The organism is Streptomyces sp. NPDC005485 (genome assembly GCF_040606085.1).
Classification (GTDB): Bacteria; Actinomycetota; Actinomycetes; order Streptomycetales; family Streptomycetaceae; genus Streptomyces.
Window position 1 is genome coordinate 1 of sequence record NZ_JBEXDZ010000063.1, and the last position, 48787, is coordinate 48787.

General features: G+C 71.3%; 46 protein-coding genes. 22 read left to right on the forward strand and 24 right to left on the reverse strand.

What is annotated here, in order from left to right; translation table 11 throughout:
- Nucleotides 1-208: 208 nt before the first annotated feature.
- Entirely contained in the window at nt 209-1342 is a 1134-nt protein-coding gene (gene alc / locus ABZS97_RS21820; RefSeq protein ID WP_356139952.1) for an allantoicase, read from the reverse strand.
- A gap of 5 nt (nt 1343-1347) precedes the next feature.
- Entirely contained in the window at nt 1348-2682 is a 1335-nt protein-coding gene (gene allB, locus ABZS97_RS21825; RefSeq protein WP_356139996.1) for an allantoinase AllB, read from the reverse strand.
- Nucleotides 2683-2974: 292 nt separating this feature from the next.
- On the opposite strand from allB, the gene ABZS97_RS21830 reads away from it, so the two are divergent.
- The gene (locus ABZS97_RS21830; RefSeq protein ID WP_356139953.1) at nt 2975-3778 is read left to right on the forward strand and encodes an IclR family transcriptional regulator; all 804 of its coding nucleotides are present in this window, start codon (nt 2975-2977) and stop codon (nt 3776-3778) included.
- 208 nt (nt 3779-3986) lie between these two features.
- Here the strand turns inward: ABZS97_RS21830 and ABZS97_RS21835 are convergent, their stop codons facing one another.
- Nucleotides 3987-4868, reverse strand: a complete 882-nt coding sequence (locus ABZS97_RS21835; RefSeq protein ID WP_356139954.1) for an NAD(P)-binding domain-containing protein — start codon at nt 4866-4868, stop codon at nt 3987-3989.
- Nucleotides 4869-4965: 97 nt separating this feature from the next.
- Between ABZS97_RS21835 and ABZS97_RS21840 the strand changes: the two genes are divergently transcribed.
- Nucleotides 4966-5328, forward strand: a complete 363-nt coding sequence (locus ABZS97_RS21840; protein WP_356139955.1) for a helix-turn-helix domain-containing protein — start codon at nt 4966-4968, stop codon at nt 5326-5328.
- Nucleotides 5329-5366: 38 nt separating this feature from the next.
- On the opposite strand, the gene ABZS97_RS21845 is transcribed toward ABZS97_RS21840, so the two are convergent.
- Nucleotides 5367-5654: a DUF5955 family protein gene (locus ABZS97_RS21845; RefSeq protein WP_356139956.1), complete on the reverse strand. Its 288-nt coding sequence runs from the start codon at nt 5652-5654 to the stop codon at nt 5367-5369.
- 219 nt (nt 5655-5873) lie between these two features.
- Here ABZS97_RS21845 and ABZS97_RS21850 point away from each other — a divergent pair, with 219 nt between their 5' ends.
- Both ABZS97_RS21850 and aceB read left to right on the forward strand, forming a co-directional pair.
- The gene (locus ABZS97_RS21850) at nt 5874-6473 is read left to right on the forward strand and encodes a nucleotidyltransferase family protein (protein ID WP_356139957.1); all 600 of its coding nucleotides are present in this window, start codon (nt 5874-5876) and stop codon (nt 6471-6473) included.
- A gap of 198 nt (nt 6474-6671) precedes the next feature.
- On the forward strand, nt 6672-8306 hold the full coding sequence (gene aceB / locus ABZS97_RS21855; protein ID WP_356139958.1) for a malate synthase A: 1635 nt from the start codon (nt 6672-6674) through the stop codon (nt 8304-8306).
- 55 nt (nt 8307-8361) lie between these two features.
- On the opposite strand, the gene ABZS97_RS21860 is transcribed toward aceB, so the two are convergent.
- The gene (locus tag ABZS97_RS21860; RefSeq protein ID WP_356139959.1) at nt 8362-9276 is read right to left on the reverse strand and encodes a HipA family kinase; all 915 of its coding nucleotides are present in this window, start codon (nt 9274-9276) and stop codon (nt 8362-8364) included.
- A 41-nt stretch (nt 9277-9317) separates the two neighbouring features.
- Entirely contained in the window at nt 9318-10811 is a 1494-nt protein-coding gene (locus tag ABZS97_RS21865) for an IucA/IucC family protein (protein ID WP_356139960.1), read from the reverse strand.
- 107 nt (nt 10812-10918) lie between these two features.
- On the opposite strand from ABZS97_RS21865, the gene ABZS97_RS21870 reads away from it, so the two are divergent.
- Genes ABZS97_RS21870 through ABZS97_RS21880 form a run of 3 tightly spaced genes read left to right on the forward strand, consistent with a single transcriptional unit; the run spans nt 10919 to nt 14585 of the window.
- Nucleotides 10919-12469, forward strand: a complete 1551-nt coding sequence (locus ABZS97_RS21870; RefSeq protein ID WP_356139961.1) for an IucA/IucC family protein — start codon at nt 10919-10921, stop codon at nt 12467-12469.
- 32 nt (nt 12470-12501) lie between these two features.
- A complete protein-coding gene (locus tag ABZS97_RS21875) occupies nt 12502-13773 on the forward strand; it encodes a VWA domain-containing protein (protein WP_356139962.1) in 1272 nt (423 codons plus the stop codon).
- Nucleotides 13773-14585, forward strand: a complete 813-nt coding sequence (locus ABZS97_RS21880; RefSeq protein ID WP_356139963.1) for a hypothetical protein — start codon at nt 13773-13775, stop codon at nt 14583-14585. The genes ABZS97_RS21875 and ABZS97_RS21880 overlap by 1 nt, the downstream gene beginning before the upstream one ends.
- A 71-nt stretch (nt 14586-14656) precedes the next feature.
- Here ABZS97_RS21880 and ABZS97_RS21885 read toward each other — a convergent pair whose 3' ends face one another.
- The 3 genes from ABZS97_RS21885 to ABZS97_RS21895 form a co-directional block, all read right to left on the reverse strand.
- Entirely contained in the window at nt 14657-15028 is a 372-nt protein-coding gene (locus tag ABZS97_RS21885; RefSeq protein WP_356139964.1) for a hypothetical protein, read from the reverse strand.
- A gap of 47 nt (nt 15029-15075) precedes the next feature.
- A complete protein-coding gene (locus ABZS97_RS21890) occupies nt 15076-15462 on the reverse strand; it encodes a hypothetical protein (protein ID WP_356139965.1) in 387 nt (128 codons plus the stop codon).
- A gap of 124 nt (nt 15463-15586) precedes the next feature.
- Complete coding sequence (locus ABZS97_RS21895) at nt 15587-16219, reverse strand: winged helix-turn-helix transcriptional regulator (protein ID WP_356139966.1); 633 nt, start codon at nt 16217-16219, stop codon at nt 15587-15589.
- A gap of 84 nt (nt 16220-16303) precedes the next feature.
- Here ABZS97_RS21895 and ABZS97_RS21900 point away from each other — a divergent pair, with 84 nt between their 5' ends.
- The 4 genes from ABZS97_RS21900 (at nt 16304) to ABZS97_RS21915 (ending at nt 19349) form a co-directional block, all read left to right on the forward strand.
- Nucleotides 16304-17512 carry a pyridoxal phosphate-dependent aminotransferase gene (locus ABZS97_RS21900; protein WP_356139967.1) on the forward strand — a complete coding sequence of 403 codons (1209 nt, stop codon included), beginning with the start codon at nt 16304-16306 and terminating at the stop codon, nt 17510-17512.
- A 20-nt stretch (nt 17513-17532) separates the two neighbouring features.
- Nucleotides 17533-18132 carry a histidine phosphatase family protein gene (locus ABZS97_RS21905; RefSeq protein WP_356139968.1) on the forward strand — a complete coding sequence of 200 codons (600 nt, stop codon included), beginning with the start codon at nt 17533-17535 and terminating at the stop codon, nt 18130-18132.
- 82 nt (nt 18133-18214) lie between these two features.
- Nucleotides 18215-18850 (forward strand): hypothetical protein, encoded by a 636-nt coding sequence (locus tag ABZS97_RS21910; protein WP_356139969.1) that lies wholly within the window; start codon nt 18215-18217, stop codon nt 18848-18850.
- 76 nt (nt 18851-18926) lie between these two features.
- A complete protein-coding gene (locus tag ABZS97_RS21915) occupies nt 18927-19349 on the forward strand; it encodes an acyl-CoA thioesterase (protein ID WP_356139970.1) in 423 nt (140 codons plus the stop codon).
- Nucleotides 19350-19391: 42 nt separating this feature from the next.
- Here ABZS97_RS21915 and ABZS97_RS21920 read toward each other — a convergent pair whose 3' ends face one another.
- Nucleotides 19392-20255, reverse strand: coding sequence for an NAD(P)H-binding protein (locus ABZS97_RS21920; protein WP_356139971.1), 864 nt, complete (start codon nt 20253-20255; stop codon nt 19392-19394).
- An 87-nt stretch (nt 20256-20342) separates the two neighbouring features.
- On the opposite strand from ABZS97_RS21920, the gene ABZS97_RS21925 reads away from it, so the two are divergent.
- A complete protein-coding gene (locus ABZS97_RS21925) occupies nt 20343-21176 on the forward strand; it encodes a helix-turn-helix domain-containing protein (protein WP_356139972.1) in 834 nt (277 codons plus the stop codon).
- Between the two features lie 15 nt (nt 21177-21191).
- Here the strand turns inward: ABZS97_RS21925 and ABZS97_RS21930 are convergent, their stop codons facing one another.
- Complete coding sequence (locus ABZS97_RS21930; protein ID WP_356139973.1) at nt 21192-21815, reverse strand: TMEM175 family protein; 624 nt, start codon at nt 21813-21815, stop codon at nt 21192-21194.
- A gap of 163 nt (nt 21816-21978) precedes the next feature.
- Between ABZS97_RS21930 and ABZS97_RS21935 the strand changes: the two genes are divergently transcribed.
- Nucleotides 21979-22794, forward strand: coding sequence for a chitosanase (locus ABZS97_RS21935; protein WP_356139974.1), 816 nt, complete (start codon nt 21979-21981; stop codon nt 22792-22794).
- A gap of 70 nt (nt 22795-22864) precedes the next feature.
- On the opposite strand, the gene ABZS97_RS21940 is transcribed toward ABZS97_RS21935, so the two are convergent.
- The 7 genes from ABZS97_RS21940 to ABZS97_RS21970 form a co-directional block, all read right to left on the reverse strand.
- Complete coding sequence (locus tag ABZS97_RS21940) at nt 22865-24238, reverse strand: nucleobase:cation symporter-2 family protein (RefSeq protein WP_356139997.1); 1374 nt, start codon at nt 24236-24238, stop codon at nt 22865-22867.
- A gap of 279 nt (nt 24239-24517) precedes the next feature.
- Nucleotides 24518-25897 carry an 8-oxoguanine deaminase gene (locus tag ABZS97_RS21945; RefSeq protein WP_356139975.1) on the reverse strand — a complete coding sequence of 460 codons (1380 nt, stop codon included), beginning with the start codon at nt 25895-25897 and terminating at the stop codon, nt 24518-24520.
- Nucleotides 25898-26030: 133 nt separating this feature from the next.
- The gene (gene pucL / locus ABZS97_RS21950) at nt 26031-26954 is read right to left on the reverse strand and encodes a factor-independent urate hydroxylase (RefSeq protein ID WP_356139976.1); all 924 of its coding nucleotides are present in this window, start codon (nt 26952-26954) and stop codon (nt 26031-26033) included.
- 5 nt (nt 26955-26959) lie between these two features.
- Nucleotides 26960-27361, reverse strand: coding sequence for a hydroxyisourate hydrolase (gene uraH, locus ABZS97_RS21955; protein ID WP_356139977.1), 402 nt, complete (start codon nt 27359-27361; stop codon nt 26960-26962).
- The gene (uraD, locus tag ABZS97_RS21960) at nt 27358-27873 is read right to left on the reverse strand and encodes a 2-oxo-4-hydroxy-4-carboxy-5-ureidoimidazoline decarboxylase (protein WP_356139978.1); all 516 of its coding nucleotides are present in this window, start codon (nt 27871-27873) and stop codon (nt 27358-27360) included. The genes uraH and uraD overlap by 4 nt, the downstream gene beginning before the upstream one ends.
- A gap of 122 nt (nt 27874-27995) precedes the next feature.
- Complete coding sequence (locus ABZS97_RS21965; protein WP_356139979.1) at nt 27996-28364, reverse strand: helix-turn-helix domain-containing protein; 369 nt, start codon at nt 28362-28364, stop codon at nt 27996-27998.
- Nucleotides 28361-28627, reverse strand: a complete 267-nt coding sequence (locus ABZS97_RS21970) for a hypothetical protein (protein WP_356139980.1) — start codon at nt 28625-28627, stop codon at nt 28361-28363. The genes ABZS97_RS21965 and ABZS97_RS21970 overlap by 4 nt, the downstream gene beginning before the upstream one ends.
- Before the next feature lie 196 nt (nt 28628-28823).
- Between ABZS97_RS21970 and ABZS97_RS21975 the strand changes: the two genes are divergently transcribed.
- The 4 genes from ABZS97_RS21975 to ABZS97_RS21990 all read left to right on the forward strand — a co-directional run bounded on the left by ABZS97_RS21975 (nt 28824) and on the right by ABZS97_RS21990 (nt 32871).
- Nucleotides 28824-29681, forward strand: a complete 858-nt coding sequence (locus tag ABZS97_RS21975; RefSeq protein WP_356139981.1) for a TIM barrel protein — start codon at nt 28824-28826, stop codon at nt 29679-29681.
- Between the two features lie 77 nt (nt 29682-29758).
- Nucleotides 29759-30649: a 2-hydroxy-3-oxopropionate reductase gene (locus tag ABZS97_RS21980; RefSeq protein ID WP_356139982.1), complete on the forward strand. Its 891-nt coding sequence runs from the start codon at nt 29759-29761 to the stop codon at nt 30647-30649.
- Nucleotides 30650-30835: 186 nt separating this feature from the next.
- Nucleotides 30836-32293, forward strand: coding sequence for a catalase (locus ABZS97_RS21985; protein WP_356139983.1), 1458 nt, complete (start codon nt 30836-30838; stop codon nt 32291-32293).
- Between the two features lie 353 nt (nt 32294-32646).
- Nucleotides 32647-32871 carry a hypothetical protein gene (locus ABZS97_RS21990; RefSeq protein ID WP_356139984.1) on the forward strand — a complete coding sequence of 75 codons (225 nt, stop codon included), beginning with the start codon at nt 32647-32649 and terminating at the stop codon, nt 32869-32871.
- A gap of 250 nt (nt 32872-33121) precedes the next feature.
- On the opposite strand, the gene ABZS97_RS21995 is transcribed toward ABZS97_RS21990, so the two are convergent.
- Together ABZS97_RS21995 and gcl are read right to left on the reverse strand one after the other, a co-directional pair.
- Nucleotides 33122-33970, reverse strand: a complete 849-nt coding sequence (locus tag ABZS97_RS21995; protein WP_356139985.1) for an alpha/beta hydrolase — start codon at nt 33968-33970, stop codon at nt 33122-33124.
- A 127-nt stretch (nt 33971-34097) separates the two neighbouring features.
- Nucleotides 34098-35882, reverse strand: a complete 1785-nt coding sequence (gcl, locus tag ABZS97_RS22000) for a glyoxylate carboligase (protein ID WP_356139986.1) — start codon at nt 35880-35882, stop codon at nt 34098-34100.
- A gap of 279 nt (nt 35883-36161) precedes the next feature.
- Between gcl and ABZS97_RS22005 the strand changes: the two genes are divergently transcribed.
- Nucleotides 36162-37004 carry a hypothetical protein gene (locus ABZS97_RS22005; protein WP_356139987.1) on the forward strand — a complete coding sequence of 281 codons (843 nt, stop codon included), beginning with the start codon at nt 36162-36164 and terminating at the stop codon, nt 37002-37004.
- Between the two features lie 3 nt (nt 37005-37007).
- Here the strand turns inward: ABZS97_RS22005 and ABZS97_RS22010 are convergent, their stop codons facing one another.
- On the reverse strand, nt 37008-39029 hold the full coding sequence (locus tag ABZS97_RS22010) for a histidine kinase (protein ID WP_356139988.1): 2022 nt from the start codon (nt 39027-39029) through the stop codon (nt 37008-37010).
- A gap of 40 nt (nt 39030-39069) precedes the next feature.
- Nucleotides 39070-39726 carry a response regulator transcription factor gene (locus ABZS97_RS22015; protein WP_356139989.1) on the reverse strand — a complete coding sequence of 219 codons (657 nt, stop codon included), beginning with the start codon at nt 39724-39726 and terminating at the stop codon, nt 39070-39072.
- Between the two features lie 208 nt (nt 39727-39934).
- Between ABZS97_RS22015 and ABZS97_RS22020 the strand changes: the two genes are divergently transcribed.
- The gene (locus ABZS97_RS22020; protein ID WP_356139990.1) at nt 39935-40279 is read left to right on the forward strand and encodes a hypothetical protein; all 345 of its coding nucleotides are present in this window, start codon (nt 39935-39937) and stop codon (nt 40277-40279) included.
- Between the two features lie 16 nt (nt 40280-40295).
- On the opposite strand, the gene ABZS97_RS22025 is transcribed toward ABZS97_RS22020, so the two are convergent.
- Both ABZS97_RS22025 and ABZS97_RS22030 read right to left on the reverse strand, forming a co-directional pair.
- A complete protein-coding gene (locus tag ABZS97_RS22025) occupies nt 40296-41900 on the reverse strand; it encodes an AMP-binding protein (protein WP_356139991.1) in 1605 nt (534 codons plus the stop codon).
- Complete coding sequence (locus tag ABZS97_RS22030) at nt 41897-43576, reverse strand: AMP-binding protein (RefSeq protein ID WP_356139992.1); 1680 nt, start codon at nt 43574-43576, stop codon at nt 41897-41899. The genes ABZS97_RS22025 and ABZS97_RS22030 overlap by 4 nt, the downstream gene beginning before the upstream one ends.
- 128 nt (nt 43577-43704) lie before the next feature.
- Here ABZS97_RS22030 and ABZS97_RS22035 point away from each other — a divergent pair, with 128 nt between their 5' ends.
- From ABZS97_RS22035 to ABZS97_RS22045, 3 genes are all read left to right on the forward strand, one after another.
- Nucleotides 43705-44568 (forward strand): helix-turn-helix transcriptional regulator, encoded by an 864-nt coding sequence (locus tag ABZS97_RS22035; protein WP_356139993.1) that lies wholly within the window; start codon nt 43705-43707, stop codon nt 44566-44568.
- A 230-nt stretch (nt 44569-44798) separates the two neighbouring features.
- Nucleotides 44799-47633, forward strand: a complete 2835-nt coding sequence (locus ABZS97_RS22040) for an AAA family ATPase (RefSeq protein ID WP_356139994.1) — start codon at nt 44799-44801, stop codon at nt 47631-47633.
- A 282-nt stretch (nt 47634-47915) separates the two neighbouring features.
- Nucleotides 47916-48707, forward strand: coding sequence for a serine protease (locus ABZS97_RS22045; protein WP_356139995.1), 792 nt, complete (start codon nt 47916-47918; stop codon nt 48705-48707).
- The last annotated feature ends 80 nt before the right edge of the window (nt 48708-48787 follow it).

The following is a 48787-nucleotide window of genomic DNA, read 5'->3' on the forward strand; positions in this document are numbered from 1 at the left end:
CCCACCCGCCCCCGGATACCGCCGGCCGGACCGGCTAGGGGGTGTTTTGAAAGTCCTGTGCGGTGCCCGCGGTGCCCGCGGTGTTCGGTGCGTGCCCTCGGCGTGCCGGACGAAGTCCCTCGTACTGGACGTACTTGGGGCTTCGGCCGGTGCGGCGAGGGTGCGCGCCGGGCGCCGCGGGTGCTGTGCGGGACTTTCAAAACACCCCCTAGGACCCGCCCAGCTCCTGGTGGCGTGCCCGCAGTCGTTGCGCGCCCTCCTCCGTCAGGGAGCCGAACAGCCTCAGGCGGGAGATTCCGCCGTCCGGGAAGATGTCCACGCGCGCGTGGGTGCCCACAGCCGGTCCGGTGAGGACGAAGCGGTGGTTGGTGTCGGGCTGCAGGCGGGTGCGCGGGAGGACCTCCGTCCACTCACCCTCCTCGCCGTTCCTGACGGACACCGATGCCCAGCCCGCCGAGTTGCCCTTGAGGTAGGCCGTGTCGATCTCCAGCGCCCGGATCTCCGACTGGGCGGGCAGCCGGTAGCGGATCCAGTCGTTGCCGTTGTCGCGGCGGCGACGGGTCTCCCAGCCGTCGTCCATCTTGCGTGAACGGCCCGGCTGGATGGTGTTGGTGGCGGGCGAGTAGAAGAGGTTCGAGGCGTCCTCGGCCTGGCCACCGTTCTCCAGGGCTACGACGTCGAACGTGCCCAGCGTGGTCAGCCACTTCGGGTCCGGTACGACCTCGCCGTACACGCGCAGCCGGGCGATGCCACCGTCCGGGTGCTGGTTGACGCGCAGGTGGGTGAAACGCTGCTCGACGGAGACGGCGAAGCCGTTCGCGGCGTGGCCGCCGACCGAGGTGCGCGGCAGAAGCGTCGTCCACTTCACGTCGTCCGCGAGGAGTTCCTCGGGAGTGGGCGCGCCCTCGACGGACGTCCCCTCGACCGACACCGCCTGCGGGTAGTTCCCGCGGAAGTGGGCCGTGTCGACGACGAGGCCGCGCACGACGCCGGGTGCGCCGAGCCGTACGAGCGCCCAGTCGTGGTCCTCAGCCGTGGGCCACGGGTGCTCGGCCGAGACCCCGCGCCGCCGCCGTGTCTCCCAGCCGTCCATGATCTTGCCCTTGTGGCCGAAGTGCTCCGGGTCGAACTCGGCGCGCCCGGGTACGAGGAGGTTCTCGCGCTCGGCGAAGAACTCGTCGTTGGCCGCGACGACTCCGGCGCCCAGCTGCCGGTCGGCGAGGTTGGCGTACTGGGTGAAGGGGAAGTCGGCCGTGCGGTAGTCCGCGTACGGGTCACCGCCGCCGTACGGGTTCGCGTCTCCGGTGAAGTGAGGCAAAGAGGACTGCTGCTGCGCCGTCACGGTGATCAGTTCTTCCTTTCGAGGAGTCGGCCTGCGGGTTGCGTGAACTCGCCGTCGGCCACGATGCGTTCGCCGCGCAGCCAGGTGGACTTGACCACGCCGCTGAGCGTCTTGCCCGCGTACGCGGTGACCCGGTTGCGGTGCTGCAGCGCGGCCGGGTCCACGGTGAAGGTCTCGTCGGGTGCGAGCACGGCGAAGTCGGCGTCACGGCCCGCCTCGATGGCGCCCTTGCGGTCGTCGAGGCCGACCAACTCCGCCGTGCGCGTGGACATCCAGCGGACGACGTCCTCCAGGCCGTACCCGCGCTTGCGGGCCTCGGTCCAGACAGCGGCGAGGCTCAGCTGAAGGCCGGAGATGCCGCCCCACGCGGTCGCGAAGTCGTCGGTCTTCAGATCGGCCGTGGAGGGTGAGTGGTCGGTGACGACACAGTCGACCGTGCCGTCGGCGAGCGCCTGCCACAGCAGGTCCTGGTTGGCGGCCTCGCGGATGGGCGGGCAGCACTTGAACTCGCTGGCGCCGTCCGGGACTTCCTCCGCGGTGAGCGTGAGGTAGTGCGGACAGGTCTCCACGGTGATGCGGACACCCTCGGCCTTCGCCGCGGCGATCAGCGGCAGCGCGTCGCTCGACGACAGGTGCAGCACATGCACGCGCGCGTGCAGACGCCTGGCCTGGGCGATGAGGTTGCCGATCGCGGTGTCCTCGGCGTCGCGCGGACGCGAGGCGAGGAAGTCGGCATACTTCTGGCCGCCCTTCTGCGGGGCCGCGGCCAGGTGGTGCGGGTCCTCGGCGTGCACGATGAGGAGACCGCCGAAGCCGGCGATCTCGGCCAGGGACTGGGCGAGCTGCTCCTGGTCCAGCTCGGGGAACTCCTCCACGCCCGACGGCGACAGGAACGCCTTGAAGCCGAAGACGCCCGCGTCGTGCAGGGGGCGCAGGTGCTTGACGTTGTCGGGCAGCGCGCCACCCCAGAAGCCGACGTCGATGTGCGCCTTGGCGGCGGCGACGTCCTGCTTCGCACGAAGGTTGTCGACCGTCGTGGTCGGCGGGAGGGAGTTGAGCGGCATGTCGATCAGCGTGGTGATGCCGCCGGCGGCCGCGGCGCGTGTCGCGGTCCAGAAGCCCTCCCACTCCGTGCGCCCGGGGTCGTTGACGTGGACGTGGGTGTCGACGAGCCCGGGCAGCAGGACGTCGTCCCCGAAGTCCTCCAGCCGGGCTCCGGCCGGCACCTCGGCGTCGTACGCGAGTACGGCCGTGATCCTGCCCGCGGCGACCGCGACCGAGGCGGCCCGCGTCCCCTCGGGGGTAATGACGCGCGTCGAGCGCAGCACCAGTTCGACCATTCCGCCGTCTCCGTCTTGGGACACCCGGACCCCTCTCTCCATGCCGCCGCTTGCTCCCGCGTAGCGGATTTACCTCCGCGTAACGGAATTCAACGTTCTGTTGAAGGAGTCTTCACTCCCACCTTCATGCCGTCAAGGGCTCACCTGTCCACTGTGCCCCGGACCCGCCAACCCTGGACGTTTCCACAAAGTGGAATTAGAATTCCGTCACGCAGAACTTAGCTACGCACAACCGAGCAGTCAACCGACCGCCGGGTAGGCTGCATCACTGCCCAGTGAAAGGACCGCCGCCGTGCCGTCGTCCAGCGCCAGCACCACCGACGCCGCCAAATCCTCCGCTCCCAGTGGTGGCGTCCAGTCCCTTGAGCGCGCCTTCGACCTGCTGGAGCGCATGGCGGACGCGGGGGGCGAGGTCGGGTTGAGCGAGCTGTCCGCGAGCAGCGGACTGCCGCTGCCCACCATCCATCGCCTGATGCGGACGCTGGTGTCCAGCGGCTACGTCCGCCAGCAGCCCAACCGGCGGTACGCACTCGGGCCCCGCCTCATCCGCCTCGGCGAGTCCGCCTCCCGGCTGCTCGGCACCTGGGCCCGGCCTTATCTCGCGCGCCTCGTGGAGGAGACCGGCGAGACGGCGAACATGGCGCTGCTCGACGGCGATGAGATCGTGTACGTGGCGCAGGTGCCGTCCAAGCACTCGATGCGCATGTTCACCGAGGTCGGCCGACGGGTGCTGCCGCACTCCACGGGCGTGGGCAAGGCGCTGCTCGCGCACACCCCGGCGGCCGAGGTGCGCGCGCTGCTCGCCCGGACCGGTATGCCCGCCGCCACGGACAAGACGATCACCACGGCGGACGGCTTCCTGACCGCCCTCGAAGAGGTACGCCGCCTCGGCTACGCGGTCGACGACAACGAGCAGGAGATCGGCGTCCGCTGTCTGGCGGTGCCCGTTCCCGACTCCCCCACCGCGGCCGCCATCTCGATCTCCGGCCCCGCGGGCCGCGTCACCGAGGCGGCCACGGACAGGATCGTGCCCGTGCTGCAGCAGGTCGCGGTGGAGCTGTCGCAGGCACTGGCGAACCCGGGTCCTGCCGCCTAGGGGGTGTTCTGAAAGTCCCGCACAGCACCCACGGCGCCCGGCACGCACCCTCGCCGCACCGGCCGAAGCCCCAAGTACGTCCAGTACGAGGGCCTTCGTCCGGCACGCCGAGGGCACGCACCGAACACCGCGGGCACCGCACCGGACCTTCAAAGCACCCCCTAGGGGACGGTGCATCCCGGTCATCTCCCGGGCGACAGGCTGCCGGTCAGCGCACCAGCAGGTCGATCACGCCCGTCAGGTCCTCCTCGCCGCCGCCCTCCGCCAGGCGGCGGCGCATCAGCTCGAAGTAGGGGCTGAGCAGTTCCGGGCTGACGCCCTGCTGCTCGGCGGTGCTCAGGAAGGTCGACGTACCGGCCACCTGCATGGTGAGACCGGAGACCACCCCCTTGGTGTAGTCACCGCTCCGCAGCTGGTCCGCGGTGCGGTGGATCGACGGGGCCATCGCGGTGAGCCAGTCGGCGAGCAGCGGGGCGAGCGACGCCGGGTCGATGTCCTCCTTGCGGATCAGGGCGAAGGCGTGCGCCGCCCCGGCGAACATCCCGTACATGGCGCTGAGCAGGGCCACGTCGTGCAGCGCCGCGAAGCCCGCGTCCTCGCCGACGTAGACGGTGCCTGCCGGGACGCCCAAGGTCTCCTGGTGCCGCTCGAACAGCTCGCGTGAGCCGCTGTAGAAGACGTAGCCGCCGGCCTCCGGGACACCGATCATCGGCGGAACGGCCATGATCCCGCCGTCCAGGTAGCGGGCACCCCGCGCGCGGGCCCACTCGGCGCGGGCGCGGGCCTGGGCAGGGGTGCTGGTCGTCAGATTGACCAGGTCCCTGCCGGCGAGGTCGGTCGCGGACAGCGCCTCGCCGACCGAGGCGTCGTCCAGCAGACAGACGACGACCAGGGGGCTGGCCGCGACTGCTCGGGCGGCGCTGTCCGCGACGTCAGCACCCGCGGCGGCGAGCGCCGCCGCCCGGGTCGCAGTGCGGTTCCATACGGTGAGCGGGTGGCCGGCGGCCAGCCAGGTCCGGGCCAGTGCGGTACCCATCGCGCCGAGGCCCAGCAGCGTGACGGAGGTCTTCTCAACAGTGTTCTGTGCCATGCCGATTAGGCTGGCCGCAGGCCCGGAGGTGATCAAGTACGCACTTGGGAGTGGGTGGTTACCCCGGGGTGAGCGAGCACGTCGGAAGGGGTGGGGCATGACGACGTCGAACCGGCCGGGCACGGCGGACGGACACATCTGCGGCATCGACACCGCGATGGAGGTGATCGGGGGCAAGTGGAAGGTGCTCATCCTCTGGGCGCTCCACGAGCACTCCCCGTGCCGTTTCGGCGAGTTGCGTCGGCTGCTTCCGGGCATCACCGAGAAGGTGCTGGCCTCGCATCTGCGCGAGATGGAAGCGGACGGTGTCGTACGCCGTGTCTCCTACGACGAGGTGCCGCCTCGCGTCGAGTACTCGCTGACCGAAAACGGCGCACGCCTCAACGACGCGCTCCAGCCGCTGGCCGCCTGGGGACGCGAGCGGCCGACCGCTCAAGGGCGGGCAGAAGGGACGCTCTGAGCGGCGTCCGCTCAGGGCCCGCGGCGCTTCGACTCGCCTCAGCGCCGCGGCGGTTCGCCGAACAGTTCCACCGCGCTGCGTACGGCCGAGAGGCCTTTGGCGAGGGCGCTGACCGAGCCGATCGCGCCCGCGATCAGCAGCAGGGAGCGGCGCAGGCGCGGGATCTCGGGGATGCCGCTGACGGTCATCGCGGCGAGAGCGGCGAGTTCGTCCTCGGCGATGCCGCGGTCCGGGAACTCGGCGGGGTGCGCGGCGAGTTCACGGCGCAGCCGGGACACGGCGGACTTCAGTTCCGCCACCCTCGGATCCTCGTCGCTGCCGGTCACTGGCCTCTGCCCCAAGCTCCGCAACACAGCTCTCCCCCTCGCACGTCTTTGTGCGCAAGTCCTTCGTCGATCCGCCCAACTCCCCGTGGCGTTGGTCAGGCGCCGGGGGACGCGGGCCAGTAAACGCCACCCGATGCGCCGGGCGCCACTCCGAGGACCGAAATTCAGTCCCCGGACACCGCGGGGGCACACAGCGGCCCGTTCAGGTATGCAGGAACCATGACGGACAACGGAGACCAGGTGGCCGGAGTGCTGCTGGCGGCCGGCGGCGGCCGGCGCCTCGGAGGGCGGCCCAAGGCGCTGCTGGACCATCGGGGGCGCCCCCTGGTCGAGCACGCGGCTCTGGTGATGCGCGAGGGCGGCTGTAGCCGGATTCATGTGGTGCTCGGCGCCCGGGCCGAGGCCGTACGGGAGCGGGCCGAGCTGCCCGGCTGCGTTCTCGTGGACAACCCGGGGTGGGAGGAGGGCATGGGCTCCTCGCTGCGGGCGGGGCTCGCCTCGCTCGCGGGCACGGGTGCGCGGGCCGCGCTGGTGTCACTCGTCGACCAGCCCGGCATCGGCGCCGAGGCGCTGGCCCGCGTCCTGGCCGCGTACGAGTCCCCGGCGTCGCTCGTCGCGGCCGCCTACGACGGGGAGCGCGGCCATCCGGTGCTCTTCGGCGCCGACCACTGGGCCGGGATCGCGGCGACCGCCACGGGCGACCGGGGAGCGCGCGCCTACCTGAAGGCCCACGCGGACACGGTCAGGCTCATCGAGTGCGGTGATGTGGCGCAGCCGTACGACATCGACACGGAGGGCGATCTCGTCCATCTCGAATGAACCTTGAGTGAAGGAGGTGGCACTGAGCGCCACCTTCTGTCGACCCTGAGAATCTCGACATCAACAAATCATTGAACTTCCACCATGAGGAAACTACTATCCACTGCTCAGAAGCGTCCTACTGCTCCGCGGGCGCTCACCGCCCTACCCGGGTCGATTGGCACCCGGTGCCACGCTCGCTGAAGGAAGTGACAGCTCATGTCCGCACCAGCGCCGTCCCCGCTGGCCATCGTCGACGCCGAGCCCCTGCCCCGGCAGGAAGAGGTCCTCACCGACGCGGCCCTCGCCTTCGTGGCCGAGCTGCACCGGCTGTTCACGCCCCGGCGTGACGAGCTCCTCGCCCGCCGGGCGGAGCGCCGCGCCGAGATCGCCCGCACCTCCTCGCTCGACTTCCTTCCGGAGACCGCCGCCGTCCGCGCGGACGACTCCTGGAAGGTCGCGCCCGCTCCGGCCGCGCTGAACGACCGCCGCGTCGAGATCACCGGCCCCACCGACCGCAAGATGACCATCAACGCCCTGAACTCGGGCGCGAAGGTCTGGCTCGCGGACTTCGAGGACGCCTCCGCGCCCACCTGGGAGAACGTGGTCCTCGGCCAGGTGAACCTGATCGACGCCTACAGCCGGAACATCGACTTCACGGACGAGCGCACCGGCAAGACGTACGCCCTCAAGGACAACGACCAGCTCGCCACCGTCGTGATGCGGCCCCGCGGCTGGCACCTGAGCGAGCGCCATCTCGTCGCCCCCGACGGCACCCAGGTCCCCGGCGCACTCGTCGACTTCGGCCTCTACTTCTTCCACAACGCGCAGCGCCTGATCGACCTCGGCAAAGGCCCGTATTTCTACCTGCCGAAGACGGAGTCGCACCTTGAGGCGCGCCTGTGGAACGACGTCTTCGTGTTCGCGCAGGACTACGTCGGCATCCCGCGGGGCACCGTCCGCGCGACCGTCCTGATCGAGACGATCACCGCGGCGTACGAGATGGAGGAGATCCTCTACGAACTCCGTGACCACGCCGCCGGGTTGAACGCGGGCCGCTGGGACTACCTCTTCTCCATCGTCAAGAACTTCCGTGACGGCGGCGCCAGGTTCGTCCTGCCGGACCGCAACGCGGTGACGATGACGGCCCCGTTCATGCGCGCGTACACCGAACTCCTCGTCCGCACCTGCCACAAGCGCGGCGCCCACGCGATCGGCGGCATGGCCGCGTTCATCCCCTCGCGCCGGGACGAAGAGGTCAACAAGGTCGCCTTCGAGAAGGTCAAGGCCGACAAGGACCGCGAGGCGGGCGACGGCTTCGACGGGTCCTGGGTGGCCCACCCCGACCTCGTTCCGATCGCCATGGCCTCCTTCGACGCCGTGCTCGGCGAAAAGCCGAACCAGAAGGACCGGCTGCGCGAGGACGTCGACGTCAAGCCGGGTGACCTGATCGCGATCGACTCGCTGAAGGCGCACCCCACGTACGACGGTCTGGTCAACGCCGTCCAGGTCGGCATCCGTTACATCGAGGCGTGGCTGCGCGGTCTCGGCGCGGTCGCCATCTTCAACCTGATGGAGGACGCGGCCACCGCCGAGATCTCCCGCTCGCAGATCTGGCAGTGGATCAACGCGGGCGTCGAGTTCGAGCACGCCGGGAACACGGTGAAGGCCACGCCCGAGCTGGCGCGCGAGGTCGCCGCCCGGGAACTCGCGAACATCCGCGCCGAGATCGGCGAGGAGGCCTTCGCGGCCGGCAACTGGCAGCAGGCGCACGACCTGCTCCTGCAGGTCTCGCTCGACGAGGACTACGCGGACTTCCTCACGCTGCCCGCGTACGAGCAGCTGAACGGCTGAGGCTCACCGCACCGGCCTGTCCGGGTGGCCCCGGGACTTTCCCGGGGCCACCCGGTCATCCCAGATGCACCGACCAGTCCTGTTCCGCCGCGGGTTTGCCGTGCAGGTCGGGGACCCGCTTGAGCCAGTTCGGGCGGCCCCGCTGGGTCCTCGCCGCGCGCTGCGCCTCCTCGGCGGCCAGTTCCTCCCGGGTGGGGAAGTCGGTGGGCAGCCAGGCGACGGAGCTCTCCACGCGCGCGTGGAGGTACCGCACGTACGCCTCGCGGACCGCGTCCGGCGTGGAGAAGCCCTCCTCCTCGGCCAGCCAGGCGTCCGGTACGGCCGCCGTGACCTCGCGCAGCAGATCGAGCGTCACCCGGGGCGCCAGCTGCGCGTCGGCGGTCCGCACGTCGGGCGCGTAGCCCCCGAGGGCGTGGTGGCGGAAGTCGTAGGCCTTCTCGGGGTCCGAGGCGTCCCAGCGGTGGTGGAAGACCAGGGCCGCGCCGTGGTCGATGAGCCACAGCCGCGGCGGTGCGATGCCGAAGGTGGGCCAGATCATCAGGTTCGAGCTGTGCACCGTGCGGTCCACGTTGACGGTGAGGGCGTCGAGCCAGATCACCTTGCCCGCCTCCAGTGGGTCGACCGTGCACCGCTCGGCGACCTCCGGGGTGAAGTCCTTGGCGCCCGGCAGATAGTCCATGCCGAGGTTGAGCCCGGCACTGGCGTGCAGCAGGTCCTGGACCTCCTGGTGCGGTTCGTCGGCGGCGACCGCCGGGTCGAAGTGCACGAGCACCAGTTCGGGGAAGCGCAGGCCGAGGGCGCGGGCCAGCTCGCCGACGATCACCTCGGCGACCAGCGCCTTGCGGCCCTGGGCGGAGCCGGTGAACTTCACGACGTAGGTCCCCAGGTCGTCGGCCTCGACGACTCCGGGCACGGAGCCGCCCGCCGTCAGCGGGGTCACGTATCGCACAGCAGTCACGTCGCGGAGCACACCGGCCACTGTAAATCAGCCGCTCACCGGGGTGCCGGGCATTAATGACCGGCCAGCGGGTTCGGCAGGGGCAGATAGCGGGCGTCCGCGCCGTCCGCGCCCGTCCAGCGCAGCAGCAGGTTCGTCTTGCCGGGCAGCGTGGGCGAGGCCAGCAGGCCCGCGATCTCGGGAAGGCCGTGCTCGGTGTCGTAGCGGATCAGCTCGCGGCGTACGGCGGCCCACAGGTCCTGCTCGGGGTGGCGTTCGGCGAGCAGGGCGGCCAGTTCGGCGAGGTGGTTGACGACCAGGCAGTACACGAGCCGTTCCCAGCCCGCCGCGCGCGTGACCTCCGGCAGCAGCTTCACGCCCTCCGCGTCCCGGAACAGCGCCTGGACGGGCAGGCCGTCGGCGTCGACGGCGACCAGGGTGTTCTGCAGGTGCGCCTCCAGGACGACGCCGTGGCGGGCGAACGCGTGCAGGGCGGGGGGCACCACCGCGCGCAGGTACGCCGCCCACCAGGCCGCCGGATCGGTGAGCCGGTCGAGCGGGCTGCCGTCGAAGCCCTCCACGAGGGCGGCGGACAGCAGCGGGGTAGCGCCGGGCAGGACGTGGTCGGCGAGTCCGTCGCGGACGAGGACGGCGAGTTCCTCGAAGGCGAAGTCCGCGGTGCGGTAGCCGCGGTCGCTCAGCCAGCCTGCCCGGCCGGGCAGGGCGGCGAAGGCCCGCACGACCGCCTCGTCCGTGCGGCGCAGCTTCAGCAGGTCGTGGCGCCACAGCCGACGGATGTCATTGGTGATGCGCACATCGAGGCTGAACTTCACGAACAGGTCGTCGCCGGGAACGTACAGCGTACGGACCGCGGCCGTCGGCCAGACAGAACGCCCGGTGCGGCCGAGGCGTACGAGCCGGCCGTCGGCGAGGGCGGCGCGGATCTCCGGGCGTCCGGCGACGAGGTCGAGCTGCCAGGGGTGGGCCGGGAGCAGCCGGTAGCCGGGCGGGGCGGTGCCCAGGGCGTCGAGCGCGCCCGTGTCGCCCTCCTCCACGACCGCGTCCTCGCGCACGCCGAGCAGTTCCAGCGGGAAGCGGGCGTACGCCTCGGGTGCGTACGGCAGCCAGCCCGCGACCGGGCCGCCTCCGCGGGCCTTGGGCGCGGGATGGTAGGGGTGGCCGGTGATCAGGGACTGCTCGGACAGCCGGTAGAGGTCGTCGGGCGGGGTCGCCCGGGCGCGTGCTCCGAGGAGTGCTGCCACCGCCTCCCGGCTGTCGATCATCTCGGCGGGGAGTTCGGAGTTGGACAGGCCGGTGAGCCGGCGCAGTTCCTCGGCGGTGAGTTTGACCAACTCGGCGTGGCCGAGGCGGTGCCAGGCACCGTTCGCGTGCAGTTCGGGCCGGGCCGGGCGCCGCGTTCCGCGCACCCTGATCAGCCGGCCGCCGCCCCGCAGTCGGTGCACGCCCGGTTCCTCCGTGGGCTGCGCGGCCTCCCGCAGCAGGCAGTTGAGGAGGGGGGCCGCCGCGTAGGCGTCGGCGGCGGTCTCCAGGTCGTCCACGCGATCCATTCGTTCCCAACGGTCCATACGGTTCGTTCCATACGGTGCACTGGTGATCAGTATGTCTGTCGTCGTGGGCCGCCGCGACGCGGTCCCCGTAGCCAAGGAGCCCGACCGTGCACCGTCCCCTCACGCCCGACGCCGAGGGCGTGATCGCCGCCGAGCTGAGCGTCGTACGGCCCGACCTGTCGGCGTCGTACGCGGCCGGACTTCCCGGTGCCAGGGCAGCCGTGCTGTCGCGCCTGTGGCGTGCGCTGGCCCATGAGCCGATGCCCTGGATCGCGCGCCGCGAACCGGGGCCCGGCGGTCTGACGCTGCAGTTGGCCGACGGGCGCCGGTTGTCCGGTCCGCCCGCGGACCCGTACGCGACCGCCGCGTATGTCACCGAGGTACGGCTCGACGGCAGGTCGTACGACCGCCCGGCCCGGCTGATGACGGCGCTCACCGTCCCGCACGGGCCGGCCTTCGCCGCCGAGCTCGATCACAGCGTCGCCTCGTTGGCGCTCTCCCGCGCCGGTCAGCCCGGGCCGGGACCCGAACCGGGAACGAGCCGGGAGTGGGAGCAGCGGGTGGTCGACGGGCACCCGTACCACCCCAACTGCCGTTCCCGGCCCGGCTTCTCGGTGGCGGAGCAGCTCGCGTACGGGCCGGAGCACCGGCCCCTCGTGGAGCTGGGCCTCGCCGCCGTGCCGTCCGACGCATGCCTGGTCGCGGGCGACTGGCCGAAGTGGCTGCGCGACGGGGACCGGGTACTGATCCCGGTGCACCCCTGGCAGGCGGATCACGTACTCGGCGCGAGCGACGTACTGGCCGGACTCGGCGCACTCGGCCCGGCGGCTCAAGGGGGGCTTCCCGCCCACCCGTTGATGTCGCTGCGCACGCTCGCGCTCCCCGACGGGCCGCATGTGAAGACGGCACTGAGTGCGCGGCTGACCTCGTCCGTGCGGGACATCTCGGTGCACTCGGTCGCGATCTCGCAGGCCGTCTCGGCGTTCGTGGAGAGCGTGGCCGGACGGACGGGCGGTCTGCTGCACGTGACACGCACCCTGGGAGCGGTCACCGCGCACACCCCCGACCTGGCCGCCGTGTTGCGCGAACCGCCGGAGGTGTACGTGTCGGCGGAGGCCGGCGAGCGCGTCGTCCCGGTGGCGGCCCTGCCCGCGACGGGCCTTTCGCAATCCCCTTCCTGGATGGCCGAGTTCACCCGGCTGACCCTCACGGTCGGTCTGCGGCTGCTGGATCTGGGCGTGGCCCTGGAGGCGCACGGACAGAACCTGCTCGTCGTGCTCTCCGCCACGGACGCGCCCCTACGGCTCGTCTACCGCGACCTCGCCGACATCCGCGTCAGCCCGGCCCGGCTGGCCCGGCACGGCATCGCGGTCCCGAACCTGTCCGGACGCATCGTCACGGACGACGAAGTCACCCTGCGCCGCAAGCTCTTCGGCTCCCTTGTCGCCGGTGCGCTGGCGGCGACCGCGGGCTCGGCGCCCGCCCTGCGCGAGGCCCTCACCACCGCCGTACGGGATCTTCCGCGCACCGCGGACCTCGCGGCGCTTCTCGACGAACCGCTCCCGACCAAGGCGCTGACCCTCATGCGACTGACCCCGCAGACGCCCGGCGACCAGTGGGCACGGCTCCCGAACCCCCTCATCTCACCCTCGTTTTGAAGCCGGACCCCTTTGCTCCATAGGATCCGGCGATGATCACAAGACAACGGCTGGCGGCAGGGGTCTGCGCCCTGCTCGCCGCCCTGACGGCCGGCATCGCCTTCCCGGCCGGAGCGGTCGCCGACGAAACGGCGGAGCAGGCCGCTCCCAAGGTCGAACTCGTGCTGGACGTCAGCGGTTCGATGCGGGCCCGGGACATCGACGGCGGCTCGCGGATGGCCGCGGCGAAGCAGGCGTTCAACGAGGTGCTGGACGCGACGCCCGAGGAGGTCCAGCTCGGCATACGCACCCTGGGCGCCAACTACCGCGGCAACGACCGCAAGACGGGCTGCAAGGACACCGAGCAGCTCTACCCGGTCGGACCGCTCGACCGGACCGAGGCGAAGACGGCGGTCGCGACGCTCGCACCCACCGGCTGGACGCCGATCGGACCCGCGCTGCTGAAGGCGGCCGACGACCTGAACGGCGGCGAGGGTTCGCGCCGCATCGTCCTCATCAGCGACGGCGAGGACACCTGTCAGCCGCTCGACCCGTGCGAGGTCGCCCGCGACATCGCCGCCAAGGGGATCGGCCTCACGATCGACACCCTGGGGCTCGTACCCGACGCGAAGACCCGCGACCAGCTCAGCTGCATCGCGGATGCCACCGGCGGGACGTACACCTCCGTTCAGCACAAGGAAGAACTCACCGACCGCGTCGGGCAGTTGGTGGAACGAGCGGCCGATCCGGTGGTGACACCGGTCGCCGTGGACGGCGCCGCGGCGTGTGCGAAGGCGCCCACCCTCAAGTCGGGGCTCTTCACCGACCGCGAGGAGTTCGGCCAGCAGCGCTGGTACCGCGTGGAGGTCCAGGCCGGTCAGGAGCTGCGCACCTCGGTGAGCGTCGCGGCGGACCGTGCCGTGAACCCCGACTACGGGGTGCTGCTGCGGGCGGTCACCGTGCACGGCCGCGAGATCGTCCGCGGTGAGGCGACGGGCAACGGCCGTACGGACGTGGTGTCGACGGGTCTGCGGTATCCGAAGCCCGAGCTGGACGACGACAGCGACAAGCCCGCGGCCGAGGTCGTGTGCCTGCAGGTCACCAACTCCTTCTCGGCGACGGCGGGCGTGAAGACCACGCCCGGCATGCCGCTGGAGCTGACCGTCGACGTCGTCAACGGGCCCGACCAGGCGGGCGATGTGGCCTCCTTCGGCCTCGGGCGCGGCTGGTGGCTGCTCGGCGCCCTGGTGCTCACCGGCTTCGTCGCCGGTCTGCTGTGGGGCTGGATCTCGCGCTGGCGTGTCGCGGTCTGGAGGACCAACTGATGCGTATCACCCGTGTGTTGAGCGCGGCGTTCCTGACGCTCGGACTCGCCGTGGCCCCCGCCGCGGCCGACTCCTCACCCTCCGCGAGCCCCTCGGACGACAGCGGCGCCCCCACCGAGGCGGGCACCTCCTTCCGTACGGCGACCGAGATCGACCAGGGTCAGCAGGCCACCGCCGGCGCGTCCACGGGCGACTACCTGTACTGGTCGTTCCCCGCGGACGCCGGGCAGCGGCCCACCGTGAAGGCGACGGTCAAGCTGCCCGACACGCACGCCGGCGAGACCTGGCAGATCGATGTGTACGACGGACTGCGGCGCCGACAGGCGTGCCAGTACGGGGCGCAGACCCGGACGGCGGCGCAGAACACCGCCTCCGTGGACCTGGCCTGCACCATGCGCACGGTCCGCGCCTGGTCGGAGACCTGGGCGAACGACCCGCTGCCGGGCACGTACTACATCCGGCTGACCGTCACCGGACTGCAGTCGTCCGACCTCGGGCAGCCGGTCGACGCCTCGGTCCAGGTCGACTCCAAGGACATCGGCGGCGCAGCGGCAGTCGACGGCTCGCTCGCGAAGCCGCTGGTCCCGGGGATCGCGACGACCTCCGAGAAGTCGGACTCGGACGAGGACTCCGGCCGCGCGGAGGCCGCGCTGTCCTCGATCGAACCCGACGGCGGCTGGGCCTCCGGCTGGTGGTCCGACCGATGGGTGTGGACGGGGATCGGCGGCATCCTGGCCGCGCTCGCGGGCATCGGCGGCTACGCGCTGACACGCGGCTCGGGACGGCCCGCACGGGCGCCGTCGGGTATGTGACGCACCCATGAAAGGCGGAGGCCCGCCGTGTCCCCCGTGACACGGCGGGCCTCCCCTGTGGGGCCGGTCGGTCAGCAGACCGGCAGCGGGTTCGTCTCGCTGTAGATCGACGTGTCCTTCATATAGCCCCACACGCCGTTGTCGGCCTTGGTGAACACCCAGCGGTAGGGGTGCGGCCCGCCGACGTACGGTCCGTCTTCGCGGTAGCAGACGAACCAGCTCGGGTTGGAGTACATGTGTCCGACGACGACGTCCGCGTGCGGGACCCCGTTGGTCGGCGCCGGTTCGTACACCGCGGCGCCGCTCACGTTGTTGCACCACCAGTGGCTCCCGTTGTACCAGCACCCGGAGGCCGCCGCCGAAGCGGGTGCGGTGGCGACGACGAGTCCTGCGGCGAGCCCGACGGCTGCCGCTGCGGCCGCGACGCTCTTGATGAACTGCATGAATCCCCCTGTGAGTTGTGCCTACGTGTCCGGGCCGAGCGGGACTGCTACCAGCAGGCCGGGAGCGTGTTGGTCTCGCTGGAGATGGCGGTGTCCTTCATCCAGCCGTACGCGCCGTTGTCGGCCTCGGTCCACACCCAGCGGTAGGGGTGCGGGCCGCCCACGTACTCGTCGGGCAGGCTGCCGTCGTAACGGCACTGGAACCAGCTCGGGTTGGAGTACATGCGGCCGACGACGCGGCTGGAGTCCGGGTAGTTGCGGGCCTGGTCCTTGTAGCCGTAGACCGCGGCGCCGCTCGTGTTGTTGCACCACCAGTGGCTGCCGCTGTACCAGCAGCCGGAGGCGGCCGAGGCCGGTGCGGCCGCGGTGGTTGCGAGGCCGACGGCGAGTGCGGCGGCACTGAACAGGACGGCCAGGGACTTCTTTATGCGCATGCGATCGTGCTCCAGGTGCCGTGCGGGAACGGGGCGAAGAATCCGGAACGCGAGCCTGACGTCGGCGCAGGGTGGACCGCAATGATTTCGAGGTCGCTCGAAGTGACCGAGCAAGTCTTGGTTCTCAGCTGTCGCGCAGCGCCTTGGCCAGCCGGCCCTCTCCCGACACCTCGATACGCCCGTCCTGGATGGCCTGACGCAGCGTCAGGGAACCCTGGTCCAGGGCCGCGCACGTCTCCGTGTCCAGCGCGAGGCGGGTGTCGGGCTCCTCGGCAGAGGAACCCTCCCCGTAGACCGCCCCCTCGCCCGGTCCGACGCGCAGATGGAACTCCCCTTCGTCCAACCGCACTTGGACGACACCCTCACCCTCGCCCGCCAGGCAGCGCAGCAGCGGCAGCGCGAACCAGTGGGCGCGGATCGCGTCGGTGGGCCGGCGCTCCGCAAGGGCGGGCGCACCCCAGGCGCCGAGGGCCTGCAGCACGGGCAGCAACTCCCGTCCGCGTCCGGTGAGTTCGTAGACGTAGGCGGCCGCGGGCGGCGGCAGCCGGCGGCGGGTCGTCAGGCCGTCGCGCTCCATGTCCTTCAGCCGCGAGGCGAGTACGTCGGTGCTCACGCCCGGCAGGTCCGCGTGCAGGTCGGTGTAGCGGCGCGGGCCGGCGAGCAGCTCCCGGACGATCAGCAGGGTCCACCGGTCCCCGACGAGGTCGAGCGCACGGGCCGCTGAACAGTACTGGTCGTAGCTTCGGCGAGGTGACATGGGACGCAGTCTAGACATGTCATTGGACTTTCCAAGCACCTACTTGGTAAAACCAAGCAACACCACAACCGGAGGGCGCAGCGCATGGAGTTCCGGCAGTCGAGCAAGTTGAGCGAGGTCTGTTACGAGATCCGCGGTCCGGTCATCGAGCACGCCGACGCGCTGGAGAAGGCGGGCCACAGCGTGCTGCGCCTCAACACCGGGAACCCCGCGGCCTTCGGCTTCGAGGCGCCCGAGGAGATCCTCCAGGACATGATCCGGATGCTGCCTCAGGCGCACGGCTACACGGACTCGCGCGGCATCCTCTCCGCCCGCCGCGCGGTGGCCCAGCGCTACCAGGAACAGGGCCTCGCGGTCGACGTGGACGACGTCTTCCTGGGCAACGGCGTCTCCGAACTCGTCTCCATGGCGGTCCAGGCGCTCATCGAGGACGGCGACGAAGTCCTCATCCCCGCCCCGGACTTCCCGCTCTGGACGGCGGTCACCACACTCGCCGGCGGCAAGGCGGTCCACTACCTCTGCGACGAGCAGTCCGACTGGTACCCGGACCTGGCCGACATGGAGGCGAAGATCAACGACCGGACCCGCGCGGTCGTGATCATCAACCCCAACAACCCGACGGGCGCGGTGTATCCGAAGGAGATCATCGAGGGCATCCTCGACCTCGCCCGCCGCCACGGCCTGATGGTCTTCGCCGACGAGATCTACGACCAGATCCTCTACGACGACGCCGTGCACCACTCGGCCGCCGCCCTCGCCCCCGATCTGGTGGTCCTCACCTTCTGCGGCCTCTCCAAGACCTACCGGGTGGCGGGGTTCCGCTCCGGCTGGCTGGTCGTCACCGGGCCCAAGCAGCACGCCCGCAGCTACCTGGAGGGCCTGACCATGCTGGCCTCCATGCGGCTGTGCCCCAACGCGCCCGCCCAGTACGCCATTCAGGCCGCGCTCGGCGGCCGCCAGTCCATCCACGAGCTGACCGCCCCGGGCGGCCGTCTCCACGAACAGCGCAACGTGGCGTGGAAGAAGCTCAACGAGATCCCCGGGGTGTCGTGCGTCAAGCCCAAGGGGGCCCTGTACGCGTTCCCGCGCATCGACCCCGAGGTGTACAAGATCCACGACGACGAGAAGTTCGTCCTCGACCTGCTTCTGCGGGAGAAGATCCAGGTCGTCCAGGGCACCGGCTTCAACTGGCCGACCCCGGACCACTTCCGCATCCTGACGCTCCCCCACGCGGACGACCTGGAGGCGGCGATCGGACGGATCGGGCGGTTCCTCGGCGGGTACCGGCAGTAGAAGCCCCCTAGGGTGGCCGCATGGGTGATCTCTTCCTCGTCCGGCACGGTGAGACCGCGTGGTCGCGTTCCGGGCGGCACACCGGCTCGACGGACGTGCCGCTCACCGAGAACGGCCGGGAGGAGGCACGCAGGCTGGTCCCGCTGATCCGCTCGCACCGGATCGGCGCCGCCTTCGTCAGCCCGCTGCAACGGGCCCGCGAGACGGCGCAGCTCATCGGGCTCGACGAGGCGTCGCTCGACACGGACCTGCGGGAATGGGACTACGGCGGGTACGAGGGGGTCACCACCGTCGAGATCCAGCGCGAGCGGCCGGACTGGTTCCTGTTCACCGACGGGGTCGCGCCCGGGCCGCCGGAGCACCCCGGCGAGACGCCGCAGGAGGTGGGGGAACGCGCCGACCGTGTGCTGGCCAAGGTGGATGCCGCGTTCGCCAACAACGAGGGGTGCGTCGTCCTGGTGGCGCACGGCCACTTCCTGCGGGTGCTGACCGCCCGGCGCCTCGGGCTGCCGGCGTCGAGCGGCGCCCTGTTCCAGCTCGCGACCGGAACGCTCTGCCGGCTCAGTACGGAACACGGTCGTCCGGTGATCGCGGGCTGGAATGTCAGACCCCCGTCGTAGTCTTCGAACGGGCTGATCGGCCGGGCCGTCCGGCGCTTTGTCGGCCCGTTCGAGCAGGCTGTCCACCGGGGAGGAGCGCGCCATGACACGACCGCCGACCGCCGCACAGCGGCATGTCATCGACGCCGCCGACCCCGTGACCGGGCGGCTGAGGGGCACGGAGGCGCAGCTCGCGGCGCTGGTGAAGCGGGGGCTCGCCTTCCGCCATCCGCGGCCGCCGCACGACCACTTCCTGACGCCGGCCGGGCATCGCCTGCGCGAGACGCCGGCGCAGGCACCCGTGCCCGAGCCGGTCCAGGAGGCTCCACCGGACTCGGGGGTGTTCGCGGCGCGGATCGGCGGCGAGGAGGGCCCGGTCGCAGGGCCCGCCCGCATACGGGAGGTGCACAGCGCCTGGCAGGGGCTGCTCGAGCTGCGCCGGATGACCAATCCCGGTGGTGACGTGGACCGGCCGTGCGGGTGGGAGCGTGCGCATCTGGTGCGGGCCGCCGCGCTCGCCCTGGAGGCCGACGGCCACCCGCCCGCGCCGGGCACGGACTTGGCCGGCTACCGAGTGCGGGCGACTCCGCAGCCGGAGGCCGTCGCCGTGCACGAGCCGGACCCCGAGGCGCTGCGCGGCTGTGCCGCCACGCTGGAGAAGGCCGGCTGGCAGGCCGGTGAGCACACCGAGCCGCGGACGGGCGTGCGGTACGTGCTGGCGTCACCGCGCCGGGCGTGACGCACACCACGGAGACCGTGATCGGAGCATGACACTGTAAGACCTCGTCATCGCGCACAACGTCGAAGGGGAAGTCGTGGCAGAGCCGTTTTCCGTCAGCGTCACCGTCCGCGGGTACGAGACCGACATCCTGGGGCACCTGAACCAGAGCGTGTACCTGCAGTACGCGGAGCACGCCCGCTGGTCGCTGCTGCAGGCGGCCGGGGTGACCCAGGACGCGTTGATATCCGAGGGCCTTGGGCCGGTGGTCCTCGAGACGACCATCCGCTACAAGCGGGAGCTGCTCGCCGGCGACGAGACCGAGGTGACGTGCGCCTTCTCCTGGAACGGCGGCAAGGTCTACACGGTCGAGCAGACGATACGCAAGACGGACGGCACGATCGCCGCCGAGTTCACGGCGGTCGGCGGGCTGCTGGACCTCAAGGAGCGCAGGCTGGTCGCGGACCCCCGCGAGCTCTTCCGCGAACTGGCGGCAAAACCCGAGCTGTTCGGCCTCTGACGCACCGACCGCCGTCCGGCTTCAGGCCTCAGACCTCAGGCCTCAGGCCGACGCGAACGCCTCCCGGTGATCCCGCGCCCACTGCGCGTACGTCCGCGCCTCACGCCCGAGCACCCGCCGGACGTCCTCCGTCACCACCGCGTTCCTGCCCGCGCGGACGTACGCCGTGCCCGCCAGAACACCTTCCACGTAGATCTCGGACATGCCGGACCGCAGGAACTGCTCGCGCAGGGCGTCCGGGGGTACGTCCACGGTGGGGACCGGGCGGCCGAGGACCGAGGCGAGGGTGGCCGCCAGGTCGGCGGTGGTGAGCAGGCCGGGTCCGGTCAGGGTGTAGGTGCTGCCCGTGTGCCCGGGGGCGAGCAGCGCCTCCACGGCGACCTCGGAGACGTCGCGGGGGTCGACGACGCCCTGACTCCCCGAGCCCGTCATGTTGGGCACCGGGTCGCCGGAGCGGATGGCCGCCGCCCAGCTCAGGGTGTTGGAGGCGAACGAGGAGGGCCGCAGGATGGTCCACTCCAACCCGCTTTCCCGGACGGCCTGTTCACCTCCGAGGTGCCAGCCTGCGACGGGGCCCAGGGCCGGGTCGCCCGTGCCGATGGCCGAGAGTTTCACGACCCGGCGTACGCCCGCCGCCCGCGCCGCCGCGACCAGGTCCGCGTCCGCGTCGGCGTCACCCGGCCCAAGGACGCCCACCGCGAAGAGTGCGGCCGCCCCGGCCATCGCGGCCCCGAGGGAGTCGGGTTCCTGGAAGTCCCCGCGGACCACGTCCACGCCGGAGGGCAACTGGGCGCGGGCCGGGTCCCGGGTCAGCGCGCGGACCTTCTCGCCGCGCGCCACCAACTGTCGTACGACGTCACTGCCGATGGTGCCCGTGGCACCGGTCACTAGGATCATGTGGACCACCGTGCCGAGCCGATGGCACCGGTCTCTAGGAAATACCGGCACGGTTCCCGGGCCCGCGCAACACCGGGGCGCGTTTACGGTGGAGCGGTGACCACCACCCCGTACGAGACGAAGCTCGGCGCGAACAGCCTCGTCGAGGCGGCCGTCGAACTGCCCGAGGCGCTGCTCCCCTGGTTCACCGATGCCGGATTCACCTCCGTCGAGGGCGAGTTGAGCAAGCCGTTCGCCCATGTCCCGGACGCGGCGACCAAGCTGGTGGTGCGGGTCGAGAAGAGCGGACGCCGCGACGTACTGGTGGTCGGGCCGCGCACCCGCGCCTCGTACCACGCGAGCAAGCGGTTGACCTCCTGTGTGCAGCTACGGCTCGGGCCGGGCGCGGCCCGCCCGCTGACCGGCGTACCGGCCGTCGAACTCGTCGGCACGGTCACGTCGTTGAAGGACTTCCCGCAAGCCTCGGCCCAGCGGCTCGCGGCGGAACTGCTCCCGCTCGAACCCGAGCAGGTGCTTCCCCACCTGGCCGAGGCACTGCCCGAGCGGCTCGCCCCGGCCGACCGCTCACGCGCCGAGCTGCTGCACGCGGCGGTCGCGGCGATGTCGACGGACACCGAGCATCTCGCCGTCGGCGTAAGGGAGTTGGCGGGTCGGCTCGCCGTCAGCGAGCGTCAGCTTCGCAATCTGTTCGCGGACGGCGTCGGCGTCTCCCCCAAGCACTACGCCCGCATCGCCCGCGTCCGCCACCTTCTCACCCACGCCCGGCACGTACCGGACACGCCCTGGGCCCAGCTCGCCGCCGCCACCGGCTACTACGACCAGTCGCACATGGCATCCGACTTCCGGGCGCTGATGGGAGTCCCGCCCACCTCGTTCTTCACCGGCCGGCTCCCAGCCGCCCGGCCCTGCCAGGCACTGCGGAGGGCCTGACCCGGCCGGTACCGCTCACGCTTCGGTGACGTCCGCTTCCCGGACCGGCACCGGGACCTGGTTGAAGCCGTAGTAGACGGCGATCAGCCCGTGGGCCGCCAGGGTCAGCGGGGCCGAGACGAAGGCCAGGGCGACCGTTGCGGGATAGGCGAGCGAGCCGACCGCGAAGCGGACGCGGGTACGGCGGGCGGCCTCTACGTCGACACGGCTGTCGAAGAGGTGGCCCCTGCGGGTCAGATGCCACCACAGGGCCTGGAACGTCAGAGCCATCGCGACCATGACGATGCTGTAGACGGCGGCCGCCACATGGGACGCCTTCTCCTCGCGCAGGTACTCCGCGAGCATCGCCGTCGGCCAGGGCACAGCGGCCACGACCATCAGCACGAGCAGGTTCAGGAACATCAGCGTGCGGTCGACGCGCACGACATGGGTGAAGACCTGATGGTGGTTGATCCACATGATGCCGATGACCAGGAAGCTGACGACATAGGCGGCATACGACGGCCACTGTGCGCCCAGCGCGTGCCACAGCCCCTCGTGCTCGCCGGTCTCGGGGACCTTGATCTCCAGGATCAGCAGCGTGATGGCGATGGCGAAGACGCCGTCGCTGAAGGCCTCGACCCGGCCCGACTCGTTCATGACGGTTCTCCCCCTTGTGACCGTGAACGTGCGCTCAGACCGTAGGCATCTCGCGCCCCTTCCGCCAACTCAGGCCCCCGAGACGGGTGTACGCCATCCGCCAACTCTGGTAGGAAACTTTCCTAACAGTCTTCGGACGACCCACTCCCCCATCGGAGGTACCGTGCACACCCCCCACGCACGCACATCACGCCGCACTCTGCTCGCCCTGATCGGAGCCTCGCTGGTGGCAGGCCCCCTCCTCGCGACCGAGTCCGCGACCGCCGCGACCGTCGGCCTCGACGATCCGGCGAAGAAGGAGATCGCCATGAAACTGGTGTCCAGCGCCGAGAACTCCTCGCTGGACTGGAAGGCGCAGTACAAGTACATCGAGGACATCGGTGACGGCCGCGGCTACACGGCCGGAATCATCGGCTTCTGTTCGGGCACCGGCGACATGCTCGACCTCGTCGAGCTGTACACACAGCGCAAGCCCGGCAACGTGCTCGCCAAGTACCTGCCCGCGCTGCGCCGCGTGAACGGCGACGACTCCCACGAGGGCCTCGACCCCGGCTTCCCGGGCGACTGGCGCCGCGCGGCGGGGGACTCGGCGTTCCAGAAGGCGCAGAACGACGAGCGCGACCGCGTCTACTTCAACCCTGCCGTACGGCAGGGCAAGGCCGACGGCATAGGCACCCTCGGCCAGTTCGCGTACTACGACGCCATCGTGATGCACGGCGACGGCGGCGACAGCACGAGCTTCAGCAGCATCCGCAGGCGGGCCCTCGGGCATGCCCAGCCGCCCTCCCAGGGTGGCGACCAGGTGACGTATCTGAACGCCTTCCTCGACGCCCGGGTCTGGGCGATGAAGCAGGAGGAGGCGCACTCGGACACCAGCCGGGTGGACACCGCCCAGCGGGTCTTCCTCAAGAAGCGGAACCTGAACCTGGACCCGCCACTGGACTGGAAGGTGTACGGCGACAGCTACCACATCGGCTGACCCGCACGAACGAGCGGAGGGTGCGGCGCATCGCGTGTGCCGCACCCTCCGTACGCCCTGGCGCCGCCGGTCAGTGGGCCGGGACCGTCGTGAGGTCCTCGCCCGCCTCCATGGGGTGCGTCACCTCGCCGGCCTCCTGTCCCTTGCCCAGGTGGTTGAAGACCAGGTTCAGGACGACCGCCGCCACGCAGCCCGTAGAGATCCCCGAGTCGAGCACGATCCGCGCCGTCTCGGGGAAGGCGTGGTAGAACTCCGGCGCGGTGATCGGGATGATGCCGACGGCGAGGGACACGGCGACGATGAGGACGTTGTTGTCCTTCTCCAGCCCGGCCCTGACGAGGGTCTGGATTCCGCTGGCCGCGACCGAGCCGAAGAGCACGACGCCCGCCCCGCCGAGCACCGGGCGCGGGACGACCGCGATCAGAGAGGCGGCCATCGGGCACAGGCCCATCAGGACCAGGAAGCCGCCGCCCGTGGCGACGACGTACCGGCTGCGGATCCTCGTCATCGCGACCAGGCCGATGTTCTGCGCGAACGCACTGCACATGAAACCGTTGAAGAACGGGCTGAGCGCGGAGCCGAGGGTGTCGGCGCGCAGGCCGGCGGCGATCGTCTTCTCGTCGGCCGGCCGTTCGACGATCTCGCCGAGCGCCAGCATGTCCGCGGTCGATTCGGTCATCGAGACCACCATGACCACGATCATCGAGACGATCGCGGCGACCTGGAACTGCGGGGCGCCGAAGTGGAAGGGGGTCGGGAAGCCGATCACGTCCGCGTCCGCCACCGGGCTGAAGTCCGTGGCACCGAAGGGGATCGCGACGAGCGTGCCGATGACCAGGCCGAGCAGTACGGCGATCTGCTTGACGAAGCCTCGGGTGAAGCGGCGCAGCACCAGGACGATGACGAGCGTCCCTGCCGCCAGGCCCAGAAATGTCCTCGAACCGTAGTCGTCCGCCGCCGGGTTGGGGCCCTGCGCCCAGCCGAAGGCGACCGGCAGCAGCGAGATGCCGATGAGCGTGATCACGGAGCCGGTGACGACGGGCGGGAAGAAGCGGACCGCCTTGGAGAAGAAGGGGGCGGCTATGAAGCCGAGCACGCCCGCGACGATGACCGCGCCGAAGATGATCGGCAGCGCGTCGCTCTTGTCCTTGGTGGAGGCGACGACCGCGGTCATGGGCGCGACGCCGGCGAAGGTGACGCCGTTGACGAACGGCAGCCGGGCGCCGATCTTCCAGAATCCGAGGGTCTGCAGGAAGGTGGCGAGGCCCGCGGTGAACAGACAGGCGCCGGTCAGGAAGGTCAGTTCGGTGGCCGACAGGCCGATGGCCGCACCGACGATCAGGGGTGGGGCGACGACTCCGGCGTACATGGCGGCCACGTGCTGGAGGCCGGTGGTCGCCATCTTCAGGGGCGGGAGCTTCTCGTCGACCGGGTGCTTGGGCACGCCGGTCGGGACTGCATCAGTGCTGAGCGCGGGCTGGTCGGCCACGGCGGCTCCTCCGGTCGGTTACACGTCGGCGTTGACGCGGGGTTCAAGGAGGTGATGCGCGGTCGTGCGGGACCGGGACGATGATCGTCGGCAGACGGAGATCTGCGCGACGGAGACCGTTCCGGGGCGCACGCACGTCCATGCGCGCACCCCGGAGGCGGCCGCCGTGGGCCCCGCTCGGGTCCACGGCTACCGGCTGAGGGCCGTCCCCCTCAGCCGGAGATCTTCAACTGTTCAGGCCTGCGCGGCGATGCGCGCGAGGCGCTGCGCCTCGTCCCGCGTGGAGCGGGCGATGGCGTCCTCGTCGACGTGCAGCAGGCGGCTGTTCTCCACCACCGGCCGGCCGTTGACGAGGGAGAGTGTGACCGGTGCGGCGGCGCCGAAGACCAGCGCGGTCACCGGGTCGGCGATCGAGGCGTGGGCGAGGGTGTCCAGCTTCCACAGCACCAGGTCGGCGAGCTTGCCCGCCTCCAGGGAACCGATCTCCCTTGCCCGGCCCAGGACCTGGGCGCCCCCGTAGGTGCCCAGGCGCAGCGCCTGGCGGGCGTTCAGGGCGGCTTCGCGGTGGGCGCCGAGGCGGTTGATGAGGAGGGCGTTGCGCAGTTCGGTGTGGAGTTCGCCGGACTCGTTGGAGGCGGTGCCGTCGACGCCGAGGCCGACCGGGACGCCGGCCGCGAGCATGTCGGGGACGCGCGCGATCCCGGCCGCCAGGCGGGCGTTGGACGAAGGACAGTGGGCGACACCCGTCTTCGTACGGGCGAAGGCGGCGATGTCGGAGTCGTTCATGTGGACGCAGTGCGCCATCCACACGTCCTCGCCGAGCCAGCCGGTGGACTCGAAGTACTCGGTGGGTCCCATGCCGAACAGTTCCTTGCAGAACTGCTCCTCCTCCACGGTCTCCGAACCGTGCGTGTGCAGCCGTACGCCCTTGCGGCGGGCCAACTCGGCGCCCTGCTTCATGAGTTCGGTGGAGACGGAGAACGGCGAGCAGGGCGCGACGGCGACCTGGGTCATGGCGCCGAAGGAGGCGTCGTGGTGCTCGTCGACGGTCGCCTCGGTGGCGGCGAGGGCCCCTTCGAGGGTCTCGACGGCGAAGTCCGGGGGCAGGCCGCCGTCCTTCTCGCTGCGGTCCATGGAGCCGCGGGCGAGGGTGAAGCGGACGCCCGTCTCGCGCGCTGCCCGGATGATGGAGCCGGACAGGTCGCCGGAGCCCTTCGGGAAGACGTAGTGGTGGTCCATGGCGGTGGTGACGCCGCCGCGGGCCATCATCGCGAGCGAGCCCTGCGCCGCCGCGTAGGTCATGTCCTCGTCGATGCGCGCCCAGGTCGGGTAGAGCGCGACGAGCCAGTTGAAGAGGTTGTGGTCGGTGGCGAGGCCGCGGGTGATCCACTGGTAGAAGTGGTGGTGGGTGTTGACCAGACCAGGGGTCACGAGGTGGCCGCTCGCGTCGATACGGCGTACGACGTTCTCCAGGCCCTCGGGGGCCTTGCCCGCGCCGAGGGACTCGATCAGGTTGTCGGCGACGACCACGTACCCGGAGGCGTACTCGGTGTCGGCGGCGTCGACGGTCGCGATCGCACAGTTCTCGATGACGATGCGCTGGACTGCTGCCATGGTTCGTCCTTTACGTGTCGAGGAGAGGGCACGGCAGGACCCTAGGAGTTTTGAGTGCCGCGGCCGGGGAGCCACGGGTGCCGCGGGGGTGCGGGTGCCCCCGGCCGGAGCCGGACCGGGGGCACCGGCGGTGTCAGAGGTTGGTGAGGTCCACCGGGATGCGCGGTTCGCAGCCGTCGCGCAGGACGGTGCCCTCGATCAGACCGTAGGGACGGTCCGCCGCGAAGTAGACCTCGTTGTCGTTCTCCAGACCGAACGGCTTCAGGTCCACCAGGAAGTGGTGCTTGTTCGGGAGCGAGAAGCGGACCTCGTCGATCTCGCTGCGGCTGTTGATGATCCGCGAACCCATCTGGTACAGGGTCTGCTGCAGCGAGAGCGAGTACGTCTCCGCGAAGGCCTGGAGCATGTGCTTCCTGACCTGGTCGTAGGACTTCTCCCAGTTGGGCATCTTCTGGTCGTCGCCGGACCAGTTGAAGCGCCAGCGAGCAGAGACCTGGGTCGCCAGGATGCGGTCGTAGGCCTCCTGGAGCGTCGTGTACTTGTCCTTGACGTAGCCCCAGAACTCGGAGTTCGTCGAGTTCATCACGACGAGGTCCTTGAGGCCGGAGATGACCTCCCACTTCTCACCGTCGAAGGTGATCTGGGTGACCCGGGTCTCCTGGCCCTTGCGGACGAAGGAGTGCTTGACCGCGTCGGCGCCGATGAACCGGGAGTTGCCGTCCGAGGTCTCGATCCGCTCCCAGGAGTACTCCTCGATGCGGATGCGCGCCTGCTTGATCGGCTCCTGCGACGTCACGAAGTGGCGCGCGAGGTGGATGCCGAACTGCTCGGCGGACTCGATGCCGTACTCCTTGGCGAACGCGTACACCGTGTTCTTGGTGGTGTCCGTCGGCAGGACGTTCGCGTTGGAGCCCGAGAGGTGGACCTCCTGCATGTCGCCGCTCAGCGCGACCGACACGTTCAGGTCCTTGATGTGGTGCGTGTCGCCGTCACGGGTGATCTTGACTACGCGGTTCTCGGCCTTGCCGTACTGGTTCTGTCCCAGAATCGTGGGCATGTCTGCTAGCTCCCTCGGTAAACGGAGTAGCCGAACGGGTTGAGCAGCAGCGGTACGTGATAGTGCTCGCCCGGCGTGACGGCGAAAGTGATCGCCACCTCGGGGAAGAACGCACCGCTGTCCCGATTCGCGGGGGCGTCCTGCTGCGCATCGGCTTGCTTTTTTACGTTGTCCGACTCGAAGTACTGCTCGACGGCGAAGTCGAGCCGTACGTGAGTCGTCCCCTCCGGCAGCGCCGGGAGGTCCTTGCACCGGCCGTCCGCGTCGGTCGCGGAGCCGCCGAGCGCCTGCCAGTCGGCGTCGCGGCCGGCGCGGGCCGCGAGCCGGATGGCGACGCCCTCGGCGGGGCGGCCGACGCTGGTGTCCAGGATGTGCGTGGACACGGAGGCCGTGGTGTCGGTGCTCATGCCTTTTCTTCCTGTACGAGATTGCCGAGACGGATACGGTTGATCTTGCCCAGTTCCGCGCGGACGATCTCGCGCTCCTGCTCGGGCGAGTTGCCGATCCGTTCCTTGACCGCGTCGCGCATCTGCTCGCCGGTCCGGCCGGTGGCGCAGATCAGGAAGACGTGGCCGAACCTCTCCTGGTAGGCCAGGTTCAGTTCGAGCATCTCCGCCTTGAGTTCCTCGGAGGCGCCGGCCATGCCGCGCTGCTCCCGGGAGGAGGTCGGGTCGCCGGGCTTCGGCCGCCCGATGGGCGGGTGTCCGGCCATCGCCTCGGCGAGGTCCGCGGCGCTCAGCTCGGCCATGGCGGCGTCACTGGCGACGAAGAGGTCCTCGTTGGTGGTGTAGGGGCGGGCGGCGAGCAGCCGGTCGGCCCACGCCGTGGAGGCGCACGCCTCGTGGAGGGCGGCGAGGGCCGCCTGCTCCTCCAGGGCGTTGAACCGGGCCAGGCCCGGGGACGTGGAAGTCGAAGTCACGGGAGCCTCCGTGGCCGCGAAGGGCCTTCGTGCTGAACGGACTGCGGCCAGCTAACGCCCCTGCGCAACACCACGTCAACACTTTGTTGAAAATTCCGGGTAACGAAACCCGGCGGGGAGGCTCACGCCTCCTTGTCGCGGTTGAGGTAGTTGTAGACGGTGAACCGGCTCACGCCGAGGGCGCCCGCCACGGTCTCCACGCCGTGCCGCACGGAGAAGGCTCCGCGCGCCTCGAGTATCCGTACGACCTCCTGCTTGGCCTTGCGGTCGAGGTCGGCCAGCGGCTTGCCCTGCTTGCGCTCCAGGGCGGCCAGGATGTGATCGAGGGAGTCGGCGAGCTGCGGCAGGCGTACGGCGACGACGTCCGCACCCTCCCAGGACAGCACGACGTCGTCGGCGCCGGCCTGGTCGGGCGGCACCATCTCGCCGCCCATGGCGTCGACCAGCGGCTTGACGGCCGTGACGAAGGGATCGTCCCCGAAACCGGTCACCGGTCCCCCTCCGCGCCCGCGCTCTCCCCGACCACGTTGACCTGCAGCGAGACCCGGGTGGCCCCTGCCTCCAGCGCCCTGCGGAGCAGCGCGTCGACCGCGCTCAGCACCGCGTCCGCGCCGCCCTCCGCGGTGTTGCCGAACGGGCCGACGTCCACGGCGTCCAGTTCGGCCGCCTCGATGACCTCGCGGGCGACCAGCGCGTGCCGCGGTGCCTCTTCGAGGTCGAAGGGCTCGGTCGTGAACTCCACTCTCAATCGCACGCGCTCAACCTACTGCGCGGTCTCGATTTTCCGGCAGCCCCCTCTCGTTTCCGGCACAGCGAGTGGCGGCCCCCTCTTGACAAGCCCCGACACCCGACGGCAATCTTCCATTAAGCAGAAACGAACTTCCGCAATACGGAATTCACTCCGGATCACGGAAACTCACATCGCCAGCACGGAAGGGGGCGCCGACCCCATGCCAGGTTTTGAATCGGGCACAGCTGCAGAGCCGCGCTTCAACGTCAACCTGTCGATCCTCTTCACGGAACTCCCGCTCCTGGAGCGCCCCGCGGCCGCCGCCGCGGCGGGCTTCACCGCGGTCGAGCTGTGGTGGCCCTGGGTCGACTCCCCCACCCCCGAGCGGTCCGAGCTCGACGCCCTGAAGAAGGCGATCGAGGACGCGGGCGTCCAGCTGACGGGCCTGAACTTCTACGCGGGGCAGCTGCCCGGCCCGGACCGGGGCGCCCTGTCGATCCCCGGCGAGGAGTCGCAGCGGTTCCGCGCCAACATCGACGTGGCCGCGGACTTCGCCGCGTCGCTCGGCTGCAAGGCGCTCAACGCGCTGTACGGCAACCGTGTCGAGGGCGTCGAGCCGGCCGAGCAGGACGCGCTCGCACTGGAGAACCTGGTGCTCGCGGCGCGGGCAGCGGGCCGGATCGGCGCGATCCTCCTGATCGAGACCCTCAACAAGCCGGAGTCACCGCTCTACCCGCTGGTGAGCGCCCCGGCCGGCATCGAGGTCGTGGACAAGGTCAACGCGGCGACAGGCCTCGACAACGCCAGGTTCCTCATGGACCTCTACCACCTGTCCATGAACGGCGAGGACCTCCCCTCGGTGATCGAGCGGTACGCGGCCAGGACCGGCCACGTCCAGATCGCCGACAACCCGGGCCGCGGCGCGCCGGGCACGGGCTCCCTCCCGCTGGCGGACCTCCTCGGCCGGCTGGCCAAGGCCGGTTACGACGGCTGGGTGGGCCTGGAGTACAAGCCGGGCGACCGGCCCAGCGCGGAGGCCTTCGACTGGCTGCCGCGCGAGGCCCGCGCCGCCCGCTGACCTTTGCGCCGCCCGCCTGTGCAGCGCGCGGCAACCCATCGACGTATCGCAGCAGTTGCAGTCAGAGAGGCACCCTCATGAGCAATCTTCCCAAGGTCGCATGGATCGGTCTCGGCATCATGGGCTCCCCCATGTCGGAGAACCTGATCAAGGCCGGGTACGACGTCACCGGCTTCACTCTGGAACAGGACAAGCTGGAGCGGCTGGCCGCGGCCGGCGGCACCGTCGCGGGCTCCATCGCCGAGGCCGTGCGGGATGCCGACGTGGTCGTCACGATGGTGCCCGCGTCGCCGCACGTCGAGGCCATCGCGTACGGCCCCGACGGCATCCTGGAGAACGCGCGCTCCGGTGCGCTGCTGATCGACATGTCCTCGATCACCCCGCAGACCTCCGTCGATCTCGCCAAGGCGGCCGGGGAGAAGGGCATCCGTGTCCTTGACGCCCCCGTGTCCGGCGGCGAGGCCGGCGCGGTCGAGGCCGTACTGTCGATCATGGTCGGTGGCGGGCAGGCCGACTTCGACGAGGCCGAGCCGATCTTCGAGGCCCTCGGCAGGACCATCGTGCTCTGCGGTCCGCACGGCTCCGGCCAGACCGTGAAGGCGGCCAACCAGCTGATCGTCGCCGTGAACATCCAGGCGTGCGCCGAGGCCGTGGTCTTCCTGGAGAAGTCCGGCGTGGACCTGAAGGCCGCGCTCGACGTCCTCAACGGCGGGCTCGCGGGCTCCACCGTGCTGACGCGCAAGAAGGACAACTTCCTCAGCCGCGACTTCAAGCCGGGCTTCCGCATCGACCTGCACCACAAGGACATGGGCATCGTCACGGACGCCGCCCGCAACGTCGGCGCCGCCCTGCCCGTCGGCGCCGTGGTCGCCCAGCTGGTGGCCTCGCTGCGCGCCCAGGGCGACGGCGGCCTGGACCACTCCGCCCTGCTGCGCGCGGTCGAGCGCCTCTCCGGCGCGCAGCTCTGAGACTTCCGGGCCGCGGCGGCGCTGACAACTGTCCTGTCGCGCCCAGGCGCCGCCGCGGCCCGGAATCAACTTCAACAAACTGTTGACGGCCAGAACGCCGCAAACCTAGGCTCCACGCAGCGGAGGGTCCACATAGCGGAAGTAGGTTTCCGCTGACCCCGCTGTCCTCTCGTACGGAAGGTCCAGATGTCGAAGCGCGTGCTCACGACCGAGTCCGGCGCCCCGGTCGCCGACAACCAGAACTCCGCCACCGCCGGCGCAGGCGGCCCGCTCCTCCTCCAGGACCAGCACCTTCTGGAGAAGCTCGCCCGGTTCAACCGCGAGCGGATCCCGGAGCGCGTGGTGCACGCCCGCGGCTCGGGCGCGTACGGCTACTTCGAGGTCACCGACGACGTCACGGACTTCACGTACGCCGACTTCCTGAACACGGTGGGCAAGCGCACCGAGCTCTTCCTGCGCTTCTCGACCGTGGCGGACAACCTGGGCGGCGCGGACGCGGTGCGCGACCCGCGCGGCTTCGCGGTCAAGTTCTATACGGAGGAGGGGAATTACGACCTCGTCGGCAACAACACCCCTGTCTTCTTCATCAAGGACCCCCTCAAGTTCCCCGACTTCATCCACTCCCAGAAGCGCGACCCGTTCACGGGCAAGCAGGAGCCGGACAACGTCTGGGACTTCTGGGCGCACGCCCCCGAGGCGACGCACCAGATCACCTGGCTGATGGGCGACCGCGGCATCCCGGCGTCGTACCGCCACATGAACGGCTACGGCTCGCACACCTACCAGTGGACCAACGCCGAGGGCGAGGCCTTCTTCGTCAAGTACCACTTCAAGACGAACCAGGGCATCCGCAGCCTGTCGTCGGAGCAGGCCGCCGAGATCGCGGGCAAGGACCCCAACTCCCACCAGACGGACCTGCTGCAGGCCATCGAGCGGGGCGTCAACCCCTCCTGGACGCTGTACGTGCAGATCATGCCGGCGGCCGAGGCGGCGGACTACCGCTTCAACCCGTTCGACCTCACCAAAGTGTGGCCGCACCGCGACTACCCCCTGCAGCGGGTGGGCCGCCTGGTCCTGGACCGCAACCCGGACAACGTCTTCGCCGAGGTCGAGCAGGCCGCGTTCTCCCCGAACAACTTCGTTCCGGGCATCGGTCCCTCGCCCGACAAGATGCTCCAGGGCCGGCTGTTCGCCTACGCGGACGCACACCGCTACCGCCTGGGCGTCAACCACACCCTGCTCGCGGTGAACGCGCCGAAGGCGACGCTCGCGCACAACTACGGCCGCGACGGCCTGATGGCGTCCAACGCGCAGGGCCGCGCCGCCAAGAACTACGAGCCCAACTCCTACGACGGCCCCGCCGAGACCGGCCGCCCGCTGTCGGCGCCCCTCGCGGTGAACGGCCACACCGGCACGCACGAGGCGCCGCTGCACACCAAGGACGACCACTTCGCCCAGGCGGGCGAGCTGTACCGCCTGATGTCGGCCGAGGAGCGCGCCCGGCTGGTCGCGAACATCGCCGGCGGTCTCGCACAGGTCTCCCGCGACGACGTCATCGAGAAGAACCTCGCCCACTTCCACGCCGCCGACCCGGACTACGGAAAGCGCGTGGAGGAGGCGGTCCTCGCCCTGCGCGAGGACTGAGCCTCACACCCGCCCGCAAGCGCCGTGGACCCGGATGAGGGGTGGTCACACGGCGGGAGCGGGCGACCCGGACCGCGGCGGAGTGCGAGCCAGTGCGGTGGTCAAGGTTCCGGGCCCCCTTCTCGACCTGAGGGAAGGGGCGCCCCGGTTCCATCGCATCCGCCGCGGTCCCGGCAACACCTCCAGACTCCGTCCGGCGGCGCGAATGTCCTGTCGCGCCCAGCCTCGCACCGTCGGACGGCACCACCCCCTCGCTCACCGGCCCCGCGGCGCCGGGTACGGACGGTCCCGTACCCGGCGCCGCGGCATGCGTTCAGGGTGCGGATCCGGTCGCCGCGCAGGAGGCTTGGGGCATGGACCTTCCCAGCATCGTCGTGCACGCCCCGGGTCTCGACGGTTCCCGGCGGGTCACCGCGGGTGACGAGACCCTCGGGATCGCCTGTCACCTCGACGACGTCGTCGAGATCCTGCGCCGCTCCGACCTCGACGAGATCGAGGTCGAGGAGAGCGACATCATCGACTGGCAGGGCGGCGGCCCCGACGACTGGCCCGGTCTGTCGGAGCATCCGGCCGAGTGAGTTCCCGTCCGGTGAGACCCCCGCTGCGTACTCCAGCGTGCGTACCCGGCGTACGGAACCCTCAAATCTACCTCTGAACACGGCCCCGGGGGCTTCAACTCCCCCCGGGTACGGGCACATTCTCGACGCATGGGGCCCGCCGGCACGGGGGCGGCGGGCCCCGAACGGGGAAGGTTGCCGGGGGGCATCACAGAGCCGCGTCACGACGGATCCGGGGGGACCGTGGGACGCGGCTCTGCTGCGTTCCGGCTCAGCCCGGGCGGACCGCGCCGACGCCCGCCGGGTTCTTCAGGAACGGCAGTGTGTGCCGCAGGAAGAGGTCCGGGCGCTCGTTGTACGCCTCGTGGGCCGCGGGAAGCACCACGCTCACCGTGTGCGCGGGCAGCGCCCGGCGGGCCCTGCGCCCGTCCAGGAGGGCCGGAACGACCGGGTCCCGGCTGCCCCAGAGCAACAGCACGGGGATTCGCAGGGCGCCGGGGTCCCGCAGCCCGAACCCCGGCTCCGCGAATCCGCGCCAGATCGCACAGTGCACCGCCAACCGAGTGGTGTTCCCCGGGAGTTGACGGGCACGCCGGTACGTCGCCCGGGCGCTCGGCGTGCGCAGCTCGCCCAGGTAGAGGCGGGCCAGCGGTACGACCAGCCGACGCGCGCGGGCCGGGCGCCCCATGACCTCGCGGCAGAACCAGCGGGTGAGGGGGCTCAGCCGGGTGAACCCCGCCGGGTCGACGAGCACGAGCGCCGTCACCGCCCGCGCATGCCGCCCCTCCGCCAGCCGGCAGGCCACATAGCCGCCCACGCTGTTGCCGACCACGGCGATCCGCCGCACTCCCTGCTCGGCGGCGAGCACGTCGAGGACCCGCTCGGCGACGTCCACCAGACGCTCGGGGGTGACGCGGCCGGGCTCGCTCGCGGTCGAGTCGCCGAAGCCCGGCCAGTCGACGACGAAGGTGCGGTGACGGTCCGCGAGGGCGGGCAGCACGGCGTCGAAGTCACGGCCGTCACCGGGGTTGGCGTGCAGCAGCAGCACCGCGGACGTACCGGGCTCGCCATGGGCGCGTACGGCGATGTCACCGAGGGGGGTGGGGACGGTCAGACGCATGGGGCGAGCATGCCGGGCTCGCGGGGGCCTGGGAAGAGCGGCTCGGGTACGGCGAAGGGCGGCTCATCCCCCCGATGAGCCGCCCTGCGCCTGCCTGTTGAGCTTTTGACCGTGTGCCAGAGGTGTGTCAGACCTTCAGCGGCCTGATCGAGGTGGGCGCGTGGCCCGGTTCGGTCGCGAGTTCCTCGAACTCCGCCACGTTGCTGATGTCGTTCGTCTTGCTCATGGCGATGTTGGTGACGCGCTCCAGGATCGCCTCGACGACGACCGGCACCTGGAACTCGGCGGCGAGCTTCTTGGCCTGCTCGAAGGCGGCGCCCAGCTCGCCCGGGTCGGTGACCCGGATCGCCTTGCAGCCGAGGCCCTCGACGACCTTGACGTGGTCGACGCCGTAGACGCCCAGCTCCGGGGAGTTGATGTTCTCGAACTCCAGGTTGACCTGGAAGTTGATGTCCAGGCCGAGCTGCGCCTGCCGGATGAGGCCCAAGTAGGCGTTGTTCACCAGGACATGGACGTACGGGATCCGGTGCTGGGCGCCGACGGCCAGTTCCTCGAGCATGAACTGGAAGTCGTAGTCGCCGGAGAGCGCGACGACCTGGGCGTCCGGGTCGGCCTTGGCGACGCCGAGGGCGGCCGGGATCGTCCAGCCGAGCGGGCCCGCCTGGCCGCAGTTGATCCAGTGCCGCGGCCGGTAGACGTGCAGCATCTGGGCGCCGGCGATCTGCGAGAGGCCGATGGTGGTGACGTACCGGGTCTCGGGGCCGAAGGCCTTGTTCATCTCCTCGTAGACGCGCTGCGGCTTGATCGGGATGTCGTCGAAGTGCGTACGGCGCTGGAGCGTGGCCTTGCGCTGCTGCGCGGACGCGGCCCACGCGGACCGGTCGGGGAGCTTGCCCGCGGCCTTCAACTCCCGTGCCACCTCGACGAACAGCTCCAGCGCGGCCTTCGCGTCGGAGGCGATGCCGTAGTCCGGGGCGAAGATCTTGCCGATCTGGGTGGGCTCGATGTCGACGTGGACGAACTTGCGGCCGGCCGTGTAGACGTCCAGCTTGCCGGTGTGGCGGTTGGCCCAGCGGTTGCCGATGCCGAGGACGAAGTCGGACTCCAGGAAGGTCGCGTTGCCGTAGCGGTGCGAGGTCTGCAGGCCGACCATGCCGGCGTTCAGCTCGTGGTCGTCGGGCAGGATGCCCCAGCCCATCAGGGTCGGGACGACCGGCACACCGGTCAACTCGGCGAATTCCACCAGGAGTTCGGAGGCGTCGGCGTTGATGACACCGCCGCCGGCGACGATCAGGGGGCGCTCGGACTCGCCCAGCAGGCCGATCGCCTTCTCGATCTGCGCGCGGGTGGCGGCGGGCTTGTAGGCGGCCAGCGGTTCGTACGTCTCCGGGTCGAACTCGATCTCGGTGAGCTGGACATCGATGGGCAGGTCGATGAGGACGGGCCCGGGACGGCCGGAGCGCATCAGGTGGAAGGCCTGCTGGAAGACGCCCGGGACCTGGGCCGCCTCCAGCACGGTGACCGCCATTTTCGTGACCGGCTTGGCGATCGAGGCGATGTCGACGGCCTGGAAGTCCTCTTTGTGGATCACGGCGGTCGGTGCCTGGCCGGTGATGCAGAGGATCGGGATCGAGTCGCCGATCGCGGAGTAGAGACCCGTGATCATGTCGGTGCCGGCCGGGCCGGAGGTGCCGATGCAGACGCCGATGTTGCCCGGGTGGGTCCGGGTGTAGCCCTCGGCCATGTGCGAGGCGCCCTCGACGTGCCGGGCGAGGGTGTGACCGATCCCGCCGGAGGCCTTGAGGGCGGCGTAGAAGGGGTTGATCGCCGCGCCCGGGACGCCGAACGCGTTGCTGACGCCCTCGCGCTTGAGGATCTCGACTGCCGCGCGGGCAGCGGTCATACGAGCCATGGAGTACTCCTGCTTCGGCTGTCGGATTCGCGCTCCCGTCGCGCCCCGCGAGAGCTGCCCGAGTCCGGATCGATTCCCGCACGGATTCCGTATGAATTCCGTATTGCGGAAACTAACTTCTACTATCTGGAATCAATGTAGGTGGCGGGCCCAGGGGCGTCAAGAGTGGGCGTTTCCCTGCCGCCGGACCCCTCGCAGGAGGACGATGGGGTCGCTGTCCCGATGGGACACAGGCTCTGAGGGAAACGCTGTCCCCGACGTGACGTCCTGGAGTGGCCCATGGCCGAGAGCGTGCCGGTGCGGTGCCCCGACTGCCGCCGCGAGCATCTCTACGCCGCGCCGTCCTATCCCTGTGTGTGCGGCGCCCCCGTCGTGCCGCCCCTCGACCGCCTCGCGAACCCGGCGCCGGTCACCCACCGCACCTGGGACGAGGACTGGGTCACGGTCCGCTGCGGCACATGCGGCCGGGAGGACCAGTGGCCCCATCCCGAGCTGGGGTGCGACTGCGGGACGGTGCTGCGCATACCGGTCCGGGGAGTACGGCGCCCGCTGCGCGCCGAGCGCGTGCCGGGCACGACCATCGAGGCGGACCCGGAGCCGGGCCGGGACACCCGTGCGCACACGTCCGACACCTCGACCCCGGACACGCCCCCGGGAACGGAGGCGAGCAGGAACAGTCCGGCCCCCGGCACCCGCCGCATCCCGGACCACACCCCGCTGCCCCGCACGGCCTCCGCGCCGCGCCCCGCGTTCCAGCCGGTCACCATCCGCACCGCCCGGGACGCCGTCACCGCGGCCGCGCTGTATCTGCGCTGGCTCGGCTACCGGGACATCCGGCGGGCCGACCAGCGGCCGCCGTCCGGGATCGGGCTCGCCGCCCGGGGCATCCTGGCGCAGGTCGACCCGACCGTGCGCCCGGCCTCGCTGCGCGACGTCGAGTGCCTCTGGCTGACCTCCATGACCGACTCCGCGCGCTGCGTCTACTTCTCCCTCGCCGGCTACGCGGACGACGCCCGCACCCGCGCCGACGCCCTCGGGGTCCCGCTCTTCCTCCTCGACCTCACGGGCACCCCGCAGCCGGTGAACAGCCCGGCCGACGAGCTGATCGCCGCCGGCGCCTGACCCTCACACCTCCCCGGGCGGGCGGCAGGAGCCGTCGCGCAGCGGAAACGTGGCCGTGACGGTGGTGCCCGCACCCCCGGAGGTGACGGTCAGAACACCGTGCAGCGCCTCGGTGCGCCGCCGCATGGAAGCGAGGCCGACGCCCGCGGCCGCCTCGGACACTCCGCGACCGTCATCGCTCACCACGACCCGCAGCGACGTGCCGTCCAGTGCGATGGCGACGGCGGCCCGACGGGCGTGCGCGTGCCGGACGGTGTTGGTCAACGCCTCCGTCACGATGCGGTAGGCGGCGGTCTCCACGTCGGGCGGCAGCCTCGGCAGCAGGACGGCGGTGACGTCGACGGGGACGACCAGCGACACGGTCCTGGCCTGCTCCCGTACGGCACCGATCAGCCCCAGTGCGTCCAGCACCGTGGGGCGGAGTCCGTCGATGATGCGGCGGATCTCTCCGATCGACAGGGTGACCTCGGCCCGGATCCGGTCCAGCAGTTCCCCGCAGGTGGCGGTGTCGCCCCGGGCCAGCGCCTCGGAGAGGGCCTGGAGCCCCAGTCCCATTCCGGACAGCGAAGGGCCGAGTCCGTCGTGCAGGTCGTGCTGGAGCCGGGCGCGCTCGCCGCGGGTGGCGCTCACCACCCGGTCGCGCTCCGCCTCCAGGGCCTCGGTGAGCTCCAGCGCGCGTACGAGGACGGCGATCTGCAGGGCCAGCGCGGAGAGGAGGCGCAGTTCGGCGTCACTGTAGGTCTCTTCCGGCGCGCGTTCGCCCACCGTGAGGGTGCCGACGTCCCGGCCGCCGACCCGCAGCGGCATCGCCCGGCCTGCGACGGGCTGCGCGCCCACCGAGTTGAGGACGCGGCCACCGCTGCCCACCACGACGGCGCCCGGCGCTCGCAGGGCGCCGACGACGACCCTCAGCGCGGCCGACAGCAGATCGAGTTCCTCCGCGCCCGCTATCTCGTCACCGAGCCGGGTGACCGCGCGCAGCGGATCCTCTCGGGCGCCGTAGACGAAGCGGTCCGCCGCGCGCTGCAACCGGTCCCGCATCGGGGAGAGCAGCCCCGCGACCAGCGCGGCCGCCACCACTCCGGGCAGCGGACGGCGGTCCAGGGCCGAGCCGACCACCGCGGTCGCCACCAGATAGACCACGATCACGCAGCCGGTCAGCGCCCCGTAGACGAGCCCTCGGCGCAGCACAGTCTCGATGCCCAGCAGCCGGTAGCGCAGTACCCCGACCGTCATGGCCAGCGGCAGGGTCGCGGCGATCACGGAGCGCGGCACGTCCGGGACGGTGAGGACGATCGCGACGACCTGAAAGCCCTCCAGGCAGACCAGCAGGGCCAGTTGCTGGCGTTGGGGGGAGCGGGCGCGGGCGAGCCGGACGAGGGTGCCGATCCAGATGGCGATGCCGGAGAGGACGAGCAGCGGCAGGCAGACCCCTTCGAGCAGCGCGGTGAGCACGGCGGGCGGCAGGCTCGCCGGAGGGGGCCCGTGGGGGAAGAAATAGCGGTGGGGCTCCGGATCGAAGGGCGATGTGAACGTGAGCACGACGGTGCCCGCGGTGGCCGCGGCGACGGGCAGCCGCCACCAGCGTCGCGGGAGGTTGCCGTCCGGATAGAAGGCCATCAGCAGGGTGGGCGGGACCAGCCAGCCGGGCACGAACATCCCTCCGGCCAGGAACACGGCGGCGTGGGCCGCCGGCCACGCCGGGTCGGCGACGCTCGTGCCGTAGCCGCCGTACGCCACGAGCCCCACCTCGCAGGCGGACGTCACACCGACCCCGAGGATCAGCCACCCCACGATGTTGCGCGGGCGCAGCAGGGCGAGCACCGCGCCGGTCAGTGCCCAGACCACGCTCGCGCCGCCGATGGCGGCCACCCACAGCCCGGAACCGGCGGGCCCCACGCGCCCGGCGTGCGGCAGGGCCGACGTCCAGCCGGCGAAGGCCACCGCGGCGACGGCCAGGAACACGCCGGCTCCCGCGACCGCACGCACGGCCGCGCCCCCGGTCCGCGCCGGCCGGTCGGCCACGCGACCCGGCGCTCCCGCCGGCGCCGGCGGGAGCGCCGGGTCAGGTGCCCAGTCCGGCGTCACGTGCCTTGGCGACCGCGGCGGCGCGGTCGCGCACCCGTAACTTGAACAGGACGGCCGACACATGATTGCGGACCGTCTTCTCCGACAGGACGAGCCGCCGGGCGATCTCGTGGTTGCCGCAGCCGGTGGCGATGAGCCCGAGCACCTCCCGTTCGCGTTCGGTGAGTTCGGGGAAGACCTGGGCCGCGTAGTCCCGGTGGGCGCCGGTGAAGAAGGCGACGATCCGGCGGGCGACGGCCTCGCCGTACACCGCGTCCCCGGAGGCGACGGCCAGCACGGCGCGGACGATCTCCGTGCGGTCGGCGCCCTTGAGCAGGTAGCCGCGGGCCCCGGCGCGCAGTGCGCCCATCAGTGCCTGGTCGTCCTCGTGCATGGTGAGCACCAGGACGCCCAGGTCCGGGTGGCGCGCGAGGAGGGAACGGGTGGCGGCCGCGCCGTCGAGCCCGGGCATGGCCAGGTCGGTCAGGACGACATCGGGGCTCGTCCGCTCGACGACCGCGAGCAGTTCCTCACCGCTCGCCGCCTCCCCGACGACCTCGACCTCGGTCCCTTCGACGAGTACGGCTCTGAGGCCGTAGCGGAACATCGGGTGGTCGTCTGCGATGACCACCCGGACCGCGGAGTGTCCGCTCACGCTTCCTCCAGCGGGGATACGGCAGGTCCGCTGCGCCCGCGTGCCCCGCCCACCAGCGTCCCGCGGGCGGTGTCCCGGTGGCGGCGTGCCGCGTCCCGTCGGTCGCGGGCACGCTGCCCGCCCCGGCCGGGACCCGTGCCTCATGTGCCGGGCTCGCGGAAGGCCCATGGTGGCACCGAATCGCAAGGCAGCGAACCACGGGGGATCCATGCGTACGAAACTTCAACTCGCCGCGCTCACCGGCCTGTCCGGCATTCTGCTGATGGGCGCGGTCGCATGCGGCAGCGACGGCGGCGGCGGTTCGTCCGACGACGTCCCGGGCATCTGCGACGCGTCGGTGCTGGACGACTGCACGGATCCGGTGGACCCCGTGGACCCGGTGGACCCGGTGGACCCGGTGGACCCGGTGGACCCGGTGGACCCGGTGGATCCCGTGGACCCAGTCGATCCCGTGGACCCGGACCCCGTCACCTCCTGCGCTTACGCGGGCGACTACTTGTGCGACGACACGCCCATCGTCATTCCGGCGCCCGATCTCGGCAGCTGGAGCTGACCCCACCGAGAGCGCCCTACTCGCCGTACCCCTCCCGCAGCTCGATCTTCCTGACCTTCCCGGACACCGTCATCGGGAAGGACTCCAGGATCCGCAGCCTGCTGGGGATCTTGTAGTGCGCCAACTGCCCCTCGCAGAAAGCCCGTAGCTCCTCCAGCGTCAGCGGGTCAGCCTGGTCGCGGGGGATGACGCAGGCGAGGACCTCCTCGCCGTAGCGCTCGTGGGGGACGCCGACCACCTGGACGTCGGCGATCTTCGGGTGGGCGTAGAGGAACTCCTCGATCTCGCGCGGGTAGACGTTCTCGCCGCCGCGGATGATCATGTCCTTGATGCGGCCGACGATCTCGACGTAACCGTCGTCGCGCATCACCGCGAGGTCCCCGGTGTGCATCCAGCGCCCGGGGTCGATGGCCTCGGCGGTCTTCGCGGGTTCCTGCCAGTAGCCGAGCATGACGCTGTAGCCGCGGGTGCACAGCTCCCCGGAGGTGCCGCGCGGCTGTGTCACTCCGGCGGGGTCGACGACCTTCACCTCCAGGTGCGGGAGCACGCGGCCGACGGTGCCGGTGCGGTGTTCCAGGTCGTCGTCGCGGCGCGTCTGCAGCGACACCGGGGACGTCTCCGTCATGCCGTAGCAGATGGACACCTCCTCCATGTGCATCTCGGCGACCACCCGCTTCATCACCTCGACCGGGCAGGGCGAGCCCGCCATGATCCCGGTGCGCAGGGAGGTGAGGTCGTAGGTCGCGAAGTCGGGCAGGTTCAACTCCGCGATGAACATGGTCGGTACGCCGTACAGCGAGGTGCAGCGCTCCTGCTCGACCGCGCGGAGCGTCGCCACCGGGTCGAAGGAGGGCGCGGGAATGACCATGCACGCGCCGTGCGAGGTGGCGGCGAGGTTGCCCATCACCATGCCGAAGCAGTGGTAGAAGGGCACCGGGATGCAGATCCGGTCCTGCTCGGAGTAGGAGAGCAACTCCCCAACGAAATAGCCGTTGTTGAGGATGTTGTGGTGGGAGAGAGTGGCTCCCTTGGGGAAGCCCGTCGTGCCCGAGGTGTACTGGATGTTGATGGGGTCGTCGCAGGACAACTCGCCCGCACGCGCGCGGAGTTCCGCCTCCCTCTCCGACGCCCCGCGCGCCATCAGCGCCTCCCAGCTCGGGTCGCCGATGTACACGACCTCCCTCAACTGCGGGCACTTGCCGCGCACTTGCCCGACCATCGCGCGGTAGTCGCTCGTCCTGTGGCCGAGGGAGGCGACCAGCAGGGAGATTCCGGCCTGGTTGAGGACGTACTCGACCTCGTGGGTGCGGTAGGCCGGGTTGATGTTCACCATGATCGCGCCGATGCGGGCGGTGGCGTACTGGACGAGTACCCACTCGGGGCAGTTGACCGCCCAGATGCCGACCCGGTCGCCCTTGCCGACCCCGCCGGCGAGCAGCGCGTACGCCAGCCTGTCGACGTCCGCGGCGAACCGCGTGTAGGTCCAGCGCCGCCCGGACGGCAGGTCGACGAGCGCCTCGCGGTCCGGCCAGGCCGCGACCGCCCGGTCGAGGTTGGCTCCGATGGTGTCCCCGAGCAGGGCTGTCCCGCTCGTTCCGTGTGTGTACGACGGTTCGCTCATCGGAAGTCCTCCTCGCGGTACTCGTCGGACGAGCCCGCGGCCGTGGCCTCGCGCAGCTCGATCCGGCGGATCTTGCCGGAGACGGTCTTGGGGAGTTCGCCGAACTCCAGGCGGCGGATGCGCTTGTACGGCGCCAGGGCCGTGCGGGAGTGCTCGAAGAGCACCTTCGCGGTGTCGGGACCGGGCTCCCAGCCCTCCGCCAGCACGATGTACGCCTTGGGCACCGACAGCCGCAGCTCGTCGGGGGCGGGCACCACGGCCGCCTCGGCCACCGCCTCGTGCTCAAGCAGCGCGCTCTCCAGCTCGAAGGGGGAGATCTTGTAGTCGGAGGCCTTGAAGACGTCGTCGGCGCGGCCGACGTACGTGATGTAGCCGTCCGCGTCGCGGGCGCCGATGTCGCCGGTGCGGTAGTAGCCGCCGGCCATCGCCTCCGCCGTACGGTCCGCGTCTCCGTGGTAGCCGGTCATCACGCCGACGGGACGCGCGGACAGCTCGATCGAGATCTCGCCCTCGTCCGCACCGGGCGCGCCCGACACCGGGTCGAGCAACGTGATGCGGAAGCCGGGGCTGGGGCGGCCCATGGAGCCCGTCTTCAGTTCCTGCCCCGGACTGTTGGAGACCTGGACGGCGGTCTCGGTCTGCCCGAAACCGTCCCGGATGGTGACGCCCCAGGCGCGCCGCACCTGTTCGATCACCTCGGGGTTCAGGGGCTCCCCCGCCGCGACCGCCTCGCGCGGCGGCGTGCGCAGCTGGGTCAGGTCGGCCTGGATGAGCATGCGCCACACGGTGGGCGGCGCACAGAAGGTGGTCACACCCGCCCGGTCCATCTCCGCCATCAGACGGGGCGCGTCGAAGCGCGTGTAGTTGTGGATGAAGACCGTTGCCTCGGCGTTCCAGGGCGCGAAGAGGTTCGACCAGGCGTGCTTGGCCCAGCCGGGCGAGGAGATGTTGAGGTGCACGTCGCCCGGCTTCAGCCCGATCCAGTACATCGTCGCCAGATGCCCGATCGGGTACGAGACGTGGGTGTGCTCGACGAGCTTGGGGCGGGCGGTGGTGCCCGAGGTGAAGTAGAGCATCAGCGGGTCGTCCGAACGGGTGGGGGCGTCCGGCACGAAGGCCGCCTCGGCGCCGTCCGCCTCGGTGTACGACCGCCAGCCCGGCCGTTCGCCGCCGACGGTGATCCGGGTGTAGCCGCCCGGCACGTCGTCGAACTTCTCCGCGTCCTCGGCCCGTGCGATCACGTGCCTGACGCGGCCGCGCTCGACGCGGTCGCGCAGGTCGGCGGGGCCGAGCAGGGTGGTGGCCGGGATGACGACGGCCCGCAGCTTCATCGCGGCGAGGGCCGTCTCCCACAGTTCGACCTGGTTGCCGAGCATGACGAGGATGCGGTCCTCGGCGCGGACGCCCTGCGCGCGCAGCCAGTTGGCCACGCGGTTCGAGCGCTCCGCCAACGCGGCGAAGGAGAACTCGGCGCTCTCACCGTCCTCCTCGACGATGTGCAGGGCGGTGCGGTCGTTGTCGCGGGCGATCACGTCGAACCAGTCGAGGGCCCAGTTGAAGCAGTCCGGGCGAGGCCAGGTGAAGCCCTCGTAGGCCGTGGCGTAGTCCTCGCGGTGCTCCAGCAGGAAGTCCCGTGCGGCGCGGAAGCCGCTCGTCGCACCCGTCGTCGCCGTCATGTGTCCTCCTCGATGCTGCACAGCCGCCCGGCAGGTAGCACTTTCGACCCAGGCCCTAGCATCGTGTATTCGTGATGCAGATCTCACCACCCCCGAACGGGGGTGCGCCGCGATGAAGGGGCGAGCAGGTGGCAGCAGACGCAGCCGAGGCGGTGGAATTGCGTGGCGCGCTGGTACGGCTGCGGCGCGCCACGGGGCTGCCGGTCGCCTTCGGCGGACTGGTCGAGCCCGGCCGACAGCACGTTCGCATCAGCGAACTCAGCGGCACGGCGACGGCCGCGCTCAGCGCGCTCGCGGTGTCGTCGGGCAACGGTCTGGGCGGCAAGGCGGTGGCCCTCGCCCGGCCGTGCGCGGTGACGGACTACTCCGCCTCGCGGCAGATCAGCCACGAGTACGACATCGCGGTCGCGACCGAGGGCCTGTGCTCGGTGGTCGCCGTCCCCGTCGTCGTACGGCGTCGGGTGCGCGGAGTGCTGTACGGCGCCCTGCGCACGGTGCAGCCGCTCGGTGACCGCACGCTCGGCGCGGCCGTGGCGGCGGCGCGGGACGTGGAGCAGGCCCTGGTCGTGCGGGACGAGGCGCAGGGGCTGCTGACCGTGGCACGGCAGCCCACTGCGGCGATGGAGACGGCCGCGTGGGAGGAGGTGCGCGAGGCGCACGGGGCGCTGCGGGCGCTTGCGCCGCGGATCGTGGACCCGGCCCTGCGGGCCGAACTGCTGGAGGCCTGCGGGCGCCTGGTCGGTGCGGCCGCAAACGAACCCGGCCGCGGGGCCGGAGCCGGGGCGGGCGCGCGGGCCGTCACGCTGGCGCCGCGCGAGGTGGACGTCCTCGCGTGCGTCGCGGCCGGGGTGACCAACGCGGGCGTGGCCGAGCGGCTGGGGCTGCGCCCGGAGACGGTGAAGGGGTACCTGCGCTCCGCGATGCGGAAGCTGGGCGCCCACACACGGCTGGAGGCGGTGGTCGCGGCGCGGCGGGCCGGCTTGCTGCCGTAGGCGTATTGGACTGGGCCATTACGCGGGAGCGGGGCGGGATTGCCGCCACAGCCGTCCGCTCGTCCCCTTTTGACCGTTCCGCGAACCCTCTCCATTCGGTCGCCATTCAGCCGGCCCGCCACTGAATCCCTCTATGCCGATCTCTTGTTATTTCCCTCACCACCCCGACCCTCCGAAATTCAAAGAAACATTGCCTAATATTGGCCCGGACACGACACGTGAGGGGAGCGGTGACCGTGCGAGGGGACTTCGACGAACCTGCGAGACCGCGCCCCGACCTGGTCATCGGCCGGGAGGAGGTGTACGCGGGGGCCCGTGAGCATCTCGCCGGCGGAGGCAGCGTGCTCGTGCACGGCCCGGCGGGAATAGGAAAGTCCGCCGTACTGCGCGCGCTGGCCGCGGAATACGCCGAATCGGCCCGCACCGTGTTGCGCTGCTCGGCCACCGAGTCCGAATCCCATCTCCCGTTCCTCGCGCTCGCCGACCTCCTCGGGCTCGTCGCCGACGAGGTCTCCGACAAACTGCCCGCCCCGCAGCGCACGGCCCTCGAATCGGCGCTCACCGGACGCGGCGAGTCCACCCTGCAACGCGACGGTCTCGCCCTTCGGCTCGCGGTGCTGTCCGTGCTGCGCGCCCTGGCCGCCGAGGGGCCGGTGCTGATCGTCGCCGACGACCTGCAGTGGCTGGACCCGGCCAGCGCCGAACTGCTCGGCTTCGCCGCCCGCCGCCTCGGCGGAATGCCCGTGCGCATGCTGTGCGCCGTACGCACCGGCACGGACCCGCAGGGAACCCCGCACGACCGCTATCTACGCGCGTCCCCGCCCGAGACCCTGGCCGTGCGGGTCAATCCGCTCACCCGCCCCCAGGTGGGTGAACTCCTCGCCCGCCGCGGTCACACCGACCTGCCCCGGTCCACCGTGCGGGACATCCACCGCACCAGCGGCGGCAACCCCCTCTTCGCACTGGAGCTCGGCCGCGCCCTGGCCGAGTCACCGACCCCGCCGAGCCCGGGCGAGCCGCTGCCCGTGCCGACCTCGCTGCGCGCGCTCGTCCTGAACCGGCTGGAGATGCTCTCCGCCGAGGCCCGCCGCACCCTGCTCGTCGTCAGCGCGGGCGCCCGCCCCACCCTCGCGCTGCTGCACGCCGCGGGCCGCGAGAACGCGGAGGCGGAGACGGCCTCGGCCGCCGCCCTCGGCCTGCTCGCCACCGAGCGCGAGACCCCCGGCATCCGCTTCGCGCACCCGCTCATCTCCGCCGCCCTGTACGCCGAGGCGACCGCCCAGGAACGGCGCGCCGCCCATGCCGCGCTGTCCACGGCGGCCTCCGACCCGATCGAGCGGGCCCGCCACCTCGCCCTGGCCACCACCGGCACCGATCCCGAGGTCGCCGACCGGCTCGGTGCGGCCGCGGCCGCCGCCCGGGACCGCGGCGCCCCGTCGGTCGCCGCCGGACTGGGGTTGCTGGCCGCCCGGCACACCCCGCCGGACGTCCGGCCCGGCCCGGACGAGCGGCGGCTGCTGGCGGCCGAGGACGCGGTCACCGCCGGTGACCTGGACCTCGCACGGGAGATCGCCCGCGAGGTACTGAGCACCGCGACCGAGCCCTCGGACCGGGTGCGCGCCTGGATGATCGTGATCGACACGGCGGGCCACGCCATGTCGGAGGTCGACGCCGCCTTCCCGCAGGCACTCGCCGACGCGGGTGACGATCCGCGGCTGCTCGCCCTGGTCCGCTACCAACTGGCCTGGCGGGCCCTGCTCGTGGAGGGCGACTTCACCGAGTGCCGTGCGGAGGCCGCGCGCGCGGCGGAGCTGGCCGAGCGCGCCGGCGACCGGCGCACCGAGCTCATGGCCCTCGCCTTCCAGGCCCAGACCGAGACACTGATGGGCCACCCGGACGCACCCGCCACCATCAAGCGCGCGCTGAAGGAACCCCAGGACCCGCGGGCGGCGTGCCACCACAACGGCGCCGGAGCGGCCCGGTTCCGCTGGCTGATCATGAGCGACCAACTGCCCGAGGCGCGGGCCGCGGTCACCACCCTGCTGCGCGAGGCACGGCGGCGCGGCATGGTCGAGAGCGAGGTGCACTTCCTGCGCGGGCTCGCCGAGACCGAACTGCGCTCCGGGCACTGCGGCCAGGCACTCGAACTGGCCCGGGAGAGCCTGCGGCTGGCTCGCGACACCGGGATCGGCGAAGGCGCCTCCGCCATGCTCACCTCGCTCGCGGAGGCCTCCGGCGGCGAGGTGCAGCGGGGGCTCGCGCTCGCCCGGGAAGCGGCGGCGTACGCCGAGGAGAACGGCGACCTGATGTACCTCTCCCGCGCCCTGGGCGCCCTCGGATACGCCCAGTTGGTGGCCGGTGACGCCCAGGCGGCGGTCGAGGCACTGCGCAGGGTGCGGGAACTTGAGCGCGGCCTCGGCATCACCGACCCGGCGCGCGGCCGCTGGCACGGCGACCTCGCCGAGGCGCTCGTGCGGATCGGCGAGCCGGTGGAGGCCCAGGACGTCATCGACGTCACGCGCACACGCGCACTTCGGCTCGGGCGCGAGAGTGTGCTCGCCGTCCTCGACCGGGCCGAGGCGCTGGTACGCGCCGCACGCGGCGAACACGCGGCCGCCACCCGGCAGTTGACCTCCGTGCAGGACCGGCTGGCCAAGCTGGGCTACGGCCTGGAGGAGGCGCGGGCCGCGTACGCCCTGGCCGGCCTGACACTCGGCCCAGCCCGGGCGGCGGGGAGCTCCACGCCGGGCCCGACCACCTACGACGAGGCCTCCCGGCTCTTCCGCCGGTGCCGCGCGCTGCCGTGGCTGCGCCAGGTGGAGACCACGGCCTCGGCGCGACCCGCCGCGCCGCCGCTCGCCTCCGCCGCCCTCGACACGCTCGCCGCGACGGAACGTCAGGTCGCCGCGCTCGTCATGGAGGGCGCCACCAACCGCGAGATCGCCGCGCGCCTGTTCATCAGCGTCAAGACGGTCGAGGCGACCCTCACCCGGGTCTACCGGAAGCTGGGGATCCGGTCGCGGGTGGACATCGTACGGCTGGCGGCGGAACGCCGGACCGGCTGACGCCGTACCTCACCTCACCTGCGCAAGTCCCGGTGCGCGGACCCTCGCGTCGCTGCACATGAACAAGCCCTGGTCGGCGTTACGCTCACGGAGGTTTACGCGCGTCGACCGAGGGTTTTCCCTCCCCGAACTCCCCTAGGGGGTTCCCTCATTGGGAGGAGCCCATGGCGACTTCTAGCGTGAAGGCGTGCCGCTCGCTCGGGCACTGGGGTCCGGTCCCGCGGTCCCCGTGCACCACCCCCCACCCGCGCGTCCCCCCACCGGCCACCTCCGAGGAGACCCATGTTCGGGCTCAACCGTCTCAAGAAGACCGCCGCCGTCTGTGCGGCGACCGCTGCCGCCGCCGCGACCGCTCTGCTGACCGCTCCCGGCGCAGTCGCCGCCCCCCAGCCCATCGTCGGCGGCACGACGACCACGACGACCGCGTACCCGTTCATGATGCAGATCACCGACGCCTCGCAGAACCAGTTCTGCGGTGGCACCCTGGTCGCCGCCAACAAGGTCGTGACCGCCGCCCACTGCATGGTCGGCGAAACCACGAGCAGCGTCCGCGTCGTCGGCGGCAGAACCTACCTGAACGGCACGAACGGCACTGTCAGCAAGGTCAGCAGGATCTGGGTCAACCCCGACTACACGGACGCCACCAACGGTGACGACGTGGCCGTGCTGACCCTGTCGACGTCGATGTCGTACACGACGGCGAAGTACGTGTCGTCCACGAACACGGGCGTGTACGCGACCGGCACCACCGCCCGCATCGTGGGCTGGGGCACGACCTCCGAGAACGGCAGCTCCTCCAACCAGCTGCGGACCGCGACCGTCCCGATCGTGTCCGACTCCAGCTGCAGGAGCTCGTACGGGTCCGACTACGTGGCGAGCGACATGGTCTGCGCCGGATACACCTCCGGCGGCGTGGACACCTGCCAGGGCGACAGCGGCGGTCCGCTGCTCATCGGAGGGGTCCTGGCAGGCATCACCTCATGGGGCGACGGCTGCGCCGAGGCCGGCCACCCGGGTGTCTACACCCGGCTGACGACCTTCTCCAGCCTGGTGACGGCGCAGATCAACTCGTAGTCACCCAAGGACTCCTGAGCACCCCTCAGGTGAATACCAGGGGGGGTGGGGGGGGGGCCCCCACCCGCGCCCCCCCCCCC

Excerpts from the sequence above, each read along its gene's own strand:
- ABZS97_RS21875 (WP_356139962.1), top strand. The coding sequence starts at position 12,502 with ATGATCACAAGACAACGGCTGGCGGCAGGGGTCTGCGCCCTGCTCGCC.
- ABZS97_RS21975 (WP_356139981.1), top strand. The coding sequence starts at position 28,824 with ATGCCAGGTTTTGAATCGGGCACAGCTGCAGAGCCGCGCTTCAACGTC.
- ABZS97_RS21835 (WP_356139954.1), bottom strand. The coding sequence starts at position 4,868 with ATGGCACAGAACACTGTTGAGAAGACCTCCGTCACGCTGCTGGGCCTC.
- ABZS97_RS22025 (WP_356139991.1), bottom strand. The coding sequence starts at position 41,900 with ATGAGCGAACCGTCGTACACACACGGAACGAGCGGGACAGCCCTGCTC.
- ABZS97_RS22005 (WP_356139987.1), top strand. The coding sequence starts at position 36,162 with ATGGCCGAGAGCGTGCCGGTGCGGTGCCCCGACTGCCGCCGCGAGCAT.
- uraH (WP_356139977.1), bottom strand. The coding sequence starts at position 27,361 with ATGAGCACCGACACCACGGCCTCCGTGTCCACGCACATCCTGGACACC.
- aceB (WP_356139958.1), top strand. The coding sequence starts at position 6,672 with ATGTCCGCACCAGCGCCGTCCCCGCTGGCCATCGTCGACGCCGAGCCC.
- ABZS97_RS21900 (WP_356139967.1), top strand. The coding sequence starts at position 16,304 with ATGGAGTTCCGGCAGTCGAGCAAGTTGAGCGAGGTCTGTTACGAGATC.
- pucL (WP_356139976.1), bottom strand. The coding sequence starts at position 26,954 with ATGCCCACGATTCTGGGACAGAACCAGTACGGCAAGGCCGAGAACCGC.
- ABZS97_RS21980 (WP_356139982.1), top strand. The coding sequence starts at position 29,759 with ATGAGCAATCTTCCCAAGGTCGCATGGATCGGTCTCGGCATCATGGGC.
- ABZS97_RS21850 (WP_356139957.1), top strand. The coding sequence starts at position 5,874 with ATGACGGACAACGGAGACCAGGTGGCCGGAGTGCTGCTGGCGGCCGGC.
- ABZS97_RS21885 (WP_356139964.1), bottom strand. The coding sequence starts at position 15,028 with ATGCAGTTCATCAAGAGCGTCGCGGCCGCAGCGGCAGCCGTCGGGCTC.
- ABZS97_RS21930 (WP_356139973.1), bottom strand. The coding sequence starts at position 21,815 with ATGAACGAGTCGGGCCGGGTCGAGGCCTTCAGCGACGGCGTCTTCGCC.
- ABZS97_RS22030 (WP_356139992.1), bottom strand. The coding sequence starts at position 43,576 with ATGACGGCGACGACGGGTGCGACGAGCGGCTTCCGCGCCGCACGGGAC.
- ABZS97_RS21905 (WP_356139968.1), top strand. The coding sequence starts at position 17,533 with ATGGGTGATCTCTTCCTCGTCCGGCACGGTGAGACCGCGTGGTCGCGT.
- ABZS97_RS22020 (WP_356139990.1), top strand. The coding sequence starts at position 39,935 with ATGCGTACGAAACTTCAACTCGCCGCGCTCACCGGCCTGTCCGGCATT.
- ABZS97_RS21990 (WP_356139984.1), top strand. The coding sequence starts at position 32,647 with ATGGACCTTCCCAGCATCGTCGTGCACGCCCCGGGTCTCGACGGTTCC.
- ABZS97_RS21890 (WP_356139965.1), bottom strand. The coding sequence starts at position 15,462 with ATGCGCATAAAGAAGTCCCTGGCCGTCCTGTTCAGTGCCGCCGCACTC.
- gcl (WP_356139986.1), bottom strand. The coding sequence starts at position 35,882 with ATGGCTCGTATGACCGCTGCCCGCGCGGCAGTCGAGATCCTCAAGCGC.
- allB (WP_356139996.1), bottom strand. The coding sequence starts at position 2,682 with ATGGTCGAACTGGTGCTGCGCTCGACGCGCGTCATTACCCCCGAGGGG.
- ABZS97_RS21880 (WP_356139963.1), top strand. The coding sequence starts at position 13,773 with ATGCGTATCACCCGTGTGTTGAGCGCGGCGTTCCTGACGCTCGGACTC.
- ABZS97_RS21840 (WP_356139955.1), top strand. The coding sequence starts at position 4,966 with ATGACGACGTCGAACCGGCCGGGCACGGCGGACGGACACATCTGCGGC.
- ABZS97_RS21865 (WP_356139960.1), bottom strand. The coding sequence starts at position 10,811 with ATGGATCGCGTGGACGACCTGGAGACCGCCGCCGACGCCTACGCGGCG.
- ABZS97_RS22045 (WP_356139995.1), top strand. The coding sequence starts at position 47,916 with ATGTTCGGGCTCAACCGTCTCAAGAAGACCGCCGCCGTCTGTGCGGCG.
- ABZS97_RS21995 (WP_356139985.1), bottom strand. The coding sequence starts at position 33,970 with ATGCGTCTGACCGTCCCCACCCCCCTCGGTGACATCGCCGTACGCGCC.
- ABZS97_RS21910 (WP_356139969.1), top strand. The coding sequence starts at position 18,215 with ATGACACGACCGCCGACCGCCGCACAGCGGCATGTCATCGACGCCGCC.
- ABZS97_RS21895 (WP_356139966.1), bottom strand. The coding sequence starts at position 16,219 with ATGTCACCTCGCCGAAGCTACGACCAGTACTGTTCAGCGGCCCGTGCG.
- ABZS97_RS21945 (WP_356139975.1), bottom strand. The coding sequence starts at position 25,897 with ATGGCAGCAGTCCAGCGCATCGTCATCGAGAACTGTGCGATCGCGACC.
- ABZS97_RS21985 (WP_356139983.1), top strand. The coding sequence starts at position 30,836 with ATGTCGAAGCGCGTGCTCACGACCGAGTCCGGCGCCCCGGTCGCCGAC.